Annotated in this window: 59 protein-coding genes, 1 tRNA gene and 1 pseudogene (1 of these 61 running past the window's edge); 31 read left to right on the top strand and 30 right to left on the bottom strand. The window is 60.5% G+C overall.

Annotated features, from left to right (window positions below):
• Together rnr and GGR20_RS00580 are read left to right on the top strand one after the other, a co-directional pair.
• Positions 1-141 carry the final stretch of a ribonuclease R gene (gene rnr / locus GGR20_RS00585; protein WP_183309310.1) on the top strand. It extends 2,139 nt beyond the left edge of the window, so the window shows 141 of its 2,280 coding nt (coding positions 2,140-2,280); its start codon lies beyond the left edge, outside the window; it ends in the stop codon at positions 139-141.
• A 3-nt stretch (positions 142-144) separates the two neighbouring features.
• On the top strand, positions 145-540 hold the full coding sequence (locus tag GGR20_RS00580) for a DUF983 domain-containing protein (protein WP_183309309.1): 396 nt from the start codon (positions 145-147) through the stop codon (positions 538-540).
• On the opposite strand, the gene GGR20_RS00575 is transcribed toward GGR20_RS00580, so the two are convergent.
• Complete coding sequence (locus tag GGR20_RS00575) at positions 537-953, bottom strand: hypothetical protein (RefSeq protein ID WP_183309308.1); 417 nt, start codon at positions 951-953, stop codon at positions 537-539. The two genes, GGR20_RS00580 and GGR20_RS00575, sit on opposite strands and share 4 nt — an antisense overlap.
• A 113-nt stretch (positions 954-1,066) precedes the next feature.
• Between GGR20_RS00575 and rpmG the strand changes: the two genes are divergently transcribed.
• Complete coding sequence (rpmG, locus tag GGR20_RS00570; RefSeq protein WP_183309307.1) at positions 1,067-1,234, top strand: 50S ribosomal protein L33; 168 nt, start codon at positions 1,067-1,069, stop codon at positions 1,232-1,234.
• A gap of 432 nt (positions 1,235-1,666) precedes the next feature.
• Here the strand turns inward: rpmG and GGR20_RS00565 are convergent, their stop codons facing one another.
• The gene (locus GGR20_RS00565) at positions 1,667-3,037 is read right to left on the bottom strand and encodes a PleD family two-component system response regulator (RefSeq protein ID WP_183309306.1); all 1,371 of its coding nucleotides are present in this window, start codon (positions 3,035-3,037) and stop codon (positions 1,667-1,669) included.
• An 86-nt stretch (positions 3,038-3,123) separates the two neighbouring features.
• Positions 3,124-3,495: a response regulator gene (locus tag GGR20_RS00560; protein WP_183309305.1), complete on the bottom strand. Its 372-nt coding sequence runs from the start codon at positions 3,493-3,495 to the stop codon at positions 3,124-3,126.
• Between the two features lie 130 nt (positions 3,496-3,625).
• Between GGR20_RS00560 and GGR20_RS00555 the strand changes: the two genes are divergently transcribed.
• The 7 genes from GGR20_RS00555 (at position 3,626) to GGR20_RS00530 (ending at position 7,992) form a co-directional block, all read left to right on the top strand.
• A complete protein-coding gene (locus tag GGR20_RS00555) occupies positions 3,626-3,904 on the top strand; it encodes a DUF3572 family protein (protein ID WP_183309304.1) in 279 nt (92 codons plus the stop codon).
• Position 3,905: 1 nt separating this feature from the next.
• A complete protein-coding gene (locus GGR20_RS00550; protein ID WP_183309303.1) occupies positions 3,906-5,240 on the top strand; it encodes a DNA polymerase IV in 1,335 nt (444 codons plus the stop codon).
• Entirely contained in the window at positions 5,237-5,695 is a 459-nt protein-coding gene (locus GGR20_RS00545) for a RidA family protein (protein ID WP_157289211.1), read from the top strand. The genes GGR20_RS00550 and GGR20_RS00545 overlap by 4 nt, the downstream gene beginning before the upstream one ends.
• A 74-nt stretch (positions 5,696-5,769) precedes the next feature.
• Positions 5,770-6,945: a GNAT family N-acetyltransferase gene (locus tag GGR20_RS00540; RefSeq protein ID WP_253560057.1), complete on the top strand. Its 1,176-nt coding sequence runs from the start codon at positions 5,770-5,772 to the stop codon at positions 6,943-6,945.
• Positions 6,946-7,018: 73 nt separating this feature from the next.
• Positions 7,019-7,435 (top strand): HIT family protein, encoded by a 417-nt coding sequence (locus GGR20_RS00535; protein WP_183309302.1) that lies wholly within the window; start codon positions 7,019-7,021, stop codon positions 7,433-7,435.
• 7 nt (positions 7,436-7,442) lie between these two features.
• On the top strand, positions 7,443-7,610 hold the full coding sequence (locus tag GGR20_RS19195) for a DUF1275 family protein (RefSeq protein ID WP_420827415.1): 168 nt from the start codon (positions 7,443-7,445) through the stop codon (positions 7,608-7,610).
• A complete protein-coding gene (locus GGR20_RS00530) occupies positions 7,588-7,992 on the top strand; it encodes a DUF1275 family protein (RefSeq protein ID WP_420827414.1) in 405 nt (134 codons plus the stop codon). The genes GGR20_RS19195 and GGR20_RS00530 overlap by 23 nt, the downstream gene beginning before the upstream one ends.
• 51 nt (positions 7,993-8,043) lie before the next feature.
• Here the strand turns inward: GGR20_RS00530 and clpA are convergent, their stop codons facing one another.
• Complete coding sequence (gene clpA, locus GGR20_RS00525; protein WP_183309301.1) at positions 8,044-10,383, bottom strand: ATP-dependent Clp protease ATP-binding subunit ClpA; 2,340 nt, start codon at positions 10,381-10,383, stop codon at positions 8,044-8,046.
• Between the two features lie 9 nt (positions 10,384-10,392).
• Entirely contained in the window at positions 10,393-10,806 is a 414-nt protein-coding gene (clpS, locus tag GGR20_RS00520) for an ATP-dependent Clp protease adapter ClpS (RefSeq protein ID WP_420827420.1), read from the bottom strand.
• Between the two features lie 347 nt (positions 10,807-11,153).
• Between clpS and GGR20_RS00515 the strand changes: the two genes are divergently transcribed.
• Positions 11,154-12,719 carry a serine hydrolase gene (locus GGR20_RS00515; protein WP_183309300.1) on the top strand — a complete coding sequence of 522 codons (1,566 nt, stop codon included), beginning with the start codon at positions 11,154-11,156 and terminating at the stop codon, positions 12,717-12,719.
• A gap of 160 nt (positions 12,720-12,879) precedes the next feature.
• Positions 12,880-13,152 carry a hypothetical protein gene (locus GGR20_RS00510; protein ID WP_183309299.1) on the top strand — a complete coding sequence of 91 codons (273 nt, stop codon included), beginning with the start codon at positions 12,880-12,882 and terminating at the stop codon, positions 13,150-13,152.
• An 18-nt stretch (positions 13,153-13,170) separates the two neighbouring features.
• Here GGR20_RS00510 and GGR20_RS00505 read toward each other — a convergent pair whose 3' ends face one another.
• From GGR20_RS00505 to GGR20_RS00490, 4 genes are all read right to left on the bottom strand, one after another.
• On the bottom strand, positions 13,171-14,532 hold the full coding sequence (locus GGR20_RS00505) for an MATE family efflux transporter (protein WP_183309298.1): 1,362 nt from the start codon (positions 14,530-14,532) through the stop codon (positions 13,171-13,173).
• Positions 14,533-14,753: 221 nt separating this feature from the next.
• Positions 14,754-14,837 (bottom strand) — tRNA-Leu (locus GGR20_RS00500).
• A gap of 82 nt (positions 14,838-14,919) precedes the next feature.
• Positions 14,920-17,403: a PBP1A family penicillin-binding protein gene (locus GGR20_RS00495; protein WP_183309297.1), complete on the bottom strand. Its 2,484-nt coding sequence runs from the start codon at positions 17,401-17,403 to the stop codon at positions 14,920-14,922.
• A 70-nt stretch (positions 17,404-17,473) separates the two neighbouring features.
• Positions 17,474-18,703, bottom strand: a complete 1,230-nt coding sequence (locus tag GGR20_RS00490; RefSeq protein ID WP_183309296.1) for an N-acetylmuramoyl-L-alanine amidase — start codon at positions 18,701-18,703, stop codon at positions 17,474-17,476.
• A 561-nt stretch (positions 18,704-19,264) separates the two neighbouring features.
• On the opposite strand from GGR20_RS00490, the gene GGR20_RS00485 reads away from it, so the two are divergent.
• Complete coding sequence (locus GGR20_RS00485; protein ID WP_183309295.1) at positions 19,265-21,952, top strand: Rne/Rng family ribonuclease; 2,688 nt, start codon at positions 19,265-19,267, stop codon at positions 21,950-21,952.
• 72 nt (positions 21,953-22,024) lie between these two features.
• Here GGR20_RS00485 and GGR20_RS00480 read toward each other — a convergent pair whose 3' ends face one another.
• Entirely contained in the window at positions 22,025-22,528 is a 504-nt protein-coding gene (locus tag GGR20_RS00480) for a GNAT family N-acetyltransferase (protein WP_183309294.1), read from the bottom strand.
• A 2-nt stretch (positions 22,529-22,530) separates the two neighbouring features.
• Positions 22,531-23,682 (bottom strand): pyridoxal phosphate-dependent aminotransferase, encoded by a 1,152-nt coding sequence (locus GGR20_RS00475; RefSeq protein WP_183309293.1) that lies wholly within the window; start codon positions 23,680-23,682, stop codon positions 22,531-22,533.
• Between the two features lie 150 nt (positions 23,683-23,832).
• Between GGR20_RS00475 and GGR20_RS00470 the strand changes: the two genes are divergently transcribed.
• From GGR20_RS00470 to GGR20_RS00445, 6 genes are all read left to right on the top strand, one after another.
• Positions 23,833-24,693 carry a DsbA family protein gene (locus GGR20_RS00470; RefSeq protein ID WP_183309292.1) on the top strand — a complete coding sequence of 287 codons (861 nt, stop codon included), beginning with the start codon at positions 23,833-23,835 and terminating at the stop codon, positions 24,691-24,693.
• A gap of 128 nt (positions 24,694-24,821) precedes the next feature.
• Positions 24,822-25,259 (top strand): type II 3-dehydroquinate dehydratase, encoded by a 438-nt coding sequence (aroQ, locus tag GGR20_RS00465; protein ID WP_183309291.1) that lies wholly within the window; start codon positions 24,822-24,824, stop codon positions 25,257-25,259.
• A 33-nt stretch (positions 25,260-25,292) separates the two neighbouring features.
• Positions 25,293-25,793: an acetyl-CoA carboxylase biotin carboxyl carrier protein gene (accB, locus tag GGR20_RS00460; RefSeq protein WP_183309290.1), complete on the top strand. Its 501-nt coding sequence runs from the start codon at positions 25,293-25,295 to the stop codon at positions 25,791-25,793.
• Positions 25,794-25,803: 10 nt separating this feature from the next.
• Positions 25,804-27,150 carry an acetyl-CoA carboxylase biotin carboxylase subunit gene (gene accC, locus GGR20_RS00455; RefSeq protein WP_183309289.1) on the top strand — a complete coding sequence of 449 codons (1,347 nt, stop codon included), beginning with the start codon at positions 25,804-25,806 and terminating at the stop codon, positions 27,148-27,150.
• 37 nt (positions 27,151-27,187) lie between these two features.
• The gene (gene aat, locus GGR20_RS00450; protein ID WP_183309288.1) at positions 27,188-27,829 is read left to right on the top strand and encodes a leucyl/phenylalanyl-tRNA--protein transferase; all 642 of its coding nucleotides are present in this window, start codon (positions 27,188-27,190) and stop codon (positions 27,827-27,829) included.
• A complete protein-coding gene (locus tag GGR20_RS00445) occupies positions 27,816-28,592 on the top strand; it encodes an APH(3') family aminoglycoside O-phosphotransferase (protein WP_183309287.1) in 777 nt (258 codons plus the stop codon). Before aat ends, GGR20_RS00445 begins: the two co-directional genes overlap by 14 nt.
• Positions 28,593-28,737: 145 nt before the next feature.
• Here GGR20_RS00445 and GGR20_RS00440 read toward each other — a convergent pair whose 3' ends face one another.
• The gene (locus GGR20_RS00440) at positions 28,738-29,142 is read right to left on the bottom strand and encodes a DUF2155 domain-containing protein (RefSeq protein ID WP_183309286.1); all 405 of its coding nucleotides are present in this window, start codon (positions 29,140-29,142) and stop codon (positions 28,738-28,740) included.
• Positions 29,143-29,165: 23 nt separating this feature from the next.
• Positions 29,166-29,552 carry an NADH:ubiquinone oxidoreductase subunit NDUFA12 gene (locus GGR20_RS00435; RefSeq protein WP_183310011.1) on the bottom strand — a complete coding sequence of 129 codons (387 nt, stop codon included), beginning with the start codon at positions 29,550-29,552 and terminating at the stop codon, positions 29,166-29,168.
• Between the two features lie 225 nt (positions 29,553-29,777).
• Between GGR20_RS00435 and GGR20_RS00430 the strand changes: the two genes are divergently transcribed.
• The gene (locus tag GGR20_RS00430) at positions 29,778-30,977 is read left to right on the top strand and encodes an MFS transporter (protein ID WP_183309285.1); all 1,200 of its coding nucleotides are present in this window, start codon (positions 29,778-29,780) and stop codon (positions 30,975-30,977) included.
• A 25-nt stretch (positions 30,978-31,002) separates the two neighbouring features.
• On the opposite strand, the gene GGR20_RS00425 is transcribed toward GGR20_RS00430, so the two are convergent.
• The 3 genes from GGR20_RS00425 to GGR20_RS00415 form a co-directional block, all read right to left on the bottom strand.
• Complete coding sequence (locus tag GGR20_RS00425) at positions 31,003-31,710, bottom strand: DnaJ domain-containing protein (protein WP_183309284.1); 708 nt, start codon at positions 31,708-31,710, stop codon at positions 31,003-31,005.
• Positions 31,707-32,426 (bottom strand): VWA domain-containing protein, encoded by a 720-nt coding sequence (locus GGR20_RS00420; protein WP_183309283.1) that lies wholly within the window; start codon positions 32,424-32,426, stop codon positions 31,707-31,709. Before GGR20_RS00420 ends, GGR20_RS00425 begins: the two co-directional genes overlap by 4 nt.
• Positions 32,427-32,623: 197 nt before the next feature.
• Positions 32,624-34,084 (bottom strand): MFS transporter, encoded by a 1,461-nt coding sequence (locus tag GGR20_RS00415; RefSeq protein WP_246349347.1) that lies wholly within the window; start codon positions 34,082-34,084, stop codon positions 32,624-32,626.
• A gap of 166 nt (positions 34,085-34,250) precedes the next feature.
• On the opposite strand from GGR20_RS00415, the gene GGR20_RS00410 reads away from it, so the two are divergent.
• Together GGR20_RS00410 and GGR20_RS00405 are read left to right on the top strand one after the other, a co-directional pair.
• Positions 34,251-34,430 (top strand): DUF2934 domain-containing protein, encoded by a 180-nt coding sequence (locus tag GGR20_RS00410; RefSeq protein ID WP_183309281.1) that lies wholly within the window; start codon positions 34,251-34,253, stop codon positions 34,428-34,430.
• 125 nt (positions 34,431-34,555) lie between these two features.
• Entirely contained in the window at positions 34,556-35,149 is a 594-nt protein-coding gene (locus GGR20_RS00405) for a 5'-methylthioadenosine/S-adenosylhomocysteine nucleosidase (protein WP_183309280.1), read from the top strand.
• A 2-nt stretch (positions 35,150-35,151) separates the two neighbouring features.
• Here the strand turns inward: GGR20_RS00405 and GGR20_RS00400 are convergent, their stop codons facing one another.
• Positions 35,152-35,475: a hypothetical protein gene (locus GGR20_RS00400; protein WP_183309279.1), complete on the bottom strand. Its 324-nt coding sequence runs from the start codon at positions 35,473-35,475 to the stop codon at positions 35,152-35,154.
• A 104-nt stretch (positions 35,476-35,579) separates the two neighbouring features.
• Here GGR20_RS00400 and GGR20_RS00395 point away from each other — a divergent pair, with 104 nt between their 5' ends.
• Both GGR20_RS00395 and GGR20_RS00390 read left to right on the top strand, forming a co-directional pair.
• Positions 35,580-35,900 carry a hypothetical protein gene (locus GGR20_RS00395; protein WP_183309278.1) on the top strand — a complete coding sequence of 107 codons (321 nt, stop codon included), beginning with the start codon at positions 35,580-35,582 and terminating at the stop codon, positions 35,898-35,900.
• A 114-nt stretch (positions 35,901-36,014) separates the two neighbouring features.
• Positions 36,015-36,455, top strand: a pseudogene (locus GGR20_RS00390) (cell wall hydrolase); the annotation flags it as partial.
• Between the two features lie 15 nt (positions 36,456-36,470).
• Here GGR20_RS00390 and GGR20_RS00385 read toward each other — a convergent pair.
• The 4 genes from GGR20_RS00385 to GGR20_RS00370 form a co-directional block, all read right to left on the bottom strand.
• A complete protein-coding gene (locus GGR20_RS00385) occupies positions 36,471-36,992 on the bottom strand; it encodes a DUF2076 domain-containing protein (RefSeq protein ID WP_246349346.1) in 522 nt (173 codons plus the stop codon).
• A gap of 57 nt (positions 36,993-37,049) precedes the next feature.
• A complete protein-coding gene (locus GGR20_RS00380) occupies positions 37,050-37,322 on the bottom strand; it encodes an EscU/YscU/HrcU family type III secretion system export apparatus switch protein (protein WP_183309277.1) in 273 nt (90 codons plus the stop codon).
• Positions 37,319-39,301, bottom strand: a complete 1,983-nt coding sequence (fliK, locus tag GGR20_RS00375) for a flagellar hook-length control protein FliK (protein ID WP_183309276.1) — start codon at positions 39,299-39,301, stop codon at positions 37,319-37,321. The genes GGR20_RS00380 and fliK overlap by 4 nt, the downstream gene beginning before the upstream one ends.
• 94 nt (positions 39,302-39,395) lie before the next feature.
• Complete coding sequence (locus GGR20_RS00370) at positions 39,396-40,139, bottom strand: glycosyltransferase family 2 protein (protein ID WP_183309275.1); 744 nt, start codon at positions 40,137-40,139, stop codon at positions 39,396-39,398.
• 311 nt (positions 40,140-40,450) lie between these two features.
• Between GGR20_RS00370 and GGR20_RS00365 the strand changes: the two genes are divergently transcribed.
• Entirely contained in the window at positions 40,451-41,101 is a 651-nt protein-coding gene (locus GGR20_RS00365; RefSeq protein WP_210283020.1) for a FecR family protein, read from the top strand.
• Between the two features lie 95 nt (positions 41,102-41,196).
• Positions 41,197-42,009, top strand: a complete 813-nt coding sequence (locus tag GGR20_RS00360; protein ID WP_183309273.1) for an ion channel — start codon at positions 41,197-41,199, stop codon at positions 42,007-42,009.
• A 4-nt stretch (positions 42,010-42,013) separates the two neighbouring features.
• Here the strand turns inward: GGR20_RS00360 and GGR20_RS00355 are convergent, their stop codons facing one another.
• Genes GGR20_RS00355 through GGR20_RS00340 form a run of 4 tightly spaced genes read right to left on the bottom strand, consistent with a single transcriptional unit; the run spans position 42,014 to position 46,997 of the window.
• Positions 42,014-44,713: a sensor histidine kinase gene (locus GGR20_RS00355; RefSeq protein WP_183309272.1), complete on the bottom strand. Its 2,700-nt coding sequence runs from the start codon at positions 44,711-44,713 to the stop codon at positions 42,014-42,016.
• On the bottom strand, positions 44,713-44,946 hold the full coding sequence (locus tag GGR20_RS00350) for a hypothetical protein (protein WP_183309271.1): 234 nt from the start codon (positions 44,944-44,946) through the stop codon (positions 44,713-44,715). The genes GGR20_RS00355 and GGR20_RS00350 overlap by 1 nt, the downstream gene beginning before the upstream one ends.
• Positions 44,930-45,328: a response regulator transcription factor gene (locus GGR20_RS00345; protein ID WP_246349345.1), complete on the bottom strand. Its 399-nt coding sequence runs from the start codon at positions 45,326-45,328 to the stop codon at positions 44,930-44,932. The genes GGR20_RS00350 and GGR20_RS00345 overlap by 17 nt, the downstream gene beginning before the upstream one ends.
• 40 nt (positions 45,329-45,368) lie before the next feature.
• Complete coding sequence (locus GGR20_RS00340; protein WP_183309270.1) at positions 45,369-46,997, bottom strand: helix-turn-helix domain-containing protein; 1,629 nt, start codon at positions 46,995-46,997, stop codon at positions 45,369-45,371.
• A gap of 191 nt (positions 46,998-47,188) precedes the next feature.
• On the opposite strand from GGR20_RS00340, the gene GGR20_RS00335 reads away from it, so the two are divergent.
• The 5 genes from GGR20_RS00335 (at position 47,189) to GGR20_RS00315 (ending at position 52,426) form a co-directional block, all read left to right on the top strand.
• Positions 47,189-48,547 carry a substrate-binding protein gene (locus GGR20_RS00335; protein ID WP_183309269.1) on the top strand — a complete coding sequence of 453 codons (1,359 nt, stop codon included), beginning with the start codon at positions 47,189-47,191 and terminating at the stop codon, positions 48,545-48,547.
• Positions 48,548-48,707: 160 nt separating this feature from the next.
• A complete protein-coding gene (locus tag GGR20_RS00330; protein WP_183309268.1) occupies positions 48,708-49,739 on the top strand; it encodes a branched-chain amino acid ABC transporter permease in 1,032 nt (343 codons plus the stop codon).
• Position 49,740: 1 nt separating this feature from the next.
• Positions 49,741-50,880: a branched-chain amino acid ABC transporter permease gene (locus tag GGR20_RS00325; RefSeq protein WP_183309267.1), complete on the top strand. Its 1,140-nt coding sequence runs from the start codon at positions 49,741-49,743 to the stop codon at positions 50,878-50,880.
• Positions 50,881-50,891: 11 nt separating this feature from the next.
• Positions 50,892-51,656: an ABC transporter ATP-binding protein gene (locus GGR20_RS00320; protein ID WP_183309266.1), complete on the top strand. Its 765-nt coding sequence runs from the start codon at positions 50,892-50,894 to the stop codon at positions 51,654-51,656.
• 14 nt (positions 51,657-51,670) lie between these two features.
• Entirely contained in the window at positions 51,671-52,426 is a 756-nt protein-coding gene (locus GGR20_RS00315) for an ABC transporter ATP-binding protein (protein ID WP_210283048.1), read from the top strand.
• Between the two features lie 190 nt (positions 52,427-52,616).
• On the opposite strand, the gene GGR20_RS00310 is transcribed toward GGR20_RS00315, so the two are convergent.
• The 5 genes from GGR20_RS00310 to GGR20_RS00290 form a co-directional block, all read right to left on the bottom strand.
• Positions 52,617-53,387, bottom strand: a complete 771-nt coding sequence (locus GGR20_RS00310) for a LamB/YcsF family protein (RefSeq protein ID WP_183309264.1) — start codon at positions 53,385-53,387, stop codon at positions 52,617-52,619.
• Positions 53,384-54,295 (bottom strand): 5-oxoprolinase subunit C family protein, encoded by a 912-nt coding sequence (locus GGR20_RS00305; protein WP_183309263.1) that lies wholly within the window; start codon positions 54,293-54,295, stop codon positions 53,384-53,386. Before GGR20_RS00305 ends, GGR20_RS00310 begins: the two co-directional genes overlap by 4 nt.
• Complete coding sequence (locus GGR20_RS00300; RefSeq protein WP_183309262.1) at positions 54,292-54,978, bottom strand: 5-oxoprolinase subunit B family protein; 687 nt, start codon at positions 54,976-54,978, stop codon at positions 54,292-54,294. The genes GGR20_RS00305 and GGR20_RS00300 overlap by 4 nt, the downstream gene beginning before the upstream one ends.
• Positions 54,979-55,092: 114 nt before the next feature.
• Positions 55,093-55,269 (bottom strand): hypothetical protein, encoded by a 177-nt coding sequence (locus GGR20_RS00295; protein ID WP_157289253.1) that lies wholly within the window; start codon positions 55,267-55,269, stop codon positions 55,093-55,095.
• Positions 55,270-55,559: 290 nt separating this feature from the next.
• Positions 55,560-55,796: a hypothetical protein gene (locus GGR20_RS00290; RefSeq protein WP_183309261.1), complete on the bottom strand. Its 237-nt coding sequence runs from the start codon at positions 55,794-55,796 to the stop codon at positions 55,560-55,562.
• Positions 55,797-56,002: the final 206 nt, after the last annotated feature.

Genomic DNA, 56,002 nt, shown 5'->3' with positions numbered 1-56,002 from the left:
CTGCTTGAGGCTGCGCCGGTAGCTGGAGCGCTTCGTTTCGAGCTATTGTCCGAAGGCAAGCGCGGCAATCCGCCATCTGGCAAGCGCATGAGAAAAGGCCCACCAAAGAGCTTCGGCCCCAAAGGTCGGAGAAAGAGGTGACTGATGACTGATCAGACCCGTGTTCTCGACGAGCGCAGCGTGCCTAACGCCATGTGGCGCGGCACCCTGTGCCGCTGCCCCCATTGTGGGCAGGGCAAGATGTTCCGCGCCTATCTCAAGACGGCCGCGCAATGCGATGTTTGCGGCGAGGAGCTCAGCCACCATCGCGCCGACGATTTTCCACCCTACATCGCCATCACCATTGTGGGCCACATCATCATCTTCCTGATGCTGCACCTGGACATGACCTATCATGTCCAGCCCATCACCTATGTGGTGACCATGGTGCCGCTGGCCATTGTCTTGCCGCTGGCCATGCTGCCCTCAATCAAGGGGGCCATTATTGGTCTGCAATGGGCCAATCGCATGTACGGATTCGGCACTGGACAGCGCGACTAAGCGAACTGCGAGCCTGGCTTGGCCTTGACCAGATGCTTGGGCCGGAAACGCAATGCCGACCATTCCGCGTCGATTGCGATCTGTCGAACGGGGCGCCATCCTGCTTCAGCGAGTGGTTCCCAACCGACGTCCCGACTCAAACCCGACGCGCGCCCGGCGGTTCCCTTACGATATGCGACCCACACTAGTCCTGTTTCCGCCATGCCCTCCAGAATTCGGTCGCTCAACACTTTCACTTCCTCCGACGAATCGAAGAATGCCAGAACGCCGTCATGCGGTTCGCCTCCCGAAACGAGTTCCACCTCCGCCCCGGCACTCAGTTCCTCGGCTATGTCGCGTGGAACATTCACCAGCCATAGGCGATAACCCGACTGCACCTGCAATTTGCTCAGCAGCGACCTTGGTTCACTCATTCCTACCTCCGCTCTATCCAATCACTTGACAACGGCTAGCAAATCCGTAGTTTGCGCCCAAATTCCGGCGCTGCCCCGCTGCAGCGCCTTTCGCTTTGTGAAGGACTTCAGAAATGGCCAAGGCCGCCACCATCAAGATCAAGCTCGTCTCGACGGCCGATACCGGCTTTTTCTACGTCACCAAGAAGAACGCGCGTACCCAGACCGAGAAGCTCTCGTTCAAGAAGTACGACCCGGTTGTGCGCAAGCATGTCGAGTTCAAGGAAGCCAAGATCAAGTAATCTTGCTTCCTGTTTGAAATGAACAAACCCCCGCAAGCGATTGCGGGGGTTTTGCTTTGTATGCAGCGTCCGCATCCCCATCCCTCGCACAAGCGCCTTTGGGCCAATGCATAACGAATGGCGCGCCACCGCGTCCACTGATGACTTGCACAATGCGTCTCACTCTGGAGGAAGAGTGGCTGGTCCGGAGCGGCATGTCGAAGAGGCCACTCTGTCCGCGTCCGGACCAACCGCCCTACGGAACTCAGGAGTTGCGGCGGACCTGAGATGGACCGTAGGGAGCGAGCGGCATTGGGATATCTCCCAAGACCGTCTGATGAGAACCTAGTCCCAACCCGATAAAAGGCCAAGCGAATCCCGCACCGGAACTGCATCAACCGGTTGTTAATTATAACAAATAACCCTAATAGCGGGCAGTTTAGCTAACTGCCGTCACGCCGCGTCGAATATGACCCGGTTCCGGCCCTCGCGCTTGGCCCGGTACAGCGCCACATCGGCCCGTTTGACGAGGGTCTCCGGCGTATCAGCCTGGCTTTCCTTGAGAGCCACACCGGCAGAAACTGTAACCGAAAGCGGACGGGCAGGCCCAACATCGAATGGTTTTTCCACCATTGACTGGCGCACCCGTTCAGCAACCGCTTCGGCCTGCCCCGTATCCGTGTCGGGCATCAGAACCACGAACTCTTCGCCACCAAACCGGCAGGCCAGGTCCACACCGCGAATATTGCGCTTGAGACGGGCGGCGAATTCGCGCAGCACCGCATCACCCACATCGTGACCGTGGTTGTCGTTCACTGCCTTGAAGTGGTCGATGTCCAGGATCATCAGGGCGATGTCCCGATCCTGCTCCTGTGCCTTGTGGAGCATCACATTGAGGTGGCGGTCGAAATAGCGTCGATTATAAAGACCGGTCAGTTCATCTGTGACGGCCAGGGCCATGGTGTTGTTGACGCTCTCGCGCAGTTCCATCGCGTAGCGGTGTCGGCGAATTTGGGTCCGCACCCGCGCCTGCAGTTCATTTCGCTCCACAGGACGGCTGATATAGTCATTGACACCCAGGTCGAGCGCCCGAACCACGCGCGGCTTGTCGGCTACGTCGGCCATCAGGATAATCGGCAGATTCCGCGCGTGCTCCACGGTACGAATTTGAGAGCTGACCCGCAGCGGATCGAAGCTATCCAGACTCATGCTGACCAGCGCCAGCTCGTATCCACCCCCGGCCACCTGAAACACCGCGTCTGCCGGTTCGGTCAGAATATCCACCTTGTGATCCGGGGTGAGATAGCCCTGGATGCGTTCAGCGTGCCGCCTGTCGGTATCGATAATCAGGACCGAACCTTCGCTGGCCGAAATGCTGTCCATAGCGCGCAGCGCGTCTTCAATAGCGATTTGCTGCCCGGTCAGCGCGCGCGCGCGCAGTTCATCGGTCAGCGATTTCAGTCGCACCAGACTTTTGACCCGCGCCATGAGCTGGGTGTCGTCCACCGGCTTGGTCAGGAAATCGTCGGCGCCCGCTTCGAGCCCCTGAACTCGGTCCGAGGACTGGTCGAGCGCCGTGATCATCAGGACGGGCAAATGATGTGTCTTGGGATTGGCCTTGAGACGACGGCAGACTTCGAACCCGTCCATTTCCGGCATCATCACGTCCAGCAGGACAATGTCGACATCCTGGCTATCGCAGATATCAAGCGCCTGGGCGCCGGAACTGGCGGTCAAAACCTCATAGTATTCCGCACTCAACCGCGCCTCGAGCAGGCGAACATTGGTTGGAATATCGTCGACGATAAGAACACGCGCGGTCACTGCACTACCCCGGATTTAAACGGCCTGCCAGCAGTCCCGGCTGGCCTCAAGCTCGCCGCGACCGGCCATCCATCCCATGGCGCCGATCAGGCGGGACCAATGTAGTGCGCAATGGTTTCCAGAAAGTGAGACACCGAGATCGGTTTGGAAATGTAACCCTCGCAGCCGCCCTGCAAGATGCGTTCCTCATCGCCCTTCATCGCAAAGGCCGTCACGGCCACCACAGGAATATGGGCGAGCGCGTCGTCATCCTTGAGCCATTTGGTGACCACCAACCCCGAGACTTCCGGCAGTTGGATATCCATCAGGATCAGGTCCGGCATATGCGCCCGGGCAAGATCCAGGGCCTCCATGCCATTGCGCGTCTGGATCACCGCATATCCGCGCGATTCCAGCAGATCGTTGAAGAGCTTCATGTTCAGCTCGTTGTCTTCTACGATCATCACAGTCTTGGGCATTCTACCTCGCTTGGGCACCGCAGGGCGCCCGGGCCGGAAAACTCTGGTCGGCCGTCAGGCAGACCTTCGCAATCACCTGCAAACTGGGCTAGCATTCAAACTCTAACAAAACACCAAGTGAGACCGCCTCGTGCCAGCAACCGACCGCTCCGCGCTCAATATTTCTGCCCTGGCGGACATGTGCCTGGGATACCTTGCGGAAAATCCGGAAGAACTGCTTGGTTTCATGCAGCATGCCGGTCTCACTCCCGACGCCTTGCGCGCCGCCATTGGATCGGATCGGCTGCAACACGGCCTTATTGACTATTTTGCCTCAAATGAACCGATTCTACTCGCCCTATGCGCAAACTCCGGCATCACGCCTGAACAGTTCATGCGCGTCTGGTATCGCCTGAATAGAGTTGAATAACATGGCAACCGATTGGTTTTGCCGCGATTGCCTGCAGGCGGGTTCCTCACCGGCCGTCCCGAGCCGCTGCCCGGCGTGCGGCTCGCCGCGCTTGCGCAACCATGAAGAACTCTTTGACCTCTCGATTGCTCATGTTGACTGCGACGCCTTCTACGCCTCCGTGGAAAAACGCGACGCCCCCTCGCTGCGCGACAAGCCACTGATCATCGGCGGCGGCCAACGTGGCGTCGTCTCCACCTGCTGCTATATCGCCCGCCAATCGGGTGTGCGCTCGGCCATGCCCATGTTCAAGGCGCTCGAGCTTTGTCCCGACGCGGTCGTGGTCAAACCCAATATGGCGAAATATGTCGATGTCAGCCGCCAGATCAGGCGGCACATGGATACGTTGACGCCATTGGTCGAGCCGATATCCATCGACGAAGCGTTTCTTGACTTGACCGGAACCGAGCGCGTGCACAAGGCTCCCCCTGCCCTCAGTCTGGCCCGCTTTGTCCGGACCATCGAGCAGGAAATCGGCGTCACAATCTCAGTGGGCCTCAGCCACAACAAGTTCCTCGCGAAAATCGCCTCCGATCTCGACAAACCCCGAGGCTTTGCCGTCATCGGTGCTGCCGAAACGCTGGAGTTCCTTGCCCCGAAGCCCATCAACCTGATCTTCGGCGTTGGTAAGGTGTTTTACGAGACCCTCAAAAAGGACGGCTACCACACCATAGGCCAGCTTCAGGACGAAGACCCCGTACGCCTCATCCGGCTCTATGGAGAATCTGGCGCCCGGCTGGCGCGGCTGGCGCAGGGTCAGGATGTTCGGCGCGTTTCCACCGAAGGGGACATTAAGACGGTGTCCTCAGAGACTACCTTTTTCCGCGATCTGGCTGGGCTTGAAGAGTTGTCCACCCAATTGCTGCAATGTTCGGAGCGCCTGTCCGAGCGCCTCAAGGCAAAGGGTCTCGTCGGCGACACGGTCACAATCAAGCTCAAGACAGCCGGATTTAAGTTGCGCACACGCGCTCGACACCTGATGATGCCAACACAGCTTGCCAATGTTCTCTACGAGACAGGCACGAGCCTACTGACGCGGGAGGTGGACGGCACGCCGTTTCGCCTCATCGGCATCGGGGTTTCGGGCTTGGCCCCAGCAGACGGATCAGACCCCGGCGACTTGCTGGAACCCCAGGTTGCAAGAAAAGCTGCCGCCGAGCGGGCCATGGATAAGGTTCGCACCAGATTTGGGCGTACCGCCGTTGTTCGCGGCAAGCTATATAGCACTAGGGCCACGACTCCTCTGGGCCCGATATCCGAAGAAGAAGCAGACGACCTCGAAGGCAAGACCAAATGACCGACCCGATCGAAAAGCTCCGCGAATATGGCTATGAGCTGCCCGCACCCAAGGCACCAGTGGCCAGTTATGTGCCCGTCAATCGTAGCGGCAACCTGCTCTATGTTTCCGGCCAGCTCTCCAGCAACGAGAATGGCGTAGTGCAGGGCCTCCTGGGTGACAACATGAACGTCGTTCAGGGTGGCAATGCCGCCGAACTGTGCGCCGTCAACATTCTGGCCCAGATTGAGCACACGGCCGGCGTACCACTGCACGAGATCAAGAAGATCGTGAAGCTGACGGTCCTTGTGGCCTCGACTTCCGACTTTTTCGAACAGCATCTGGTGGCCAATGGCGCCTCCGACCTTCTGGTTAACGTGTTGGGCGACAAGGGCAAGCACGCCCGTGCTGCATTCGGCGTAGCTGCTCTTCCCATGGGCGCAGCCGTCGAGATCGAGGCAGTCGTCGAGGTTTAGCACCATTGCCCCGGTTGCGACCGGGGCACCGTCTCCCCATATCGCTCAGACACGTTCCAAGGCCTGCCAACGAAGTGTCCGAAACCCAATACACTGCCACTATCCATCCCAGCACCGCATCCATTCCAGCTTCGGTGTGGAACGGTATGGCGCCCGCCACCGATGGCGCAGTCGACAATCCGTTTCTTGATCACGCCTTCTTCCTGGCACTTGAGGAGTCCGGCTGCGCCACCGGCCAGACCGGCTGGCAGGCCCAGCACATCCTGCTCACCGACGGAACGAACACACCAGTCGGCCTCCTACCGCTATTCCTGAAATCGCACTCCATGGGCGAATATGTCTTCGACCATGGCTGGGCCAATGCGCTCGAGCGGGCCGGCGGCCATTACTATCCGAAACTGCAGGGCTCGGTGCCATTTACACCGGCGACCGCCCCGAAGCTGCTGGTGCCCTCACATAGTCTGGAAGCACAGGCCGCGCTCCTTTCAACGGCCCAGCAATTGGCCGGACGGCATGACGCATCCTCGGTTCATCTCACCTTCGTGCCAGAACTGGAGGCCGAGCTGGCGGGGTCACTCGATTGGCTGCGCCGCGTTGATACCCAGTTTCATTGGCACAATCGGAACTACGGAAGTTTCGAGGAATTCCTCGAAACCCTTTCGTCCCGCAAGCGCAAGACCATCCGCCGGGAGCGCCGAGATGCGCTGGCCGATGGCCTGGAAGTTCGCTGGCTTTCGGGCAGCGATCTGCAGGAGCATCACTGGGATGCTTTCTATGCCTTCTATGAAGACACCGGCGCCCGCAAATGGGGCCGCCCTTATCTCAATCGCACGTTCTTTTCTCTGCTCGGCCAGTACATGGCCGATCGCGTTGTGCTGATGCTGGCCTACGAAGGCGACACCCCGATTGCCGGTGCCATCAACTTCCGTGGCGAGGACACGCTTTATGGCCGCAACTGGGGCGCCACCCGCGACGTGCCGTTCCTGCATTTCGAAGTCTGCTACTATCAGGCCATCGACTATGCCATTGCCCACAAGCTGGCCGTTGTCGAAGCTGGTGCGCAGGGCGAACACAAGCTGGCGCGCGGCTACGAACCCGTATTGACCCACTCAATTCACTGGATTGCTCATCCGGGTCTCAGGAACGCCGTTGCTCACTATCTCGATGACGAGCGTCCAGCCATTGAACAGCAGCAGGAACTGCTTGAGGGCTTCACGCCGTTCCGTAAGGGCGAGCGCCAGGAGCGATAGTCTTCAGCCATTCTCGGCCTTGACCCGCATGCCAATCCCTTGCCATGCCTACCAGGCAGCAGGAGTACACCGCATGACCTATGACCCCGCAAACATCTTCGCAAAAATCCTCAAGGGCGAGTTGCCCTGCCACAAGGTTCATGAGGACGAAAATGCGCTGGTGATGATGGACATATTTCCCCAATCCAAGGGACATACCCTCCTTATTCCAAAAGCCGCATCGCGCAATCTGCTCGACGCCGATCCGGCCACTTTGTCATCCGTCATGCCGCTGGTTCAGCGCGTTGCCAGAGCCGTCAAGGCTGCCACCAATGCCGATGGGGTGCGTCTCGCCCAGTTCAACGAAGCCCCTGCGGGGCAAACCGTTTTCCACCTGCATTTCCATATCATCCCGGTCTATGACGGCGTGGCGTTGGGCGCCCATGGCGGCGGGAAGGCCGACGACGCAGAACTGGCCACCCTCGCCAAAGACATCGCAGCCCATCTCTGACACGGCCATGACCCCATCCCGTCACCTCGCCCTCGGCATGGTACTGACCGCCACGGCAGGCCTTGTTGACGCGGCAGGATTCATCGAACTGGGCGGCTATTTCACCTCGTTCATGAGTGGCAACACGACCCAGGCCGGCGCCGCGTTGGTTGATGGCTCCTCCGGCAGCGGTTAGCTTCGCTGCCCTGTTTGGTGTCGCCCTGACCCTGGTGCTCGTCCTGATCGGCTTTCCGCCCTGTCGGGCCATGCTTGTTCTCGCTGCGACGGCCGGGGCACAAAACGCTATTCTGCCCATGCGCGGGGTCGTCCGGCTCGGCGCAACCTTCGTCACCGGCACGCTTTACATGGCAGGTCAGGATCTGGCTCTGGCGCTCTGGGGAGCCGCGCCCAAACTGCGCTGGTTGCAGCATTTGGCGATCTGGTTTGACTTGTTGGGCGGCGCAGCATTTGGCGCCCTGCTCTATCGCTTCACCGGCATCCACACACTGTTTGTGCCGGTGGCAATCTATACAGCCTTTGCGATCGCTCATCTTTGGGCCGGCAAATCGGCAACGTGAAAAGGGCCGGAATCGCTTCCGGCCCTTCTAAACTTGATTGCAATACAAGCGTCAGTTCTTGTCCGCAGTCGCCTTCGGCTTCTTGGGTTTCGGCAATGCCTTGGGCTTGGCCGGCCGGGGCGGCACCGCCACCAGCTCTAGCTTGGCTTCGGGGCCTTCACCCACCACCGCCACTGTTACCGAACCACCATTGACCAATTCGCCGAACAGCACCTGATCGGCCAGCGGCTTCTTGACGTGCTCCTGGATCACCCGGCCCAGCGGGCGGGCACCCATGCGCTCGTCATAGCCATGCTCGGCCAGCCAGTCGGCCGCCTCGGGCGTAAGGTTGATGGTCACCCCACGCTCGGCCAACTGACCTTCGAGTTGCAGCACGAACTTCTCCACCACGCGACGCACCACTTCACGCGGCAGCGGCGCGAACGAGATGATCGCATCCAGGCGGTTGCGGAACTCTGGGCTGAAGGTGCGGTTGATCGCCTCTTCGTCGTCGCCCTGTTCGCGCTTACGGCCAAAGCCGATCGGTGCGCGCGCCAGTTCTGCCGCACCGACATTGGACGTCATGATCAGGATGACATTGCGGAAATCCACCGCCTTGCCGTTGTGATCGGTCAGCTTGCCGTGGTCCATCACCTGCAGCAGCACGTTGTAAAGGTCCGGATGGGCCTTCTCGATCTCGTCGAGCAACACCACGCAATGCGGATGCTGGTCAACGCCATCGGTCAGCAGCCCGCCCTGATCGAACCCGACATAGCCCGGAGGCGCCCCGAGCAATCGGCTGATCGTGTGGCGTTCCATATATTCGGACATGTCAAAGCGCAGCAGTTCAACACCGAGCGTGTCGGCCAGTTGCTTGGCAACCTCTGTCTTGCCCACACCAGTGGGACCGGTAAACAGATACGAACCGATCGGCTTCTCCGGTTCCCGCAAGCCGGCACGCGCCAGCTTGATGGCCGATGACAGCGCGGTGATGGCGTCATCCTGCCCGAACACCACGGTCTTGAGGCTCTGTTGCAGTCCCGAAAGCAGCTCGGCATCGGACTTGGACACCGATTTGGGCGGGATGCGCGCAATTGAAGCAATCGTGGTCTCGATATCCTCGACATCGATCGTCTTCTTGCGCTTATCCTCGGGCAGCAGCATCTGGCTTGCCCCGGTCTCGTCGATCACATCGATCGCCTTATCCGGCAATTTGCGGTCCGTGATATAGCGCGCGCTCAGCTCCACCGCGGCCTTGAGAGCATCATCGGTGTATTTGAGCTTGTGGAACTCTTCGAAATACGGCCGCAGGCCTTTGACGATCTCGATAGCATCCGGAACGGTCGGCTCATTCACGTCAATCTTCTGGAAGCGCCGCACAAGAGCGCGATCCTTCTCGAAGAACTGGCGGTATTCCTTGTAGGTGGTCGAGCCGATGCAACGGATCGCCCCGCTTGCCAGGGCAGGTTTGAGCAGGTTCGAGGCATCGAGCGCGCCGCCAGAAGTGGCACCGGCACCGATCATGGTGTGAATTTCGTCGATGAAGAGCACCGCATTGGCCATCTTCTCGAGCTCCTTCATCACCGCCTTGAGCCGCTCCTCAAAGTCGCCGCGATAGCGTGTACCGGCCAAGAGCGCACCCATATCGAGCGCATAGATGACGGCTTCCTTGAGCACTTCGGGCACGTCGCCCTCAATGATCTTGCGCGCCAGGCCTTCGGCAATAGCCGTCTTTCCTACACCAGCATCACCGACATAGAGCGGATTGTTTTTCGAACGACGGCACAACACCTGGATGGTCCGGCGCAACTCGGTGTCGCGGCCGATCAGCGGGTCGATCTTTCCGGCACGGGCCTTCTCATTGAGGTTGACGCAGAAATCGGCCAGCGCCGAACTCTTCTTCGCCTCCGCACCACCTTCTGAGTGTCCATCCCCCTCTTCGGCACCGTGCACCTTGCGCTCTTCGCTCGGTCCGGACTTGGTAATGCCGTGGGAGATGAAGTTGACCGCGTCGAGCCGGCTCATGTCCTGCTGTTCGAGGAAGTAGGCGGCGTGGCTCTCGCGCTCGGCAAAGATGGCAACGAGCACATTTGCACCCGTAACCTCTTCGCGACCCGAGGACTGAACGTGGATCACGGCGCGCTGGATCACGCGCTGGAAAGCAGCGGTCGGCCGGGCATCCTGCCCGTTCTGCACAATCAGGCTGTCCAGTTCTTCATTGATGAAATCTTCGAGGTCGCTCTTGAGCGCGTCGATATCGACGTCGCACCCGGTCAGTACGGCCAGGGTATCGCGATCGTCTGTCAGGGCCAGAAGCAGATGCTCGAGCGTGGCGAACTCATGGTTGCGCTCACGGGCCAGGTTCATCGCCTGGTGCAGGGCCTTTTCGAGTCCGCGCGAAAATGAGGGCATATGATGTTCCTACTGTTTTTCCATCACGCATTGCAGCGGATGCTGGTTCTTGCGTGCCGTATCCATCACGCGGGTCACCTTGGTTTCGGCGACCTCGTATGGATATACGCCGCACTCACCAACCCCCTTCTGGTGGACGTGCAGCATGATGCGCATGGCGTCTTCGCGTGACTTGTTGAAGACGTCCTGCAGCACCAGAACGACGAATTCCATCGGCGTGTAGTCGTCGTTGAGCAGCAGAACCCGATATAGGTTCGGCCTTTTGGTTTTGGGACGCGTCTTGGTCACCGTCCCGGTTTCGAAATCCGCATCGTTCCCACCGGGGCGGCCAGGCTCACCATCCTTGGGTCCGGCGTGAACGCGCGATGGCGACGAAAACCGGCTTGCGGACGGCACATTTTCTTTGAGCAGCATGGGAGTCACAGTCATGGCAGTCGCTCTGTCGCCAGAGGAAACGAAGCAGTTGGTTGGACCCATTATGTAGGCAAAATCGGCCTTATGTTAAGGGCCATCGCTTCCCGAAAATGTGAGCGCCCCTGGCGACTGCCCCCAGCCCGGCAATTCCGTGCTGCCAGACGGTGCTGTGCCACCCTCCCTGTTGCACCAAACAGACGCTCGGCCAAAAAATGATTGCATTTTACGGATTCGTAACGGCACCGCCCTAACCTCTGAAAAGGATGAATTTTACCGGTTTGGGGACACGCGAATTCTTCCTGCGTCAAACGAGTAGCGTACGGGCCAGTTGCCCGATTGAGTAATTGGAGTACCGGGTGATTTTCCTGGCAAAGACCCCCTGGCGCACCGCCTTTTTGCGTGCTGTCGCCACCATTCTTGTGACCTTCGCCCTTGGCCTGTCTGCCGCGGCGCCCACCCATGCCATCGAGAACCTGCGCAAATATGCCGGCGTGGTTGTCGACGCCAAGTCCGGCAAAGTTCTCTACGAACATGAAGCCGACTCGCGGCGCTATCCGGCGTCTGTAGCGAAGGTTATGACGCTGTACGTGCTGTTCCAGGAACTGCAGGCCGGCAACCTGAGCTTGTCGACAAAGATGACCGTGTCTCGCCACGCCGCATCTGCCGTTCCCACAAAGCTGGGCCTCCGGGCCGGCTCGACCATTACGGTCGAGGACGCAATGAAATCGCTGGTAACGCTTTCGGCCAACGACATGGCCCGCGTCATCGCCGAGCATATCTCCGGCACAGAATCCAAGTTCGCAGAACGCATGACCGCCACTGCCCGCGCGATGGGCATGTCGAGCACCACCTATCGCAATGCCTCCGGCCTGCCGGATGGCCGCCAGATCACGACTGTTCGCGACCAGGCCATCCTGGGCATGGCGATCTATCAGCACTACCCTCAATATTACGAGCTCTTCCAGACCACCTCGTTCCGCTATGGCGGCAAGACCTATGGCAACCACAACCGTGTGTTGGGCTATATGGGCGCCGTTGACGGCATCAAGACCGGCTACATCAATGCAGCGGGCTCGAACCTCCTGACCGCGGCCCGCAAGGACAATCGCCACATCATCGTCGTTGCCTTCGGCTTCAACTCAGCAGCTTCACGTGATGAAAAGGTCCGCCAGCTGGTCTCAAGCTATCTCTCCAAGGGCCGCCGTGGCGACTATTTGCAGACCGCCATGGTTCCAGTGCCGGGCCGCCAGGGCAACACCCAGTTCGCCCTCGCCCAGCCGCGCAAGCCGACCTTCGCCATGCCCACGCCAATGCCGGACTTCCGCCTTGCCGCCCTGGTCGCTGCTAATGGTGCACAGCCTCAGCAGGCACCGCAAGTCGCCGCGGCTTCTGCTGCTCCTGTGACGCTACCGACCCCGGTTCCAGCCGACCTGGGGCTTTCTCCTGCGGTTCAGGCCGCCAATGTACTGGCGGCGCCAACTCAGGCGGCGCCCGCTTATCCCAGCCAGGACGTCATCGGTGCATGGCTCAGCGAAACCTATAATCTGGGCGCGCCGCCGGCAGCTCTCGGCCAGACGCCTGCTTCCACGCCCCTGCTGCCGCCCGCCAATGTATCCGGTGGCGCCGGACAGCCGGTTGATCTGATGCATTCGGGTTCTGTTGCCGACGCGGCCCCAATCAGTGGCTGGATTGTGCAGATCGGTGCCGGTCCGTCCGAAGACAGCGCCCGCTCCATGTTGTCCGATGCTGCCGGCAAGGTCGGCTCACTCGGCGACTTCCGTTCCTACGTCGAGCGGTTCGAAAAGAACGGCCAGGTGTTCTACCGCGCCCGTTTCGTGGGCTTCGGTGACAGAGATGCAGCGACCGACATGTGCAATCGCCTCAAGGACCAGGATCTGGCCTGCCTGGCGATGCAGGGCTGACGCAGGCATCGGACCCGAAAGTGCGACGCGACTTTCGGACCGTTCCGATGCGTGACTTAAGACGATCCGGCACGGCGGAACCAACCGCTGGCCGGGCTACCGGATCAGGAACTCCCTGGTCCATGGGGAAGCAATTGGTGCTTGTGTATGGAGTAGCCCAATGAGTGAACGCAGTGCTCTTGTCGAACTGGCCAACTTCATTGGTCGTTCACCTCTCGCCTCACCGGACATGAAAGTGCGCAACAAGGCACTTAGTGGCATGACGGACCGTATGTTGCCGCGCCAGAAACGCTCGGTCGGCGACCTGCTTGGCGTGGTCATGGCCTTGTCCGCACGGACTCGCCGCATGGCCCACAACCCTGCCCGTGTGGAGATCGACGTCTTTTCCCCAGACGGCTTGCGCGCCCTGCGTATGACGCTTGGCGAACACTGAGGATCAAACCGTGGCGCCTCAAACCAGCGCCACGATTTCCTTGCGCTTCCAGACAAACTGGTACCAGAATCCCTGCAGCAACATCATGGTAGTGAAAGAAGCCGCATAGGCCACCCAGATGCCGGTCAGCCCGAGACTGGTCCGGCTCAGCCAGATCGCGCCGGGCAACTCGACCAGCAGAATACACGCCACCGAGAGTATCATGGGCACATAGACCGTGCCGCTGGCTCGCATGATCCCCGAAAAGACCATGCTCCAGCCAAAGCAGACAATGCTCCACAGCACGACGTGCAACAGCGACTCGGTGAGGTCGACGACCGCAGGGTCCATGATGAACAGCGCTACAACGTGCTGGCTGAACAGATAGGCCAGCACGATCAGCCCGCCCGTTACGACGAGGTTGAGAGTCAAGGCGACCCGGGCAATCGCGGCCAATTGGTCGTTCTGCCGCGCGCCGATCGCCTGGGCCGCGAAAATCGAGGCCGCGATGCCGATCGACATGGCCGGGAACTGCACGTAGCTCATGAACTGCCCCAGCGCCCCATAGGCCGCCGTCGCATCTGACCCGAAGCGATTGACCAGCCCAACCACGACGATACCGGCACTGGACGCGATCACCATCTGCAGCCCGGCCGGAATGCCCAGCCGCAGGATCAGCGCCAGCAGCTTGATATCCGGGTGAAGCATGGCCGCCAGCAGGATCTTGTCCGGCGCCAGGGGCATGCTGCGAGCACGCATATAGAAGAACAGGAAAACCAGAACTGAAACGAAGCCCGAGATCATCGCCACGGCGGCCGCATTGACGCCGATCTGCGGCAGGCCGAACCATCCCAGGATCAGCGCGGGCGTGACCACAAGCCCCACCAGCAGCGACATGATCAGCGAAAACAGCGGCGTGATCGTATCGCCCACCCCCCGCAGGACGGACGTTACAACCAGAAAAACGAAGAAGCCGGGCATGCCGATCAGGGCAATGCGTGCATAGCCCACCGAAAGAGACAGGATGTTATCCGGAGCGCCCAACGCGACCAGGATCTGTTCCGCGCAGATCCCACCGCCAATGGCGACCAGCAGCCCCAGGGCGATTGCTGCGGCTAAGGTCGTGCCGGCCACCTGCTTGACCTTGTCGATGTTCTTGGCGCCCCAAGCCTGGCCGATCAGAACCGTCGAGCCAGCCGAGAGCCCGATGATGAAACTCATCAGGAAGAACATCAGCGGAAAGAATGTGGCAATGGCCGCAAGGGCCTCCACGCCGATCAACTGGCCGACATAGATTGAGTTGATGGTGCCTGACAGGGCCTGCAGGATATTCGAGGCCATCAATGGAATCAGGAACAGGCTGAAACGCTGCCAGAGCGGTCCGGCCGACAACGGGTTCATGCAGCGACTCCAGCTTCAATCCGGGCCACGGCCTGGAACCCCGAAGCCGGCTGGACTGAGCGATATTCAGACCGCCGGGGGGACCAATTCACACCGCCTCACGGTGCCGGCTGGACGGGCGCTGGAGACTGGGCAATGGCTGGCGCTTCTGCACGCCGCAGGCCCGGAGGGCGTCAACTGCCGGGCGGGCTCAATCTGATGCGAACAAATGATGCAGAATGTGGTGCCCCCCGCCGGACTCGAACCGGCACGCCTCGCAGCGGAGGATTTTGAGTCCTCTGCGTCTACCATTCCGCCAGAGGGGCACGGGCTGGGTTCCTAGCTCACTAGCAGCGACAGTGCAACAACTCCTCGTCTACCAATTCGCGGTGTGCACAAATACCGCGCTCAGTCCGTCAGGCTCTGAGGGGCACTAAGGCTTGGATCAAGGAATGTGCCGCCGCCACTGGGCTGGGTGGTCCGGAACGAACCACCATATTGTTGCTGCATCATTTGCTCGCGCTGCATGGCGTCAAATGCCTGCACATCCAGACCAATCACCGAAGTCATCAGGTTAGGTCCGGTTCCCGGTTTGAACGCCTCCGCGATTGCGGACTCACCTTCGAACGCCTTTACTCCCGTGCTGGGATTGATCCAGGCCGTGCTCATGCCAGCCGGCACATTGAACGGCGTCGCGGGTTTTCCCTGCAGGGCATTTGCCATGAAGTCTGTAAAGATCGGCACGGCCATGCCACCACCCGTGGAGGAGGACCCCATGGATCGCGGCTGGTCGTAGCCGACATAGACGCCCACCGCCAATTCCGGCGTGAACCCGACGAACCAGGCGTCTTTGTAGTCATTCGTCGTCCCCGTCTTGCCGGCCACCGGCCGGTTAAGTGCGCGGGCCGCCGTGCCGGTGCCGCGCAGGATCACCCCTTCCATCATCGAGGTGATCTGATAGGCCGTCATCGGATCAAGTACCTGTTGCCGGTTATCGAGGATGCGCGGCTCGCCCTGCCCCTGCCAATCTTGCGCTTCGCATCCTTCGCAAAGCCGCTGATCGTGACGGTACACCGTGGCACCATAGCGATCCTGAATGCGATCGATCAGCGTTGGCACAATCTTGCGCCCGCCATTGGCAATAGTCGCATAGGCGGCTGTCATGCGCAGCGCCGTGGTTTCCCCGGCCCCCAGCGCCATCGCCAGCACCGGCTGCATATTGTCATAGATGCCGAAGAGCTGCGCGTAATCGGCAATCAGCGGCATGCCGATATCGCGCGCCAGACGCACCGTCATCACGTTTCGGCTGCGCTCGATGCCACGCCGCAACGTCTGCGGGCCATAGAACTCCTGCGAATAGTTCTCCGGCCGCCATACCGAGCCATCGCCCATGCGCACTTCCACCGGTGCATCCAGCACCACCGAGGCCGGCGTATAGCCGTTGTCGAGCGCCGCCGCATAGACGATCGGCTTGAAGGACGACCCCGGCTGTCTTAGGGCCTGCGTCGCGCGATTGAACTCACTTTCAGCAAAGGAAAAACCGCCGACCATCGCCAGCACTCGGCCGGTCCGCGGGTCCATCGCCACCAGCGCGCCCTCGATCTCAGGCACCTGTTCCAGCGTGTAGATACCGTCCTTGCCCGCCACCTGCGAGACATAGACTACATCACCGACATTGAGGATGTTCTGGACGGCCTGTGACACCCACCGGATTTCCGGCCCGGATAAGACACCCTCGATCCGATCGGCCGCCACCGCGCCATCCACATCGTCATCGGGTCTGAGACCAATTCGCGCTTCGTTGTTACCCACCTCCAGCACGACCGCAAGCTGCCATTCCGGCACATCGCTAAGCGGTTCGATGCCAGCAACGGCCAGTCCCCAGTCCTCGCCGATTTCTACGCTGGCGACGGGTCCGCGAAAGCCACGCCCGTGATCGAATTCGATCAGCCCGTCCATCAGCGCCCGTCGGGCATATTCCTGTAAACGCGGCTCAAGCGTGGTGCGCACGGAAAGACCGCCACCATAAAGCTGATCTTCGCCATAGAGCTTGGCCAGCTCGCGCCTCACTTCCTCGGTAAAATACTCAGCCGAGTAAAGCTGGCTACCCGCAGCGCGCGGAATGACGTTGAGCGGCTCCTGCTTGGCGACAAAGGCCTCTTCATAGGTGACATAGCCATTCTCGACCATGCGATCGATCACCCAGTTGCGTCGCTCGACGGCTGCCTCGGTCCGGCGAAATGGGTGATAGTTGTTCGGTCCCTTGGGCAGGGCAGCGATATAGGCCGCCTCGGGCAGGGTGAGCTGATAGAGCGCCTTGTCAAAATAGTTGAGCGCCGCCGCAGCCACGCCATATGAGTTCAGCCCGAGGAATATCTCATTGAGGTAGAGTTCGAGGATCTTGTCCTTGCCGAAGGTCGACTCGATCCGCAGCGCCAGAATGGCCTCCTGGATCTTGCGGTCCCACGTCTGCTCGGATGTCAGCAGAAAGTTCTTGGCCACCTGCTGGGTAATCGACGAACCGCCACCCTGAATGGAATTATTTCCATCCAGCCGCGCCAGCACATTGTCCCGCACGGCGCGCACCACGCCATCGATCGCAATGCCGTTATGACTGAAAAAGTCCTTGTCCTCCGCCGAGAGAAACGCCTGCACCACGAGCGGCGGAACGGTTTCCACCGGCTGGAACAGGCGCCGTTCACGGGCATACTCGGCCAGCAGCGTGCCATCGGCCGCATGAACGCGTGTCGTGACTGGGGGCTGGTAATCCTGCAGAACAGTATAATCCGGCAATTGCGCACTGACCGCCGCCAGATAGACCGCACCAGCCGCAACCCCGCCAAGGGCGAGGAACATGCCAAATCCAAAAAGCCAGCCAAGCAATCGAAGCATCTAGATCACCTGCCTTGTGCCGGTGGAGTGGTCAGCTTGAAAGCGTAGCAGAGTCGCGACGCGCATCGCATCACAGCTCTTCCTCAAGGCTGTCAAAATAGGTCGAGACACCGCGCGCGATGGCCTCGGCTGTTCGGTCGCGCCAATCCGACTGCATCAGATTGGCAATGTCATTGGCATTGGACAAAAAGCCCAGCTCCAACAACACCGAGGGCACGTCGGGCGCCTGGAGTACAAAGAAATCGGCCCGCCGGACCGGGAACCGTCGAAGCGCAACACTGGGCTCCAACTGATGCACGATGGACTGCGCGGCCATATAGGACTGCACGCGCATCTCTCGTCGCATCAGGTCGAGCAGGATGTCGACGACTTCGGGCGCCATGGTCTGTGGCATGGCAAAGCCGGCGATCACATCGGACGCGTTTTCATTATCTGCCAACACCTTGTCGAGGACGTCCGTAGCGTTCTCGTCCCGTGTGTAGACGCTGGCCCCTCGAATTTCGGGCTGCTGAAAGCTGTCCGCGTGAATCGAAATGAACAGGTCCGCCTTGTTGGCTCGCGCCAGATCTACCCGCTCTTCGAGGCGCAAATAGGAATCATCCTCGCGTGTCAGCGCCACATCAAACCGTCCGGACTCAACCAGAAGTTCCTGCAGACGCAAGGAGAAGGCCAGTACGATGTCCTTTTCCTTGACCCCGTCGGCGGTTTCGGCGCCGCTGTCGATCCCGCCGTGACCTGGATCGATGATCACCAGGGGACGGGTGGCTATGGGCAATTCCGAACCGCCGGCCGGTGTCGATGCGGCAGGCAACGCCGTTTCAGACGCGGCAAGGTCTCGCTCGACGTTGGCTGCAAACTCTTCCTCTGTTGCTGGGATAATATCGACCACCAGCCGGGCCGGCTGGTCCTCGAATGCGTCCAGCACATAGGCCTGCTGCACCTGGGCTGGACCGGCCAGCGTCAGCGTGGTGCGCACTCTGTCGGCCGCCGCCTGTTCGATGGCATAGGCTGAAACCAGGCCGTCTTCGGCGAGGTCTCCCACTGGTTCTGGAACTGAGAACGTCCCTGCCCGGACATCGATGGCCAGGCGGCGCGGTTCATCGAGCGAGACAAAGGAAAACTCGGTCCGGTCTGCCAGATCGACCACCAGCCGTGCGCGCTCAGGCGCGACTGTAACGCGCGCATCGATCACATTGGGCAAGGGCGGCAAAGCCGCAGCGTCCTGCGCAGCAGCGATTGTGGACAGGCCCAGCAGGGCAAACAGGCCAAATGCAAGGCCAATCAGTGATTGTCGGGTCAAGATTGTGGCCGGGCTCCTAGATTCCGAGCATCTCCGTGACGCCAGGATGCGGCGATTCTTCGGCAGACCATGCCTTATGCGATGATTTGCAACTATGGCCAACATTCCAGGCATCAAATCTGGTCATACGGGCCAGATTTGACTTTCTTGTTGCCATTGCGGCGCAACTTTTCTACACGATCAATGTGTAGGTGCGTGTGTTTCGGGGTCGTGTTCAGGGCAGATGGCTGCCCTCTATGACCCGAGACTGAAGTTGCGGTTTCAACGCCCTGCACCAACGAATTTCGGTCCAGACCGGGCCGGACGGCAGCAGGCCACAAGCCTGATGCCCAATAGGAAGAGGTCATATGGCCCGCTGGCGAACTGAGCGCGACGCGATCGACACGAACGATTGCCGCTTTGCTTCGCCCTGTTTGCCGGCCCAGACCGCACAGTCTTCGGCGCTGAACGTGAGAGGTTCGCGCCACTCAATATCAAACCTATTCGCCCCGCAATGCGCCACGAACAGGAAGCCGGCCTCCCGGCGTCCATTTGTCGGCGCGCGGGTGCGCGGAGTTCATTATGGCGACCAAAAGAATGCTGGTGGATGCCATCCACCCGGAAGAAACACGGATTGTCGTTACCACCGGTAACCGGCTCGAGGAGTTCGATTTCGAATCAGCGACCCGCCGACAGTTGCGGGGCAACATCTACCTCGCGAAAGTCACGCGGGTTGAGCCGAGCCTGCAGGCGGCCTTCGTCGAATATGGCGGCAATCGCCATGGCTTCCTTGCCTTCTCCGAAATTCACCCCGACTACTATCAGATTCCTGTTGCCGACCGCGAAGCACTGCTGCGCGACGAAGAGCACGAGGATGATCACGGCGAAGACACCGATGAATCCATCTCGTTGCCCACTGGGGTAACCGAGCCAGACGCAGATGCCGATCCGCAGGAACCCGGCGATGCTGAGCACATCGAACAGGCGCCGGCCGACAGCGAGCCCGTCGAGTCGGTTGGTGGTAGGGATGCCCTTGAAGAGGTGCCGGAGCGCCGTCGCGCGAGCCAGCAGCGCCGTCATCATTACAAGATCCAGGAAGTCATCAAGCGCCGCCAGGTGATGTTGGTGCAGGTGGTCAAGGAAGAGCGCGGCAATAAGGGCGCGGCTCTGACCACCTATCTGTCTCTTGCCGGTCGCTATTCGGTGCTGATGCCCAATACCGCGCGCGGTGGCGGCATCTCGCGCAAAATCACCAATGCTGCCGACCGCAAGCGCCTGAAGGAAATCACGGCCGATTTGGAAGTACCGCAGGGCATGGGCGTGATCCTGCGCACGGCCGGTGCTTCGCGCACCAAGGCCGAAGTCAAGCGCGACTTCGAATATCTGATGCGCCTTTGGGAAAGCGTGCGTACGCTGACGCTGGAAAGCTCGGCGCCGTGCCTGGTCTATGAGGAAGGTTCGCTCATCAAGCGCACCATCCGCGACCTCTACAACAAGGACATCGACGAAGTTCTGGTGGCTGGCGATGAAGCTTATCGCGAGGCCAAGGACTTCATGAAGATGATCATGCCGTCCCACGCCAAGAACGTAAAACCCTACGGCGAAGAGCAGCCGCTGTTCTCCAAGTACAGCGTCGAGGCCCAGCTCGACCAGATGTTCTCGCCGACGGTTACCCTGCCCTCTGGCGGCTACATCGTCATCAACCCGACCGAAGCGCTCGTCTCCATCGACGTGAACTCGGGCCGCTCCACCAAGGAGCACAATATCGAAGACACCGCCCTCCAGACCAATCTGGAAGCAGCTGACGAAGTTGCTCGGCAGTTGCGCTTGCGCGATCTGGCCGGGCTCATCGTCATCGACTTCATCGACATGATGGAAAACCGGTCAAACCGGGCGGTCGAGCGCAAGCTCAAGGACTGCCTGAAGGATGACCGCGCCCGCATCCAGGTGGGCCGCATCTCCCATTTCGGTCTGATGGAAATGAGCCGTCAGCGCATCCGCTTTGGCGTCGTGGAAAGCTCGACCCACAAGTGCCCGATCTGCGACGGCACCGGCCTCGTGCGTTCCACTGAAAGCCTGGCGCTGATGATCATGCGCCACATTGAGGATCACGTGCTGCGCAAGCAGGGCCAGTCGATCAATGTCCGCGTTCCGGTCGAGGTTGCGCTCTATATCCTCAACTTCAAGCGCGATACCCTTTCGCAGCTCGAAGCCCGCAACAAGCTCTCGATCACAATCACTGCAGACAGCAAGATGACGGGCCACCAGTTCGCCATCGAAAAGGGTGAAACGCGCATTTCGGCCTATGCTGACCAGCGCGCTGCCGCCCATGTGCGGGTGGATAGCGCCGTCATCGAGGATACAGAGGAAGACGACGACGTCGCTGAAGTCGAAGTCGAAGCCGAAGAGGCCGAGACGCGACCCGCCGATTCCAGCGAAGGCGAGGGATCCGGACGCCGTCGGCGCCGTCGGCGCCGTCGCGGTGGTCGCAATGGTGACCAGCAGACTCAGCAGTCCTCTGAGGGCAACTCCGATCAGGATAGTGTCGCTGATAGCGCCGCCGAGGATGACGAGACCGGCGGTGAGGATGCAGCAGCCCGCCAGGCCATTGAAGGCGACAGCGATGGCGAAACACGCCGCCGACGCCGCCGTGGCCGTCGGGGTGGTCGACGCAATCGCCGTGATCAGAACGGTGAGGCCGAAACCGAAACTGCAGAGGCCGCCGTTTCAGCCCCTGAAGATGCGGTTGTCGACCACGTCGAGGTAAATGCCGAATCGACCACCGAGGAAGCACCTGTTGCCGAAGAAAAACCAGTAGCGAAGCCCAAGCGGACCCGTCGCAAGAAGGTTACCGAAACCGAGGAATCGGCCCCCGCCGAAACCACTCCGGTTGCGGCCAGTTCCGATGAGGCATCAGCTGAACCGGTGACCGAAGAAAAGCCGGCAGAAAAGCCAAAGCGTAAGCCTCGCACACGCAAGCCCAAGGCAGAAGCAACTGAAGCAGCGCCAGAACCGGCGGTTGCCGAAGCTGCCACTGCCGACACTCCCACGGCCGACGACAATGCCGCAGAGGAGAAAAAGCCCGCGCGCACTCGTCGCGTGAAAAAGGAACTGCCGCCCGAGGGCGTCGTCGTCACCTCGAGCGCCGCGCCGGCCGAGGAGGCTACCGCGCCTGCTGAGAGCGTAGGTGAAGGTGAAGGTGAAGGTGAATCTGAGCCTGCCAAGAAAAAGAAGGTTGGTTGGTGGCAGCGCCGCCTCGGCCTCGGTTAAGCATAAATAGGGGCGGCCTCCGGGCCGCCCTTCTTTCTTGGCCTCTTGATCGTGGCCAAAGATCTCCCCTCACTATTCGGAAAAATACCGGTACACGACGTCACCCTCATCCTGCGGTACAGCATTGTCATCCCGCACGCCGCCGAGGCGCGCGGAAACCGCCATCGATTTGTAGTTCTCCGGATCGAAATAGCTCACCAGCGTGCTGAGGTTGAGCGTTTCAAGCGCCCAGTCCTTCAAGGCACCACCGGCCTCGGTTGCAAAGCCCTGGCCCTCGGAACCCGCGTAGAGCATCCAGCCCAGTTCCTTTTCCGGGAACATTGGACCGTGATTGATCCCCACCTGACCAACGCAATCGCCGTTCGCCCTGCTCTCGATCATCAATGCGCCGTGGCCATAGAGTTCCCACATGGCGACGTCGCTGGTGAACATGCCCCACGCCGCCCAACGGACATGTGGCCCGCCCATCAGACGTGACCGGTCCGATGCCATGAACGCAGCATAGGCGGGATAATCCGCCATCACCGGTGGCCGAAGCACCAACCGTTCAGTGTGCAAGGTCGGAATTGCGCCCATCCTTAGCCGCCTGCCCGCAGAAATTCCCGCATGCGTTCCAGAGCTTTTTCTACAGTCTCAGATGTGCCTGCATAGCTGAAGCGAACAAAACCATTGCCATCGGTCCGGTCAAAATCAATGCCCGGTGTTGCCGCAACCCCGGCCCGGTCCAGCATGGTCAGGCAAAAGTCCATGGCGTCATTGGAAAACTGACCGATCCCGGCATAGCCGTAAAACGCGCCATCGCCATCCGCCGGCAAGTCAAAGCCAAGCTCACGCAAACCCTGCCCCAGAACCTGTCGGTTCCGGGCATAGCGCGCCTTCTGCCCTTCCGCATAGTCACGCTCCCCCAAGGCCACACTGGCCGCGATCTGACTTAGCGTCGGCGCTGAGATAAACAGGTTCTGCTGCAAGATCTCTGCCCGTCGGATCAACGCTTCCGGCAACACCATCCAGCCAATGCGCCATCCGGTCATGCAGTAATATTTCGAGAAGCTGTTGATGATGATGGCATTTCGGGTCAGCTCCAGAGCACTGACGGACGGCCTCGAATAATCGAGGCCATGATAGATTTCGTCGGAGATGAGCGTGACACCCAACCGCGCGCAGGTGGCAACAATGTCGGCAAGCTGCTCGCGGCTCACCGACGCCCCAGTCGGATTGGCCGGGCTGGCAAAAAGCAGTCCATCGAATGGCTGGCGCGCATGCTCCGCTGCGATTTGCGCGCCAGTCAACCGCCATCCACTGTCCGCCGAAACGGGAATTTCGACGACACCGAAGCCAAGCCCGAGCAAAGTGTTCACATAGGCAGGATAGCCCGGACGGGTGATGGCGATGCGGGCACCCGGCTGGAACGCTGTATGGAAGGCGAGAATGAACCCCGCCGACGACCCCATCGTCGCCACGATCAGCTCCGCATCGACATCCACGCCATGCTGCTGTTCATAATACCCCCCCAGGCCCTCGCGCAGCCCGTTAAGGCCCTTTGCATTGGTGTACCCCTGCGGCTCCGGCAAAGCCCGCGCAACCGCCTCAAGCACCCGCGGTGCCGGCGGCGCACCCGGTTCACCGACCTCAAGATGGCACACAGTGCTCCCCTGCGCTTCCAACTGCTTGGCGCGTTTGAGAATATCCATGGCGAAGAACGGCTTGAGGCCGTCGGGGGGATTGGTCATGCGAGCTCCGATTCTGACTCGGGCCTAGCGCGAAGTGCCCGGTTTCTCAACAACAATTGATGGTCTTGCAAGTCGGCGAGCCACTGTCCCGTGCCACTACAGACAAAGGTCTGCTAAACAAGACCGGACTGACTCGCCTGGAGCCCAATAATGAACCGCCTGACTATCCTTCTCGCTGCCGTCGCCGGAATTCTCGCCGGTGCTCTGGGCTATGGCTATTTCAATCAGCCCACCCAGCAAATGGATGAAGTCGCGGTTCGCGCCATCGTCGAGCAAATGCTGGAGGATCAGGCAGCTCAGGTTGAAGCCGAGCCGATTGAACCTGAGGTCGCCAGCATTGATCCTGCTGTGCTCAATCCCATGATCGAGCAGTTCCTGCTTGATGACCCCAAGGTATTGCAGCGCGCCTCCACCGCTCTTGAGCAGACCCTGCGCGCCGAAGAGGCGGCGCGATCCGAAACCGCCTTGGCCGAGTTCCGGGACCAGATTTTCAACGCGCCCGACCAGATCGTTCTGGGCAATCCCGATGGCGATGTCACCCTGGTCGAATTCTTCGACTATAATTGCGGCTATTGTCGCGCTGCCTTGCCCGATATGGCCACCTTGCTTGCTGAGGATCCCAATCTCAGGATCATCCTCAAGGAATTCCCTATCCTCTCCAATGAATCCATCGATGCCGCGCGAATCGGTGTGCTGGTCGGCGAGAGCGACGCGAACTACTGGGATTTCCACTCCGCCTTGTTCACCAGCCGCGGCAAGATCGACAAATCCGTGGCCCTCGCCGCCGCTCAGGACCTCGGCCTGTCGCCTGTTGAACTCGAACTGCAAATGGGCGATCCCCGCGTCGCCCAAACCATCCAGTCTTCCTATGAAATCGCCCAGGCCTTGGGGATCACCGGCACCCCAACCTACATCATCGGCAACGAGATCATTCCAGGCGCCATTGGGGCCGATGAATTGCGGGCGCGCATCGCCGACATGCGAGAATGTGGGAAGACCCAGTGTAGCTGACCCCGCCCCGGACGTCCAAACCTCGTAGTCCCGATCGTGGCGAAGCTTTGGTAGCTCTGGTCTTTTCGGTGCATTTCGTGTAACCGCCCTTGCGCTGGCCGGAAGGGCCGGTGCACAAGGCATGGATCATGACAAAACGCGTTCTCGTCCTCAATGGCCCGAACCTCAACCTGCTCGGCACGCGCGAGCCGGAAACCTATGGGGCCGAAACGCTCAAGGACGTCGAAGCCCTCTGTCACGCAGCAGCGGCAGAACTGGGGCTGAGCCTCGATTTCCGGCAATCCAATCATGAGGGTGAGCTGGTCACCTGGATCCAGGATGCCCGAACCACGGCCGACGGCCTTCTCATAAATCCTGCCGCATATTCGCACACTTCTGTTGCCATACAGGACGCTCTGAGGGCCGTGAGCTTGCCGGTGGCTGAAGTGCATTTGACCAATATCCATCAGCGCGAGGCCTTCAGGCACCATTCCTATGTGTCGTCGGTGGCCTTCGGCGTCATTTGCGGCTTTGGCACGCTTGGATATAGACTGGCCCTCATGGCCTTGGCCGATAAACTCAAATAACGCTTCAAGACGAGAAGCCGGGAGACCGACAGAATGACCAAGTCATCGGTGGATCAGGATCTGATCCGCGCCATCGCCGAACTACTCAACAAGGAAGACCTTGCCGAGATCGAAATCGAGCAGGAAGATCTGAGGGTTCGCGTCACCCGCTCCTACCCCAACGACACGCCGACTTATGCGCAAGCGCCCATGCAGTACATGGCGCCACCGGCACCTGCTGCCGCACCAACCGCTCCCAGCGCGCCCTCCGGCTCGGTTCCGTCCGCTGCCCCTGCCGCTGCCGAGGACTTGGCGTCCAACCCGGGTACTCTGACCTCTCCCATGGTCGGCACAGCCTACCGCTCTCCCGAGCCAGGCAAGCCAACATTCGTTGAGGTCGGCACCAAGGTGTCCGAGGGTCAGACCATCCTGATCATCGAGGCGATGAAAACCATGAACCAGATTCCGGCGCACCGTTCGGGTACAATTACCCGCATTCTCGTGGAAGACGCCCAGCCGGTAGAATATGGCGAACCGCTCGTCGTCATCGAGTAAGGGGACGACCATGTTCCATAAGGTTCTGATCGCCAATCGCGGCGAAATCGCCCTGCGCATCCTGCGCGCCTGCAAGGAAATGGGTATCCAGACCGTTGCGGTACACTCGACCGCTGACGCCAATGCAATGCATGTGCGCCTGGCGGATGAAAGCGTCTGCATCGGCCCCAATGCGGCCAAGGACAGCTACCTCAATATTCCGTCCATCATGGCGGCCTGCGAGATCACCGGCGCAGATGCGGTGCACCCCGGCTATGGTTTCCTGTCCGAAAACGCCCGTTTCGCCAAGATCCTGACAGAGCACAACGTGACCTTTATTGGTCCTTCGGCTCACCATATCGAGATCATGGGCGACAAGATCACGGCCAAAAAGACGGCGGTGGAATTGGGCATTCCCGTGGTCCCTGGCTCTGCCGGCGCCGTCGAAACCGACGCCGACGCCAAGAAGACTGCCAAGGAAATCGGCTATCCCGTGCTGATCAAGGCGACCGCAGGTGGTGGTGGCCGCGGCATGAAGGTGGCCAAGTCCGAAAAGGATCTGCTCGAAGCTTGGTCTACAGCCCGTACTGAGGCCAAGGCCGCTTTTGGCAATGACTCGGTCTATATGGAAAAATACCTCGGCAAGCCGCGCCACATCGAGGTGCAGGTGCTGGGCGACGGTCAGGGCAACGCCGTCCATTTGGGCGTGCGAGACTGTTCTCTGCAGCGGCGTCACCAGAAGGTCTGGGAAGAGGCCGGCGGGCCCACTATCTCTCCCCAGGAACGCGACGAGATCGGCGAGATTTGCGCTGCCGCCATGCGCAAGCTGAAATATTCTGGCGCCGGCACCGTCGAGTTCCTCTACGAGAACGGCGAGTTCTATTTCATCGAAATGAACACGCGCCTGCAGGTGGAGCATCCGGTTACAGAACGCATCACCGGCATCGACATCGTCTATGAGCAGATCAAGGTTGCCTCAGGCGAAAAGCTCTCGATGACGCAGGATCAGGTGCAGTTCTATGGCCATGCCATTGAAGTCCGCATCAATGCCGAGGACCCGCAGACTTTCGCGCCGTCGCCGGGCACCATCACTTTCTACCACCCCGCCGGTGGCGTCGGCGTACGCGTCGATTCGGCGGTCTATCAGGGCTATAAGATCCCGCCTTACTACGACTCGCTGATCGGCAAACTGATTGTCTATGGCCGCACGCGCGAAGAATGCCTCAAGCGACTTAGCCGCGCGGTGGACGAATTTGTGGTGGATGGCGTCAAGACCACCCTGCCCCTGTTCCAGCGCCTGATTAAGGAACCCGACATTATCACGGGCAATTACGACATCCATTGGCTGGAAAAATTCCTGGCCGCAAACAAGGCATGAGCTTGAGGGGCGCGTAGGCGCCCCTTATCTTTAGAACATGGCCCGCCAGACAGATCCTTTCACCGTCGACATTACGCCAGAACTGATCGTTCGCGCCTATAAGGCGGGGATCTTTCCGATGGCGGAGGATGCGACCGACACAGATCTCTTCTGGGTGAGCCCTGATCTGCGCGGCATCATGCCACTCGATGGTTTTCATGCCAGCAAGAGCCTGCGAAAGGCCATGCGCAATTCCGGCTGGGCCATCCGAGTCGATACCGATTGGGACGGCATTGTCGAGGGCTGTGCCACCGTTGGCGATGACCGCCAGACCACTTGGATCAATAGTACAATCCGCTCTGTCTATGGCGAACTATTCAGGCGCGGCATTGCCCATACGGTGGAAGTCTGGGACGGCGATGACCTGGTGGGTGGTCTCTATGGCCTGGCGATCGGCGCGGCATTTTTCGGCGAGTCCATGTTCCACCGCCGCACCAATGCTTCCAAAATGGCCATGGCGCACCTGGTCGACCGTCTGAAGGCCGGTGGCTATGAACTGCTCGACACGCAGTTCCTCACAGATCACCTCGAATCGCTCGGCGGTATCGAAATCCCCCGAACCGAATATGAAGATCGCCTCAGCCTCGCTCTGCAGCGCGAAGGCGATTGGAGCGCTTGGGACAGCAATGACCAAACCTGACGACCTGCCCGAAAGCCTGAGCCCACTAAGCGATCTGACCTGGACCAAAGTTACCATTGGCAGATCAACCTGCGACGTCTGGCGCATCGTCCTTGGCGACGGCAACTCGGTCTTCCTCAAGGCCGAAACCGGTCACCCGCTTGGGGAACTACCGGGGGAGATCGAGCGCCTCAACTGGCTGACTCGCATGGGCTTCAAGGCTCCACGCGTGGTAGACGCCGAACAGGGCAATGATCGCCTTTGGCTCCTGATGAGCGCCGTTCCCGGCGACGACCTTACGCACTACGCCAATCAACCGGAGGTCGTCGTCCGAGCCTACGCCCAGGCTTTGAAACGTCTGCATGCGCTGGATCCGACCACTTGTCCATTTGACCACTGCATTGAAACACGGTTGGCCCTTGCCGAACAGCGCCTCGAAGCCGGTCTCGTCGACGAGACAGATTTCGACGCCGAGCGCCTGGGGTGGACCGGCGAACAGGTGCTTGAATGGCTCCATGCTAACCGCCCCGAGACAGGCGACGCCATCCTCACCCATGGCGACGCATGCACGCCCAATATCCTCGCCGTCGATGGTCGCTTTTCCGGCATGGTCGATTGCGGACGCCTCGGGATCGCAGATGTCTGGCAGGATTTGGCCATCGCTTGTCGCAGCATCAGGGATAATATCGGCCCGGAGCACATCGCGCCCTTTCTCGCCGCCTATGGCGCAACATGGGACGAAACCAAGTTTCGCTTCTATTGCACCCTGGACGAAATGTTCTAGTGCCCCGGATTAAGCGCCAACATCGTCATGCGATCACCGGTATCCGGCGACTCCGCCGGAGGTCCTGTTAGAGCAATCTCCAAGAGCTACTGTGTGTTGCGGCATTGGGAGAACGCGTCCAAAATGAACACGCGGTCGGCGCAAATCAGCGCGCGTCGGGCGGAGGCACGTTGGTCGACGTCTTGCACTCGATGAGCCACACATCATAGACCGCGTGGTCCACCGCGTTGAGCGCCGGACTATCGGCAAACATCCAGCCCGTGAATATCCGCTCCCCGGTGCCGTCCAGGCTCATCTGATTGACCTCAAGAAAAGCAGATGTGCGCTGCAGCGTGTCGCTCTTGGGGCGATCGTAGCAGGCGCGCGGCGTGAGCTCGAGCGCGCCAAACAGAACTGTTTCATCGACATAGACATCGAAGCGCGTAATTCGACCGGTAATCTTGTCGAGGCCGGCAAAGGTCGCAATCGGATTGGCTACCGGCTGCGCCTGCACCGTAGGTACAAAGGGCAAAACGGCCGCTATCAGGAGCGGCCGAAGCAGAATTTTCATGGACTGCCGCAAACCGCGACCCCTTATTCGGGCGACCAGGCCTGGTAATCGCCGGTCACCCGCGGACGCTCGCCCTTGTTGAGCAGGCTGCCATCGGGACGATAGGCGGCGGCCGTCCCGGTCAGGTTGGGCTGATGCGCCTTCTCCCAGGGATGCGGCTCATATTTTGCATTGGCAGGTGCCACATCGGACCGATGATGCATCCAGCCGTGCCAGCCGGGCGGAATGGCCGATGCGTCAGCAAAACCGCCAGCATAGGTTACATAGCGTCGATTGGCCTTGCGGTCCTGATAATAGCGATTGCCAAATTCATCGGACCCGACATAGTCGCCGAAACGGCGGATCCAGAGGCGCGTGCCCCAGGTGTTACCACCCCACCACGAGAAGATTTCGGTCAGGAACTGCTTGATACCGGTCTGGGCCAATTTTCGATTCCGCATATATGGCGTCGATTTGCGGACGGTTTAGCATGGCTCACCGAGCGAGCCTAGACCGAAGACGCCAAATTGCAGTCACGCCTGCTCATCGCGCATCAGACTCATAATCGCAGCAATAATCTGATCCATCTGGCTATCGCTGGTGCCCACCAGTGTCTGGATATGCAATCCTTGGACGAGCGAAACAGGATCGCCACGATGTCCAGCTCGTCCTCAGACCTCCGTCGCTTCCTCGGGCTCTACTACGCCTATGCTTTCCTGTTTGACTTCATCCTCGCCTATGCCTTCTACACGGCGCTGTTTCAGCTTGAGGGCCTGTCGCTAACCGAAATCGGACTGTTACTGGCCTTCTGGTCCGCCACCGCGATCGTGCTGGAGATGCCCTCAAGCGCACTCTCGGACCACTTTGACCGGCGATGGCTCCTGGTCTCTGCGCCACTGTTCAAGGCGCTGACCTTCCTGCTCTGGATCGCCGCTGCGGGCAACTTTTGGCTCTATGCGCTCGGCTTTCTGTTTTGGAGCCTCGCCCAGGCCCTGCAATCGGGCTCTCGAGAGGCGCTGCTGTACGAACGAATGGAACACGAAGGCCGCGTAGTAGACTTCGACAAGGTGCTGGGCCGCGACAATGCCGCTGAGGAGCTCGGCATCGGCTCTGGCGCGTTGCTGGGTGGAATTGTCGCCTATTACAGCTTCGACTGGGGCCTGTGGCTTTCCCTACCGCCACTATTGCTCGCGTCCTTCCTCGCCTTCTGGTTGCGCGACACGCGTCGCGGTGCCGCCGCCCCCGAACCGGTCGAAACCCCGGCCACTTATTTATCGCACTTTGCCGAAGCCGCGATGGAGTTTCGCCGACACGCCGATTTGCGCTTCGTCACCACCTATATCGCGGTCGGTCTCGTGATCTTCGAGCTCATCGAAGAGTTCGACCAGATCTACTATCTTGCGGTCGATCTTCCGGTCTGGGCCTGGGGTATTGCCGGCGCGGCGGTGGAATTTTTCTATGCTGCGGCGAGCATCTATGCCCACCGTCTGGCTGGACGGCCCTGGTTGGCGTGGTTGCTTCCGCTCCTCGGCGGCGGACTGCTGCTCCTGTCTTCAATCGGCACCTCCCCGTGGTTCGTGCTGCTGCTGTGCCTGGCCTATGTGCTCATGGCGCCGCTTAGCGTTCTGGCCGAGGCCCGCTTTCATCGCGTCATGGAAGGCAAAAGCCGCGCCACCACGACTTCCGCCCTGGTCATGGCGGAAAATATCTCGGGCATTCTGGGCACACTGGCCTTCGGTTTTCTGGCAGAGGGCGTCGGCATACTGCCGGCCTATGGTTGGGCCGGGCTGGCAATGGTGCCTTTGGCAACCTGGGTTGCGCATGGTCAGCGCCATGGGCTCAGGGCAACCGACTGAAACGACAGCATTCATGTCGCTGGGGTCATCGTCCGAGCAGGAAGTCTCGCGCCTCATTGATCTTGGCGGCCAGAAATTCTGAGCCGCCTCTGTCGGGATGCACGCCCTTCATCAATTCACGATGCGCCGCCTTGATCTCCTCGTCGGAGGCGCCGGGTTCCAACCCCAAAACAGCATAGGCCTCGGCCACCGGGTCACCGGCAGCACCGTTTGATCGTCCATTATCGGCTCTCGAGGCGCCGTTTTCGGCAAAATATTCTCGCCACCCGGCACGATTGGTGTCGAGCCAGCTCTCAAGCAGATTGACGCTCTCTGAATCGCGCCCGATCTCCTCGATCAGGGCGCGCGTCTCCGCTTCGTCCAAATCCATCAGGTCCCAGCCGGCAAATTGCCCATCCAGCACCCTGCCCGTCAGCTCACCCGTGTCATGGTCCAGTTCCATGGCCAGATACCGGCTGCGGACCTTGGACACATTCGAAGGCCCCGAACCGACGCTGTCGAATGAGAATTGCCCCAGCCGGCCGTGCAGCAGCACCGATGCAGCGACCGCGCCCAGGATCATGGCGATATCGATACGCCGGAAGAGAAGCGCAGCTGCCGCAATGAGCCCGGCGCCACCGCCGACGATCCAGCGCAGCCCGCGCATTACTAGGCGCCGATCCATATTGCGCAGTGCATAGACCAGCCACGCGATGCCGATCAGGATCAGGACGCCGAGAAATACCCAGCTCATTGTTTCTCGATCTGGCTTAGCAGGGCCCGCGCCGCACCGCTCGATTGCAGCTTGAGTTGCGCCCGTCCGCCACTGGCATAGGCCGCCACGGCCTTGAGCAAATCGGCGAGCTGCTGCGGCGCCGAGCTGTCAAACCGCGCATAGGCTCCCTTGGAGAGCCGTGCAAACTCCCGAAAGGCCGCCTCCACCCGGCTGTCATGCCCCTCCTGGAACACAAACAGCGGCAGCCCCATCACACCGAGCTCCCCCGCCTTGGCGCAAAGCGCATCCACATTCTCTTCAATTGCGTCACCGACATAGACCACTGCACTGATGCGCCGCCTCTTGTGCTCATCCCGGGCGTGCGAGAACACCCGCCCAATCTGCGTATTGCCACCCTGGCAGGAAATCGTACTCATCAGGCGGGCCAGAGCGTTGGCATCGAGAACCCATTTCGAGGCTCGGCATTCGCCCAACCCCCGAAAGTAAATCAATTGCACCTGCAGATGCGCGTCCTTGGGGATGGCCTCGAACATGCCTGCCTGCAGGGAAACTGCCATGTCCCAGGTGGGCTGCCTGCTCATGGTCGCATCCATGCCGAACAAAAGCCGCCCATCCTCCGCTGCATTGGGGCGGGCCATAAGCCCCACCTTCTGCACAAAGGCAGACACCTCGTCCCGAACATTGGTTTTTGGCGTCACCGCATCGGCGCGGCGAGCCGGATTTTTTTCACTCATGACATGAATATGTGGCCCCGCGGACGCCCGGGCAAGGCAGGCAGCAATACGGCGGATAAATTTCGCTTGTTCACGTGGAAATGCGCGCGCTCTGTCCGTCATCGGTCTGGCTGCAGCCATGTGGCTATGGCTTTTCCGCTGACACGGCGGATAGGGCATCAAACGAAGTAGCCCCTGCGGAACCCGCACGTTCCCGATCAGGCGGGGTTGGCCACAGCCGCCCCGCCACCTTCGCCGTCGTCGTCCATGCCCCGGGCATAAGCCGCGGAAAGGTCTCGATAATGGCGCGAATTGAACGCAAAAATGGTGACCAGCAGGCCAACCAGGCCGGCAATGGTGAATACGAGCGCTATGCCGCGTTCCGGCCCAGTTCCGAACCAGCCCCCAATCGCGTCTGCCCCCGCACCATCCGTCATGAACGGAATGACCATGAACTGCGTCAACGGACCAATGAGGAATGCCGTAAGGGGCGACGCGGATTGTTCGACCGATTGGGCAAAGCCAAACACCCGGCCCTGCCGCTCCAATGGCACCACTTTTTGCAGAGTTGTGTGCTCAGCAGCCTCGGCATAAGGCGCCAGGAACATCCATAAGAAGCAGCCAGCCGCCAACAGCCAAAACGAGGACTGGATGGTGAATACGCTGCACCCAACCCACATGATGGCGTTGACCATCAATAGGGTACGCAATGGATTCGTGCCCAATCCTGTTCTGGAAATGATGATCCCGCTCAGGATGAAGGCAATCGAAAGCACGCCAAAAGTCAGCCCCCACACCTCCACCGGCACGAGCGACAGGCCATAGGCGTCAAGCAGGGCCATGAAGACGCCGCCGAGAAAATTGTTGAAGCAAGCAAAAAAGATCAGGGCGAACAGTCCCGGCACTGCAGCCACGACCCTTATGGTCCCGGCAATATCCACTCGCTTGGGCTCGGGCGGCACGTCAGGATTGGGCGACGCTCTGCCCTCGTCAATCTGCACCAGGCTCAAATGCAGAAAAACCAGCCCCGTCGAGCCAAGGGCGAGCACCATCACCCCAAACATGCCGGCATAGGCAACCAGAAAGCCTGATATCACCGAGGTGGTGAGAAATCCGATGCCTGTCACCATGCCGACCAGCCCATTTGCTTTGTCTCGGTCGTTCTCGGCGATCAGGATGGTGACCAGCGTGGGCAAGGCAATTGAGCGGATATTGCCCGCGATAACCCCCAGCATCACCAGAAGAACAAAACCCCATAGATACCAGCCATAGGGATCTCGGAACGCCCCCTCGGGCTCAGCCAGCAACATGCCCAACGCCAACAGGTAGAACAGCGCCGACGTTACGCTGGAGGCGAGCATGGCGTGTTTCTTGGCGTTATGATCGACAATAGAGCCGAACCAGAAACCGAACCCGGCCGTGAAGACCAGATAGAAACCGGCGATCATGCCGGTTGCGAACACCGATTTGGTTTCCAAAAATACCCAGAAGGTTATGGCAAACCACACCGTGAAATTGGTGACGTTGGCGACGAGATTGTTGGCGAGAACTTGATGAAATGGCTTCATTATCGACCCATCCCTGCTGGTAGCCAGCCCGAGATGGGGGCGGCCTTCCGTGCCTGATTTGATGCCTGGCAACGCCTGCTGACGAATATCGGCAGCAGCAAAGTGCAGCATCGCATCATCACTGACGATCCATCGTGGATGTCTTCGACACCACAGCGACAAACTCTATCACGCGCTGCCGACCTAGACGCAATGCGTCCGCATCAGGTGATAATTTACCATTCATAAACCAAGCGCGCGCACGCTCTGCTCGCCCAATCCATCAAGGAGTGCTGAAATGCACGAACAAGTCCAACGCCGCGCCTATGCGATGTGGGAGGCTGATGGCCGTCCCGAAGGTCAGGACCAGGCCTATTGGTTCAAGGCCGTTTCAGAAATCGCTTCCGAGGCCGCCAAGTCAATCAAGCCGCCGCGCAAACGTGCGGCACGAAACAAGAAAGTCAGCAAGGCCGCATGATTGCCCCAAACGGCTGGCCGCGGGTCTACATCTCTTGCGGCCAATCACCTTCTTTTTGCTGACCGCGCGCCAACCATTGGAACAACAGGCTTGGCGCCCCCGACGACCGTGTTAGAAGTTGCGCCATGCCGATCCTTTACCTCATGGCAGCGGAGCCGGAATACGGCCCCCATCTACGCGCGCGCATCACGCCACACATGGTAGGCGTGGGTCCGGTAGAGGCTGCCGTAAACGCCACACGCATCATTGCGTGCATGGCCGCCAACCCGCCGGAACTTGTGGTTTCGCTTGGTTCGGCGGGATCTCGCAGCCTTGAGCAATGCGCCGTTTATCAGGCCATTTCGGTGTCCTACCGCGATATGGACGCCTCGGCTCTCGGCTTCTCCAAGGGCGTAACACCATTCCTAGATCTTCCGGCAACCCTGCCGCTCGAACCACTCGTGCCCGGCCTGGTGCCCGCGACGCTGTCCACCGGTGCCAATGTCGTCTCCGGCGCGGCCTATGATTCGGTGTCGGAAAATATGGTGGACATGGAAACCTTCGCCATACTACGGGCCTGCCAGGCGTTCGACATCCCTCTCCTGGCCCTGCGCGGAATTTCCGACGGCAAGGCCGAGGTCGCAGGCATGGCCGACTGGACGCAATATCTTCACATTGTCGATGAGCGGCTCGCCGCAGCCGTGGACCTCATTGAAGACCACTACGGCCTCGGGGCCTGACGCTATTTCCCGTTGCGCTTCTTGTCGCGTCGCCCCCGCTGCCAATTGGTCCACCATCGGCTCCCACGCAACACAGCCGTATTCACCGGCCCTTGCAGGAAAATCAGATCGACCGCCAACAGCAACAGGCCGAGTGGCAGCATCCAGATGCCCAGAACTGGCAAGAAGCTGAAGATGCCGCCCAGCACCAGGACAACGCCGAGTGGAATGCGAATCCAACGCGCGCCCGGGCGTCGCAAGCGTGCCAGCCAGCCAGCGGCCAGACCGGGAATGCGCCTTTCCAGACGATCAAACAGCCGGTTCAGGCGATCTGTGCTCTTGCTCATGCGGTTCCTTTCCGTCTCAACAAGATGGCGCTGAGTTTCGGCAGTTCAAGGGCGTGGAACCGCCCTAATAGCCCAACCGTTGATCGGCAAATACGGAGCACACCATGTCCCTCAATACTTTGCTGACGCAACTTGGCCTCCAGCGGCACGATCCGCATAGCCTGGAAGCCCAATTGCACGCTATGCGACGCGACGTCCATGGTATCAGACAATCGCTGTCACGGCAGACCGGACAGGCTGCGAACCATTGGGGCAACCAGTTGCACGATATTGGCTCGGCTGTCGCCACCCAAACCAGTGAGCTTGCTCAACTGGCCGGCCAGGAGGCGCGGAAGGGTGCCGGTATGATTCGTCGCGATCCGGTACCGGCCATTGCTCTGGCGGGGACGGCCTTGCTGCTCATGCGATTGCTCAACCGACGCTAAGCGCTGGTTAACTGTCCCGCTCAGTACTTCTTTAAGCCTGCGCACGCACTCTCGGGTCACATGCCACTTTCGCCACGATCCCGGAGCGCCCCAATGCGCCAGTTCAATAATGCTATGCTGCGCGCGATCGTGGCCGCTGTGGCCCTTGCTAGCCTCGCGGGCTGTGGTATTGCCGGGATGAACTTGGGCATGGGGCGACTGAGCGAAAAGGAATGCATGATGCGCGCCATGTATTTCGAATCCAACCGATCCAGCGCCGAAGGCATGCTGGCCGTGGGCACAGTGGTGATGAATCGCCTGAATGATCCTCGCTATCCCAAATCGGTCTGCGGCGTAGTGGGCCAGAAGAACCAGTTCGCCCAAGGAGTTCTCACCAGGCCGATGACCGACAGCGGTGCAGTGCTTGCGTCCCGGGTCGCCGATCAAGTGCTGTCCGGCGCCCGACATCCGGGCGTTCAGGCCGCGCAGCATTTCCACACCGCAGGCCTGCGCTTCCCATACAACAATATGTTCTATGTCCTCGAAGCTGGCGGCAATGAGTTCTATGAAAAGCGCCGCGTGCGCTAGCGCCTAGAAATCGCCGCCAATATCGAACCCGCCCCAATCATCCCCACCCTCAAATCCCTCATCGGCCGGGGGCTCTTCAGGGGCCGCTGCCTGAGCTGGATCGCTGAACATGCCGGCTATCGCCGAGCCCAGCAGCATGCCACCGGTCACGCCCAGCGCGGTCTGCGCGGCGCCAGCCAGAAACCCGCCTGAGGCAGGCCGGTCCCATGGCCCGCCTTGCCGCTGGCCCGTCGCTGGCGGAGACCTTCGCTCTTCAGGATCATCACCGAAAATACTGTCCAGGAATCCTGATGGACGGCGTTTGGCATCCGCTTCAAGGGCTTCGATCCTGGTCTGCTGGTCCCGCAAGGCCGCTTCCTGCACGATTATCGTCTGTGCCATGTAATAGGCCGCCGCCGGATGCTCGGACATTCGCTGCGAGATCAGGGCTTCGGCATCCCGATCGCGCGGACCGCTATTGCGCTCCACTCTGCGCAGGCGCTCAAACAAATCCTCAATGGCGTGTTGGTCTTCGTCTCGCAGCATAGCGTTCTCCCATCATCTCGGTCTCAGACATGGGAACCCCGCCTTGCTCCCGCAAGGTCACCGCCGGGTCTGGCGAAGCACATAGCCGATCACCACGGCCATTGCGTCATAGAGTTCGATCGGAATGCTTTCGTCCAGCTCCACCCCGCTCAGCGCCTCGGCAAGAACCGGATTGGCCTCAATCACCACCCCGTTCTCCCCGGCCAATGCAACGATCTTTTCGGCCACCAGCCCGCGCCCCTTGGCAACGACGCGCGGCGCCTCCTGTGAACCTTCCTCATAATGCAGCGCTACGGCAAGCGCTCGATTTAGGGGTTCGTCAGCGCTCATCGTGTGGCATCCAGATGCTGCCCGGACGCAGACGGCGCGGGCCGGGCGGGGGTTGCTGGCGCACCGGTCCGTATCACCACCGCACCCGGTCTCAGTCCGATCGCGGCAAGATCTTCCTTGAGGGCTTCGACATCCGCCGACAGTGCAGCACTCGTTTCAGGCCGCTCCGCCCAAAGCAGCACCCCCGCACTTCCGCCTCGAAGCGAAATCTGCGCGCCGATTTCACCATCGTCGGACAGGTTGATGGCGAACCGGATCTGCCAGCCGCGATCCTCGGCCCGCTCATCGGCGCCTTCGGGATCCTTGTGTATCTGCATCTGCAGCAAATGCTGCTGGCCCGCCACCACCACCGGAAGGTCCAGGCTCCATTGGGTGTCCTGGCGCGCCGCGTTCTGGTCGGGCAGTGAGGCGTTCTGGTGCAGCCGCACCCGCGATAGAGCCGCTTCGGTCCGCTCCAGCAGCATCCTGCCTGCTTCCAGCACGTCATCAGGCAAGTTCGGCGTTCCGACGTCACCTGCTCTTGCGCGCGGCGGCAGTCCACGCAGTGGCGGCGCCACACCCGCAACCTGCGCTACTGGCGCCTGCTGCCCCAACCAGGCGCCCAAGCTCTGCCGCAAGCCCAGCAGAGCCGATTTGGCATCGCCCGCTGCCTGGGTGCCTTGTCCCGCCGCCAGCAAGGCCTCTTGAAATACCCCCGACTTCAGCACAGCAGCTTTGAGCACGGCACCGCTGGCTTGCCCGCCATCCAGCGAAACTCGCGCTGCCAACACTTGCTGGGCGGCCTTGGCAACTGGCTCAGGCAGCGCAAACTTGCCTTGGGCAGCTGTCAGGGCCGTTGTCAGCCCAACCACGCTATCCTGTCGCGGCAGAGCCTGCTGCACCATCTGCGCCAGCGCAGCCTGCGCACTCGTCGGTACCGGGGATTGTGGCTGCAACGGAACTGGACGCGCCTGGTTCGCCTGAGCGGCAGGCACACCGGCCGTATTGGGCGGCGGCGCATGCTGCCCCACAATGCTCGATGAAACCGCCTGCCCCACCGGCGGCAAGCCAGTGCTCGCGGATCCCACCACACCCACCACTGGCCGCCCCGATGCGCTTACCGGCGCCGCCACTGCGTAGGGAATCTCAGTACGCGGCACTGGCCCCGCCCCAGACGCTGCTGGGGCCGTTGTAGAGGGTGGAAAAGCACCCGGAACGCTCGATGTGGACAATGGCGTAGCGGCAGGCTGCACAGACGCACGAAGACCCGCTGCTGCCGCCTCTAGCCCAATATTACCCGTCAGCAGAGACGTTGGATTGGTACGTGCCATCTGCGTTGGCGGTCCATTTGCGGCATCAACCGGCCCGGAGCTTGATGCTGCGGTCACCGCCTGCGGCGTTGCGGTTGCGCCCGGCGGCGGCGCAGCGGTTGGGGCCGGAGCAGATGCCTCACTAATGACCACTGACGTCACGGGCGCAGTGCTGGCGGGACTGGCTTGCGGAACTGCACCTGTCCCATATGGCGCCAGCGGCGCCATGGCAGGCGCAGGAACCTGTGAAGATAGCGGCGCAGCAGGCGTGCCCCCATTGCTCGCTGCAGCAGGCACCGCCCCCGGCCGGGAAGGCCTCGTCGCGGGATTCAATTCGATCTGCCCCTCAGACCGTGCACTTGCAGAGAGTTGGACCTGTGTTGCCGGTGCATTCTGCCCCGCACCGGATATCGGCGCCGTGCCGCCAGCCGGTAGGCGCACGCCTTCGAGCGTTAGTTGCAAATGGCCGTCAGTCTGCTGCACCGCAAGTGTCAGCGTTGCCCCGACCGGATGACTTTGCGGCAGGTTGAGGCTCAAGACCTGCCGCCCGATCTGCACCTGGGTCGCACCTTTGCCGGTCTGAGACAGCACGCGAACTTCCACGGTCTGCCCGGCGGCCTGAGCCAGGGCGCGCAGACTGGCACCGGCCATGGCCAGCGGGATGGGCGGAAGCTGGGACGATATACTCATCGGCCGGGCGACTCCGGCCACGTCATGTGGCTGTTCGGAGTTTAACGCATTGCGCGTTCAGCGCCAGCCATCGACACTTGGCGTGGTGTTCAACCTATTGCGGCCGAATATCCGTATAGTCCTTGGTCATTGGCTTCCCCTTGAAGGTCACCCAGAAAAAGTTCAGCGTATAGGTGCCCGCTGTACGGAACACGCCTTCCTTCTCCAGCCGCCTGCCGGAAGTCTTCATTTTAAGCGCGTAGGTCCATTTGACCCCGCCAACCTTGGAAAGGCGCACTGCAACATCGGTATCCTCGCCGAAGAAATCGATGCTGCGATCGTAGCCGCCAACGGCCTCCCAGGCCGCGCGCTTGAACACGAAATTGCCGCCCTGCACCACCGATCCGACCCGCAGGATGAAGCGGTTGAGAATGTAGATCAGGTAAGTCAGACCATAGAACATGCTGATCAGGAAACGATTGTGCATGGCCATGTCATAATAGACATAGGGGCCGGAAAGGCAGACCAGCCCGCGATCCTTGGCGAACTCGCGCAGCACCACATCGAGCCACCCCTCGGGCACAATGGTGTCGCTATCGATATTGGCGACCAGCTCATAGCCTTCGCTCGCCGCAAAGCCGGCGTCACGCGCATTCACCAACCCTTTTTTGGGCTCGTCGACGACCCGCACGCCTGTAAAGCTGCGCGCGATTTCGCCAGTCCTGTCGGTCGAAGCATTGTTGACGACGATCACGTCGGCATTGGCGCCGGAGCGCTTTATTTCCGCCAGCACCGATTCAAGACATTTGCCGATCAGCGCCTCTTCATTATAGGCGGGAATGACGAAGGCAAGCTTCATGGGGATCCCTTTTGCCCGGCCTGGTGCCGGTCCTTGTTTGTTCTGCACATAGCGCGCTGCGCTGCCTGCGGCAACCAATCGCGCAAATCCTGCGTGAATCAGCCGGCGTTGATCCTGCCCGTTCCGCCATTTCCTCCCGTCTGCTAAGATGTTCCTGAGGTCTGGACGGTTCATGTCCCGTTCAGCGGCAAAGTTGAATGGATACGACCATGAACAGACTTGCTGCATATATTGCAATTTCTTCGCTCTGCCTGACCGGGACGGCACTTGCTGCCGCCGAGGGCACCGCCGTTGGCGTAAAGCCCGACGCCTTGGCGCGCGCCGCTTCGAACGAGCGCGTTCTCGTCATCGGCGCCGATGTAACAGTGGGCGAGACCATCGTCACCGGTCCCCGAGGCAATGTCCAATTGTTATTCGATGACCAGACCCGGCTGGTGGTCGGGCCCGGCAGCACCCTTGAAATCGAAACCTATCTGCTGGCCGGATCGGGCGCCGACAAATTCGCAGTCAACGCCCTGGCCGGCACATTCCGCTTCATTTCCGGCAATAGCCCAAAGGCGGCCTATTCCATCGACACACCCACAGCCTCCATCGCTGTCCGGGGCACCGAGTTCGATTTGACGGTAGGAGGCGGCCAAAGCTTTATTCTGCTCTATGAGGGCGCTCTGACCGTTTGCCGTGGTTCTGATTGTGTCAACCTCGCCAATCGCTGCGACATAGGCGCCGTGGCTGGTGGCAACGCCAGTCTCCTCACCTGGCGAGATGACGAGCGTGATCGCGTGGTGCCAAATTTCCCGCTGTCCAATATCCAATCGATCTTTTTGCCTCCCTTCCGGGTTTCCGGTGGCCAGGCATGCCTGGCGCCACCACCGCAATCCGCGTCTGACTCGCTGGTGGACGGAGCAAATGGTCACAGGGCCCCGGTCCAAAATCAGCCATGCATTGATCCGAAAAATTGTTGACGCGCAACCTGCACCGGGCAAACGCCAGCCACTTGAACTGTAGGGCAAAACATCCTTTGGTGTCCGCCCGACCGGCCGACAAGAAGTGAGCCAGAGTGGCCTCCTCAGAACGATCCCCCGCAGAAGATGCCAACCAATCAGGGTTTGAAAGGCTCCGCTCCAGATTGCGGCTGCTTTACCACGGGCAGTCGGCAAAGGCCTTGCGATTCCAGACCGTTATCCTCTTGGTCGATCTGGCAATCATTGCCTTTTTCATCGCCACGCCATTGCTTCGCGAAACCGAAACCTTCCTCTGGATCGACTATTCGATAGCCGCGATCCTCGCCATCGACCTGATCGCGCGCGGCCTGGCCGCCACCCATCCCCTACGCTGGGTGCGGCAATTGCCGGTGATCATCGATATCTTCATCCTGATCACGCTTCTCGCACCCACCTGGCTGTTCAATCTGGGCTTCCTGCGCATCCTGCGGCTCTGGACCTTGTCGCGCTCCAGAATGGTCTGGCGGCCGCTCGAAAAACGGGGTTTGGGCGAATATCGCGACACCATGCAGGCGGTGATCAACCTGCTGGTCTTCATCTTCGTCGTCACCGGCTTCGTCTATACCGCCTTTGCCCGGCGCGATTCCGGCATTGCCGGCTATGTCGACGCGCTCTATTTCACGGTCGCCACCATGACCACCACCGGCTTTGGCGACATCGTCCTGCCCGGCACTTTCGGCAAGCTCGTCTCGGTGGTGGTGATGATCGTCGGTATTTCGCTGTTCGTCCGGCTCGCCCAGCTCATTTTTCGCCCCGCCAAGGTGAGTTTCCCTTGTCCCCAATGCGGCTTGCATCGCCATGAGCCCGATGCTGTTCACTGCAAGGCATGCGGTCACTTGCTCAACATCCCGGACGAAGGAATGGGCTGAACCCCTATTTGATCACCGGCAACCGCACTCGGAAACACGCCCCTGGCAAGGGCCCGGGCACCAGTTCCAGCGTGCCATTCATCCTGGCTACGATCTGCCTGCTGATCGCCAGGCCGAGGCCCGCACCGCCCTGATCCCCGCCGCCTTCAACGCCGCGCCAGAATTTCTCGAAGATGAGCTTTCGATCGGTCTTGGAGATTCCCGGACCGTTATCTGCCACATCAACCACGAACTGCCCCGCACGCACAGTTGAACTCACGCGAACCATGGGATGGTCGGCATCATTGTATTTAACTGCATTGGAAATCAGGTTGATGAACACCTGACAGAGACGGTCGCTGTCCCCGTCGACCATGGTGGTATGCGCCCGCTCGCCAAACTCCACGCGCATGCCCTTCTGCCGCAGCAACGCGTCGCAGACCGCGACGGCACGATCCAGAGCCTCTTCCGCATTTACCGGCGCATTCTGCCAGCTTCGTTCTCCCCGTTCGAGCGCGCTAAGGTCCAGAATTTCATCGAGTAGCCTGGTCAGGCGCAGGCTCTCATTGTGGATCGTGGAGATGAAGCGCTGTCGCTGTCCGTCATTGAGTTCCCCGGGCTCCATCAGGATTTCGGAGAACGAACGGATCGAGGTCATCGGCGTCCGCACCTCGTGGCTCACCTGGCTAAGAAACTCGTCCTTCTGGCTGTCCAGCTCGCGGAGTTGCGCATTGGCATCTTCCAGCTTGCGAGCTGTGACCCGCAACTCCGCCGAAGTTCTTTCCAGTTCCTGAGAGTACTCGATGACCTGCTGGGTTTCATCGGCCATCTGCATCATCTCTTCGAGCGACACGTCGCCGCCGGCCACCACTTTTGCCAGCATCACATGCGCCGAGGCCGAGCCGATGGATCCAGCCAGTTCGCGCTCCAATTTGGAAATAAACTCCGGCGTCGGCTCCAGCATCGCCGGTTCGACACCACGCTCCTGCGCCGCAGTCTCGAACAGTGTCGCCGCCCGTTTTTCGCCCAGCACCCGCTCGGCAACAAAATATAGATCATTCGCTGTCGCAGACCCGGGCATGAAACCGCGATGGGCGAAAGGACGGCGGCGGAACACATCCACAAAGGCTGCAGCCTGGATACGCTCGAGCGCCGATTGGCTGGACACTAGCGATCCCAGCACCAGAAAAACGCTGTTGAGCAGCAGGCTCCAGAACACCGAGTGCACCAGCGGATCGAGTCCATCCAGACCGAACAGATTCTCCGGTCGCAGGAACCCAATGCTCCAGGGTCCGCTTTCCATGACATCGGACACCCATGGCAGCACCGTTTCGAAACTGGGCAGGAACATGGTCCAGGCCCACACGACAAACCCGATCAGAATGCCGCTCGCCGCCCCGCGCTGCGCCGCTTCGCGCCAGTAGAGGCCCGCCAGGATGGCCGGCAGAAACTGCGCGACACCGGCAAACGAAATGAGCCCGATCGGCGCCAAAGCATCGTCGCCGGTCAGCGAAAAGTAGAGAAACCCCAAGGTCAGGATCACTCCGATCGACACCCGTCGGCTCAATAGCAGCAAGCGCCGAACACCCTGCCCGTCGCCCTGCCCGACATTGGACGAGCGTAGGATGATCGGCATGATGATGTGGTTCGACACCATGATCGACAAGGCAATCGAGGCCACGATAATCATTGATGTAGCGGATGAAAAACCACCGATAAAGGCAAGCAACGCAATGCCAGATTGCCCTTCGGACAGCGGCAGCGTCAGCACAAACATGTCCGGATTGGCACCTTCCGGCATCACCGTCATGCCGTAAAGCGCAATGGGCAACGTGAAGACGCTCATCAGCAGCAAATAGGCGGGGAAGGCCCAGCCTGCGACGCGCAGATGATCCTCGTTGGCGTTTTCGACCACGGTGATCTGGAACTGGCGCGGCAGGCAGATGATCGCAGCGGCCGACAGCACCGTCATCGCCACCCAGCGTGGGCCGAAGGGGTCGTCTTCATAGATCGCAATGCCTGCCGCCTCCGCGCCGCGATAGATCGATTCGAAGCCCCCACCCAAACCGAAGGTGACGAACACACCGACCGCCAGTAGCGCCGCAAGCTTGACCACCGCCTCGAACGCAATGGCAGCAACCACTCCATGGTGCTGCTCCTTGGCGTCGACATTGCGCGTGCCGAACAGAATAGTGAACAGCGCCATGCCCGCAGCAATACCGAACGCCAGGGCACCGTCATCAACGCCGACAAGACTGCCCCGCGCGCCCTCAGCCGATTCCGCAACCACCTGGATGGAGGCGGTAATCGCCTTGAGCTGCAAGGCGATGTAGGGGGTGATGCCAATAACGGCGATCAGTGTCACCAGCACGGCCAGCCGGCTCGACTTGCCATAGCGCGAAGACAATAAATCCGCGATCGACGTAATAGCCTGCATCCGGCCAATCCGGACCAGCTTGCGCAATATGAACCACCAGCCGACAAAAACGATGGTGGGCCCCAGATAGATGGTCAGGAACTCGAGCCCCCCGCGCGCGGCATTGCCGACGGCGCCATAGAAGGTCCAACTCGTGCAATAGACCGAGATCGAGAGCGTATAGACAGCAGGCGAGCGCAGGAATGACGACTTGTTGGCGCGCGTGTGCCGGTCCCCGAAATAGGCCAGGACGAACAGCAGCCCCACATAGACGATTGCGGTGATTATGACGAAGTCGGCCGAAAGCATCACTCGTCCCCTTCGTGGCCATCCTCATCCGAGGCGTGGGGCAGATAATGCGTCAGGACGCCGGCTCCGATAACCATCAGCGCCCAGACCCCGAACAGATAGACGACGATCTGTGGGATCCCGAAAAACAGGATCGGATGATTGAAGATATAGACCAGGGGCGGAAGAATCAGCAGCGCACCGAACATCGCAAAGACGAAAACCCCGCTCTCCAGCTTACGCCGCGCGGTCATCATCACCCAGCAATTGGCGTACTGCTCCAACCACTTCCGCGTTGGAATAGGGCTTGGTCACGAAACCATCGGCGCCCAATTCCTCGGCAATGCGCCTGTCTTGCTGTTGTCCCTTGGCGGTCAGGATCAAGACCGGCAGGATCTTGGTCGGCTCTTCGGAACGCAATTGCTTGAGGACGTCGAAGCCACTGCGCTTGGGCAGCATGATATCGAGCACCAGGATGCGCGGCAGCTCGCGGCGCACGCGCTCAAGCACGGCTTCGCCATCGGTGACCGATTCCACACTCCATCCTGCTCGGCGCAAAATGAAGTCGAGCGATTCCAGAATGCTAGGCTCATCTTCGGCAATCAAAATGTCGATAGCCAATACTCCCCCCATCATTCGCGGTCTCCCCTCCGCGAATGGCGCTACTAAATCGCAATCACCCGCCCTCGCCAAGGGCAAAACCATTTGGGACCAAGGCCGTACGCAGATTTTCGCGCCCCGGGCCCGGTGCCAGAGGCTCTTCCTGCCTGCTGGCGCAATTCGAACGCGTACAGAGCCGGCAGGTGGGGCCGACCTCGACATCAGCGCCGGTGTCACCCAGGTCCAGGCCTTGCGCGTATACCGTTCTATCCGCGTGCAGCACGTTGCAGGCCAACATGACCGAGGCCATCACAGGTGGCTCGTGAAATGCCGCCGCCCGGCGCTGTACCGTGCGTGCAACAAAAAGATAGCGCGAGCCATCCGAGAACCGCACCACCTGGCGCACCGGCATGTCAGGCGTTCGAAACGCGCCATAGATTGCCCAGAGCGGGCAGGCATGGCCCGAATAGGGCAGCAACAATCCCGGAAGCGGAAAGTGTTTGGTGAGCCGGCCGGCCGGGTCCGAGCGCAGAAAACCGAACGGCACGCCCTCTTCACCGGGGCGGCGAAGCGAGACCAGCCGATGAGCCACCTGCTCATAGCTGGCATAGTAAGTCTGGCGAAGCTGATCGATGTCATATCCCGTCGCCTCCGCCTGCCCCAAAAAACCGGAATACGGGAACACCATAGCGCCGGCCAGATAAGATCCAAGCGCCCGCCGCGCCAGTCGCAGGGCCGCGGGAGACGCCAGGGCAGCCTCACCCAGTTCCGTCTCGATCACCGATCCGGCGGCCAGCTCTCCATAAAGCCGGGCGAGCTGAAACTGCCGCGTGGCCAGTGTCGTGGCGCCCTGCAACCACATGGTCGCGATCTCGGGAAAATAGCGATACTGTCCCGGAAAGTCCGCTGGCCCAGATGGCGGCGCCCCTCCAATGGTGATACGCACGCCAAACTGTCTCTCAAGCGCCGTTACGAGGCCTTCCAGCCCGAACAGCCCGTGTCGCTCCACGTCCGCCCTCAGCCCCTCTGCTGCGACTTCCAGCGCCGGGAAATAATTGGTTCGTTCGATGAGCAAGTCATCGATTTCCCGCACCGCTGAGACGTTGCGCCGGCTGGCGCTGGCATTCTCGAAGTGGCCGATCAGATTGCGTGCCACCGCACCAAGATTGCGGGTTTCGCGTCCGATAGAGGCGAGGAATCGTTCGCGCTCGCCCTCGTCGAGGTCCGTAACCTCTTCTAGAATTTCAGCGCTCGAGCGCACTGCGGTAACCCCGGACAGAATCTGGTGCAGCAATTGGCTCAGCAAAGGATCCGAGCGCAACCGGTCGGCAAAGGCATCAGCACTGGCCACCGCCTCGGTATAGGCGCGGTGCAATCGTGTCATGGCCTGTGCGCTGGCGGGATACTGCGCCACCATCTGCCGCCGCTCGTCAGGCTGAAACGGCAGCGACTCAACCATCGGTTCGGCATAGGCCTCTTCCAGGTCCTGCAGCAGCTTCTGTTCGGCCTGCCCGGTCAGATCGTCGATGTCGATGTTCAGATGCAGCGCCACGCGCTGCAGCAGTGCACCGCCCACGTCGCGTTTGTTGTTCTCGATCAGATTGAGATAGCTCGGCGATATGCCCACCAGACGCGCCAGTGCGGCTTGCGAAATCTTGAGCGATTTCCGCCTGTTGCTGATCCTGAACCCAATTGGCGCACGCATGGCCTTCCCTCCCCAGAACAGCCCTTCTGTCAATGAATTGACAGATGCATGATATTGTCAGGACAATAATTTACAAATTTTCCTTGGAATTACAATAGCCTATTGCTGTCATTTTCAAATGTGTCGAATACTGGGCAGGCGGTGAGTGACTGGCAATGTATCGGTCGCCCCGCGCCATAAGGAGGAGATCGATGACAATATTGAAGAGCGGGATGTCCCGCCGCAGGCTGCTGCAGACTGGTATGGCCGGCATTATCGGTACGGGCGTCGCCCCGATGATGTTCACCAAAGGGGCCTGGGCGCAGGAGTTCTGCAACAATCCCACTGGCGACACGGTCACCCTTGGCCTCAACCTGCCTTTGACCGGTGCCTACGCGGAAGAAGGTGCCGATGAGCAGAAGGCCTATGAACTGGCCATCGCCCACCTCAATGGGGAAGGTGACGGCGGCCTGATTAATGTGCTGACCCCCTCGGCGCTCAAGGGCAATGGCATCCTGGGCAAGAAGGTTGGCTATGTCACCTCTGACAGTCAGACCAAGTCCGACGTCGCTCGTGCCGGTGCCACCCGCATGATCGAGCGCGATGGCGCCATCATGATCACCGGCGGTTCGTCCTCGGGCGAGGCCATTGCCGTGCAGGGTCTCTGCCAGGAAATGGGCGTCATTTTCATGGCGGGCCTTACGCACTCCAACGACACGACCGGCAAGGATAAGCGGCGCTACGGCTTCCGCCACTTCTTCAACGCCTACCAGTCCGGCACGGCACTAGGTCCCGTGCTGAGCGAAGCCTACGGCAATGATCGCCGCGCCTACCACCTGACCGCTGACTACACCTGGGGCTGGACCCAGGAAGAGTCGATCAAGAACACCACTGAAGGCCTCGGTTGGGAAACAGTAGAGGCGGTGCGCACTCCGCTTGGTGCCGGTGACTTCTCGCAGTTCCTCACCCCGGTTCTCAACTCCGGTGCCGACGTTCTGATCCTCAACCACTACGGCAACGACATGGTGAACTCGCTGACTCAGGCGGTCCAGTTCGGCATGCGTGACCGCCAGGCGAACGGCAAGGACTTCCAGATCGTGGTTCCGCTGTTCTCCGAACTGATGGCCAAGGGCGCCGGTGAGAACATCAAGGGCATCTACGGCACCTCGAACTGGCACTGGAACCTGCAGGATCCTGGCTCCGTCGCCTTCACCAAATCGTTTGGCGCTGCTTACGGCTCGCCGCCGTCCCAGGCCGCACATACCTGCTACGTGCAGACCCTGCTTTATGCAGATGCGGTGGAACGCGCTGGCACTTTCTATCCGCCCGAAGTCATCAAGGCGCTGGAAGGCCACGAGTTCGACGGCATGGGCAATGGCCGCACGCTCTATCGTGCCGAAGACCACCAGTGCATGAAGTCTGTGCTCGTTGTGCAGGGCAATGATGCCCCTACCAGCGAATACGATGTTCTCAACGTGGTCCAGGAAGTCCAACGCGATACGGTCGACTACGACGCTTCGATCTTTGGCGGTGAACTTGGTCCGGCAGAGCCGGCACCCGTCTGCGCCTAAACCAATAGAGGGGCAAGGAGCGATCCTTGCCCCTTCAGGTCCGCCAGCGCCCGGTCCGCCGGGTGCTCCCGCCTGCACATCTGCAGACCGGGGTCTTCGGAACATCCGATGACGGCATTGCGCGGGGATCGAGAGAGCCTCGTCACTAGCGGAGCATCAAATGTTCGAAGTCATCTTTCTGCAATTTCTCAACGGGCTCGACAAAGGCGCTGCTTACGCGCTGATCGCCCTTGGCCTTACCCTGGTGTTCGGCACACTCGGGGTCGTGAATTTTGCCCATGGCGCCCTGTTCATGCTTGGTGCCTTCTGTGCCGTCATGTTCCGCCAGTTCCTGACCCTTGAAACTGTTACCATCGACCCAACCCAGACATCGCCCTGGGGCGCGCCGCTGGAAATCCGCACCCCCCTGGTGCAGGCTTGGTTTGGGGATTTCGGGGCGGTTCTGGTCAATTACTCCGTACCCTTCTCGATCCTCATCACCATCCCGATCATGCTGCTAGTCGGCATTGCGCTGGAACGCGGCATCATCAAGCATTTCTACAAGCGCCCCCATGCCGAGCAGATCCTGGTGACCTTCGGTCTGGCCATCGTGGCGCAGGAAGTGATCAAATCTGTCTTCGGGCCAAACCCCATTCCCCAGCCCATGCCGACCGATCTGCGCGGTGCCGCTGACATCGGCTCCTGGATTGGCTTCCAGGCCAACGTCATAACCTATCCGCTCTGGCGCCTGATCTACTTCCTGTTCTCCGCAATCATCATCGGCGGCGTGTTCGCATTCCTCCAGTTCACCACCTTCGGCATGGTCGTACGTGCCGGCATGGCGGATCGCGAGACAGTTGGGCTGTTGGGCATCAATATCGATCGGCGCTTCACGATCATGTTTGGCCTGGCCGCCGTTGTCGCAGGCATGGCAGGCGTCATGTACACGCCCCTGCTCCCGCCCAATTACCATCTCGGCATGGACTTCCTGGTCCTCTCCTTTGTCGTGGTGGTTGTAGGAGGCATGGGCTCTTTGCCCGGCGCCGTCGCCGCCGGCTTCCTCCTGGGTATTTTGCAGTCGTTTGCGTCCATGACCCAGATCAAGGCCATCGTTCCCGGCATCGACCAGATCATCATCTATCTCGTTGCCGTTGTTATTCTACTGGTTCGCCCGCGTGGTCTGATGGGCCGCCGCGGTGTGATGGAGAGCTGACATGACCAATTTCATGTCCCGCAACGATCTGTTGCTGCTACTGGGCTTCACCGCGGTGGTGCTGACCATGCCGATCTGGCTCACGCCCTTTGGCGCCGGCTATCCGGATCTGCTGCAGCGCTTCATGATCTATGGCATCTTTGCCGTCGGATTTAACATCCTGTTCGGCCTCACGGGTTATCTCAGCTTCGGCCACGCCGCTTTCTTCGGTGTCGGCTCCTACGCTGCGGTCTGGTCGTTCAAACTGCTGACGCTCGACGCCATCCCTGCCATGATCTTTGCCGTTCTGATCTCGGGCCTGTTTGCCCTGGTAATCGGCTTCCTCTCGCTACGGCGCTCGGGCATTTATTTCTCGATCCTGACCTTGGCCTTCGCCCAGATGAGCTACAACCTCGCCTATTCGGTGCTTACACCGATCACCAATGGCGAAACCGGCCTGCAGCTCACTTTGAGCGACCCCCGTGTCCTCGACGCGGCAATCGGCCAGACCTATGTCGGCCAGCCCGTCCCGACCCTACTGGGCCAGCAATTGGGCGGCTATGCCGGTTTCTACTTCTGTGCCGGGTTCCTGATCCTCTCGTTCTTCTTTGCCCAGCGCGTTGCAGGGTCGCCATTCGGCATGATGCTCAAATCCATCAAGTCTAACCAGACGCGCATGCAGTTCACCGGCTTCAACACCCGGCCCTATGCCCTGTCTGCCTTTGTGATCTCGGGCATGTACGCGGGTCTGGCTGGCGCTCTGCTCGCTGTCACTGACCCGCTGGCCGGTGCTGAACGCATGCAATGGACCGCCTCGGGCGAAGTCGTCCTGATGACCATTCTGGGTGGCGTCGGAACGCTGGTCGGCCCGGTGATCGGTGCCTGGATCATCAAATATTTCGAGAATATTCTCTCGGCACTCAACGACAACATTCTGACCCAGTTCTGGGGCTTCCTTCCTGAAGGGCTTGCCGATGTCGTGGTCAAGGTGACCAGCAAGTTTGTGGGTGATGGTTGGCACCTCACCCTTGGCCTGGTCTTCGTGGTCATCGTGATCTTCCTGCCCGGCGGGATCATGGAAGGCGTGCGCCGCATCGCGGCGGCGGCCCGCCGCTCCGGCCCTCCCGGCGCCAAATCACGCCAGCAACAGCCCGCAGAATAAGGACAATCGATATGGCAAATTCCAATGTTGTCCTGCACGTTGCGGACGTTCACAAGCGGTTCGGAGGCCTGCATGCCCTCGCCGATATCGATCTGCAGGTCGAGGAGGGCAAAACCCACGCCATCATCGGTCCTAACGGGGCAGGCAAGTCGACCCTGCTCAATGTCATCATCGGCAAGCTGGCGCCGTCCAGCGGCCAGGTGGTGTTCGACGGCGCTATCCTGACCGGCCGCAAACCCTATCAGATCAACCAGCTAGGCATCGCCCGCGTCTTCCAGACGCCGGAAATCTTCTCCGACCTGTCGGTCATGCACAATGTCATGATCCCCGCCTTTGCCAAACGCGATGGCACCTTCACGCTCAACATGCTGCGCGCCCTGGACGGTGAAACGACCATTCGCGAGGAGGCCGAGCACATGCTCGAGGATGTGGGCATGCTCAACCGCCGGGACATGCAGGCAGGCAGCCTCAGCCGCGGCGACAAGCGCCGCATGGAACTGGCCATGTGCCTGATCCAGCACCCGCGCCTGCTACTGCTCGATGAACCGACCGCGGGAATGAGCCGTCACGACACCAACACCACCATTGAGCTTCTCAAGAAGATCAAGAGTCGCGGCATGACCAAGGTCATCATCGAACACGATATGCATGTGGTGTTCTCGCTTGCCGACAAAATTTCCGTGCTCGCCCAGGGCCGGATCATTGCTGATGGTACCCCTGACGAAGTACGCGGCAATCCCAAGGTTCAGGAAGCCTATCTCGGAGGAGCTCACTGATGAGTTCAGTCGCCATGCAAACTGAAACGGCCATCGGCAATAACGCCGCCGAACTGGAAACCTCCCGCCCCTTCTTCTCCGTGCGCGACATGCACGCCTATTACGGTGAAAGCTACATCGTGCAGGGTGTGTCCCTTGATGTCCGAAAAGGCGAGATCCTTGCCCTGCTCGGCCGAAACGGCGCCGGCAAGACGTCGACCTTGAGAACCATCGCCCGCACCGACAATCCTCAGATGCGGCAGGGCGAGATATGGCTCGATGGCATGCCCATCCATGAAATGAGCAGCTTCCAGGCCGCCCGAGCCGGCATCCAGTTGGTGCCCGAAGACCGCCGCATTATTCAGGGCCTCACCGTCGAAGAGAACATAACCCTCGCCAAGGTCGCGCCCGGCAATGGCTGGAACCTTGAACAGATCTATGAGAGCTTCCCGCGCCTCGCCGAACGCCGCACTCAGGAAGGTGTGACTCTATCCGGCGGCGAACAGCAGATGCTGGCCATTGCCCGCGCCCTCGCCCGCGACCTCAAGCTCTTGCTGCTCGACGAGCCCTATGAAGGGCTGGCGCCGGTGATCGTTCAGGAAATCGAGCGCATTCTGCATTCGATCAAGCCCATGGGCATCACGACGGTGATCGTCGAGCAGAACGCGGTGGCAGCGCTCAAGCTGGCCGATCGCGCCGTCATTCTCGATACAGGTGAAGTCGCCTTCGCCGGTTCAGCCAAGGAAGTCCTCGACAACGCCGAGCTCCGCCACGAATACCTGGCAATCTGAACCGGCGCACCAGCTACCCTGGGTCCTGTGAGAACCAAGGCATGATGCCGATCTCACCCTCTCCCCCTCACGGGGCCCAGGGTACTTCAAGCCGGCGACACAGCCGCAACATCACTCCAGCGGAGCGATTTTAGAGCCCATAAGGGCTACTCTTGAGTGGCAGGAGTGCCGCGCACCAATCGCCCCGCCCTCAAATCCGCACCGAGACATCCGTCTCCGGCACGGTTGGCGCAATTTCTATACCCGCATCCTCCAGCGCCAAACGCACGCTGCGCGCCAGCTCAACCGCCCCGGGCGTATCGCCATGCAGGCAGATGGACCGCGCCGAGGATTTCAGCACGGTGCCGTCAATAGCGACGATTTCACCTGCCTCAGCCAGTCGCAGGCACCGCGCAATAACCGCCGCAGCATCGTGCATCACTGCGCCCTCTTCCTTGCGGGAAACCAATAGTCCGTCGGCCGTATAGGCACGGTCGGCATAGGCCTCACGTATCAATGGCAAGCCAACTGCCTTGGCGGCGCGCACCTGCTGGCTGTTGTCCAACGCCATTACCGCCATATCTGCATCCATGGCCTGAATGCTGGCAAAAATCCCCACGGCAAAGGCCAATTCTTCCGCTGTTTGGTTTGCAAGCGCCCCATGCAGTTTGACGTAGGAAAGAGCCACACCGACATCGTCACCGATGTGCCGCGCCAACAGAAGCTGCTCTCTGATCTGGCCAAGCAATTGCTCGAGCGGCATCACGATACGAAACCGCCCAAAGCGCTTGGGGTCGACATAGCCAGGATGCGCGCCCGCGCGTACGCCACTGGCTTTGCAGATCTCGAGAATTCTCCGAATGGAGGCCGCATCCCCAGCATGTCCACCACACGCGATCGAGGCACTCGAGACGATCTGCAACAGTGCATCATCAGTGCCCATGCCTTCGCCCAGATCGGCGTTGAGATCGATAGAAGTCATGGCTTGGCGCTCCGCATCAGTCGGTGCGCATGGTCCACGCTGACTGGCACAAACACAACTTCCTCACCGGGCCGCATCTGCGCAAATCGATCCAGATCCGCACTGATGATCGTGCCGATCCGCGGATAGCCACCGGTCGGCTGATGATCGCGCATCAGAACGATGGGAGTGCCATCTCCCAGGATCTGAACATCGCCCGGCAGGATCGGGTCGGAAATCAGCGACAATATGCTGGAGCCGGCGAAAACACCTTTTTCGTCGGCCAGCCGCACCCCCATCCGGTCCATCGCATTGGTTACGCGAAACGGTGTCCCGACAAAATTACGACGAGTTTCTGCTGCGAACCGATCAGCATGAATCCCCCAGGTGATGCGGATAGCCCCGGCGCAATCGGCCGCCTGATTGGGCGGAACGACCGATTGTACGTGTCCGCCTTCTCCCGCAAATCTCAGAACATCGCCGGCACGCAGGGCGCGTCCCTCCAGGCCTCCCAACCGCGCCCGGGTGCTGGTCGCCCTGCTCCCAAGCACCATGGGGAGGTCCAACACCTTGTTAAAGCGCAGATAGCCGTAATTGCCCGCGGCGCCGGGCATTATGTTCAGCCTGTCGCCCGCCGCAAGCCTGCCGACACCGGGCCAGGGCCGATGCTCCCCGTTCACTCGCACCTCGAACGCTCCGCCCGCCCAGCCCGCGAACAGTCCCCCGGACTCTACCTGCAAATCGAGCCCCGCCCTGGTGAATTCGATCCCGGTTTCATCGCACGCACCCGCCAACGTGCCGGCCAGCCGGTGCGCACCAATGTCCATTGGTCCGGAGGCGCTGATCCCATGGGCGAGAAGATTTGGTCGCCCACCATCCTGCACGGTGCACAGCGGCCCCGCCCGATCCACTTTCAAACTACAGCTCAAGGGGCCACCTCAAAGACGACCCGGTCCCCGGCGCGCAATTGCGTCGGCAGACTGGCCATCGGATCGAAGTTACGAAATTCGGTATGCCCGATAACGTGCCAGCCGGTCGGAATGTCTGTCGCCGCAATGGCCGTCTGCCCGGCCGCAAACAACACGCTCCCGGCCGCCACCTCGGGCCGCACCAGTGTGCGCCGGGGCACGGTCAGCGCCGTCTCGTGAAACCCACAATAGACGAAGCCGGGCGCGAATCCCGTCGTAAGAACACGCAACCCGCCTCGATTATGTAGTTCGACGAAGGCGTCAATCGACAGGCCGAGCAGGTCTGCCACCTCACCGAGATCCGGACCATCAAAGCGTACCGCGATCCGATGCGTTCGGTTCTCGCCGGGCGCATCACTCCCACCCAGGCGCAACGCCAGTTCCCCGGAAAGCCGCGCCAACCCCACAAGTGCCGGGTCATAGCGCACCAATACCGACACAAGGCTCGGCGCGATCTCGACCACCCCGGCAATGCCATCAGCTTCCAGCCGCGCAGCAAAGGCCAGCACAGCCCGGTTGGCGGAATCATCGAGACTCTGGCCAAACCGCACCAGCAAGGCGAAATCGCCCAACGGTACGATTTGGGGCAAGGTCGGCCCGTGGCGCTTACCGCTGGGCAGGGGCTGGTTTGAAGGCTGTTCCATGGGCAGTGCAGTCGTTCAGATTGAACCGCATGCCGTCAAGGGGCCAATCACCAGCAACCCTGCGCCAGCAGAATGCCAAAGCTCCGCGATACGAGGTCGGGGTGGTCCAATCGGTCAGTTTGGGTCGCGCCCCTCCTGCTCGATCACTGCCTCGAACAGGGTGCGGGCCTGCCCTGCCCCGATGGCTTCGATGGCCACGGCGGCAATGGCTGCAAACAGCTCCGCGATTTCCTGGGGATCGGTGATTTCGGCGTCGTCTTCGTCGGCGTCGGCGTTGATCAGGGTAAACATGAGGAACGCGCCTCCACACTGGAGCGGGATGCGGAAGTAGGAATACGGTTTCCGCAGAAGCCCGCGACCACAATAGTCTGGAACCAGACTGGCTCCAGACGAGCCTACAACTATGAGTGTGCGTCGATTCCGTTACCGCTTAAATAACGGAAACCACCCTGATGGGACAGAACCTGTCTTGCCGGCAAGGTCAGCCTCGCTTACGCTTCGCCCGCTTTCACAATTCTGTCGCATGATCGGGAAAGACCATTTTCCGCAATACCTTGGAGCCTGATACGGGCTACGGGGCGCTAGGACGATTCGTCATCCCGCCCCTCAAGCCAGGACTCGATATCGTCCAGTGTCGCCGAAAAGGGCTTGGGCTCGTCCCCAAAAACGATCTTGAAGCTGTCATCGTCCCGCACGGCATGACCGCCCGGCTGTCCGAGCACTTTGGTCTTCTCCGAGGTCAGAATCGTCAACCCGCGGCGTGCCGCTGCCCGCTTCATGCGCCGCATGCGTGAATTATCCAATTCCTTGCGGCTCATCTTTGTGGTCCCGGTCTAATGGCGGGCGGGAAGGGACAAGGATGACATCCCGCCAGCCCAAGAAATGTGGCAGCTCCGCCAACGCGTGATACACAGTCTGGCGACAGAACGGTCATAGCGTGCCCCCCGAAGCTAGCGCAAGCAGGGTGTGGAATTGCCGGCGCGCATACCCGGTCCCATCCGGGCGTTAAGCACGTCGTCAGGTG

This window comes from Devosia subaequoris, assembly GCF_014197055.1.
Lineage (GTDB): Bacteria > Pseudomonadota > Alphaproteobacteria > Rhizobiales > Devosiaceae > Devosia > Devosia subaequoris.
The sequence above is the reverse complement of the archived record's forward strand: the minus strand, read 5'-3'. Positions and strand labels throughout refer to the sequence as shown.

Coding starts and splice junctions, on each gene's coding strand:
- GGR20_RS00580 (WP_183309309.1), top strand. CDS start 145: ATGACTGATCAGACCCGTGTTCTCGACGAGCGCAGCGTGCCTAACGCC.
- GGR20_RS00575 (WP_183309308.1), bottom strand. CDS start 953: ATGAGTGAACCAAGGTCGCTGCTGAGCAAATTGCAGGTGCAGTCGGGT.
- rpmG (WP_183309307.1), top strand. CDS start 1,067: ATGGCCAAGGCCGCCACCATCAAGATCAAGCTCGTCTCGACGGCCGAT.
- GGR20_RS00560 (WP_183309305.1), bottom strand. CDS start 3,495: ATGCCCAAGACTGTGATGATCGTAGAAGACAACGAGCTGAACATGAAG.
- GGR20_RS00550 (WP_183309303.1), top strand. CDS start 3,906: ATGGCAACCGATTGGTTTTGCCGCGATTGCCTGCAGGCGGGTTCCTCA.
- GGR20_RS00545 (WP_157289211.1), top strand. CDS start 5,237: ATGACCGACCCGATCGAAAAGCTCCGCGAATATGGCTATGAGCTGCCC.
- GGR20_RS00535 (WP_183309302.1), top strand. CDS start 7,019: ATGACCTATGACCCCGCAAACATCTTCGCAAAAATCCTCAAGGGCGAG.
- GGR20_RS19195 (WP_420827415.1), top strand. CDS start 7,443: ATGACCCCATCCCGTCACCTCGCCCTCGGCATGGTACTGACCGCCACG.
- GGR20_RS00530 (WP_420827414.1), top strand. CDS start 7,588: ATGGCTCCTCCGGCAGCGGTTAGCTTCGCTGCCCTGTTTGGTGTCGCC.
- clpA (WP_183309301.1), bottom strand. CDS start 10,383: ATGCCCTCATTTTCGCGCGGACTCGAAAAGGCCCTGCACCAGGCGATG.
- GGR20_RS00510 (WP_183309299.1), top strand. CDS start 12,880: ATGAGTGAACGCAGTGCTCTTGTCGAACTGGCCAACTTCATTGGTCGT.
- GGR20_RS00505 (WP_183309298.1), bottom strand. CDS start 14,532: ATGAACCCGTTGTCGGCCGGACCGCTCTGGCAGCGTTTCAGCCTGTTC.
- GGR20_RS00495 (WP_183309297.1), bottom strand. CDS start 17,403: ATGCTTCGATTGCTTGGCTGGCTTTTTGGATTTGGCATGTTCCTCGCC.
- GGR20_RS00485 (WP_183309295.1), top strand. CDS start 19,265: ATGGCGACCAAAAGAATGCTGGTGGATGCCATCCACCCGGAAGAAACA.
- GGR20_RS00480 (WP_183309294.1), bottom strand. CDS start 22,528: ATGGGCGCAATTCCGACCTTGCACACTGAACGGTTGGTGCTTCGGCCA.
- GGR20_RS00475 (WP_183309293.1), bottom strand. CDS start 23,682: ATGACCAATCCCCCCGACGGCCTCAAGCCGTTCTTCGCCATGGATATT.
- GGR20_RS00470 (WP_183309292.1), top strand. CDS start 23,833: ATGAACCGCCTGACTATCCTTCTCGCTGCCGTCGCCGGAATTCTCGCC.
- aroQ (WP_183309291.1), top strand. CDS start 24,822: ATGACAAAACGCGTTCTCGTCCTCAATGGCCCGAACCTCAACCTGCTC.
- accB (WP_183309290.1), top strand. CDS start 25,293: ATGACCAAGTCATCGGTGGATCAGGATCTGATCCGCGCCATCGCCGAA.
- accC (WP_183309289.1), top strand. CDS start 25,804: ATGTTCCATAAGGTTCTGATCGCCAATCGCGGCGAAATCGCCCTGCGC.
- aat (WP_183309288.1), top strand. CDS start 27,188: ATGGCCCGCCAGACAGATCCTTTCACCGTCGACATTACGCCAGAACTG.
- GGR20_RS00445 (WP_183309287.1), top strand. CDS start 27,816: ATGACCAAACCTGACGACCTGCCCGAAAGCCTGAGCCCACTAAGCGAT.
- GGR20_RS00440 (WP_183309286.1), bottom strand. CDS start 29,142: ATGAAAATTCTGCTTCGGCCGCTCCTGATAGCGGCCGTTTTGCCCTTT.
- GGR20_RS00430 (WP_183309285.1), top strand. CDS start 29,778: ATGTCCAGCTCGTCCTCAGACCTCCGTCGCTTCCTCGGGCTCTACTAC.
- GGR20_RS00425 (WP_183309284.1), bottom strand. CDS start 31,710: ATGAGCTGGGTATTTCTCGGCGTCCTGATCCTGATCGGCATCGCGTGG.
- GGR20_RS00420 (WP_183309283.1), bottom strand. CDS start 32,426: ATGAGTGAAAAAAATCCGGCTCGCCGCGCCGATGCGGTGACGCCAAAA.
- GGR20_RS00415 (WP_246349347.1), bottom strand. CDS start 34,084: ATGCTGCACTTTGCTGCTGCCGATATTCGTCAGCAGGCGTTGCCAGGC.
- GGR20_RS00410 (WP_183309281.1), top strand. CDS start 34,251: ATGCACGAACAAGTCCAACGCCGCGCCTATGCGATGTGGGAGGCTGAT.
- GGR20_RS00405 (WP_183309280.1), top strand. CDS start 34,556: ATGCCGATCCTTTACCTCATGGCAGCGGAGCCGGAATACGGCCCCCAT.
- GGR20_RS00400 (WP_183309279.1), bottom strand. CDS start 35,475: ATGAGCAAGAGCACAGATCGCCTGAACCGGCTGTTTGATCGTCTGGAA.
- GGR20_RS00395 (WP_183309278.1), top strand. CDS start 35,580: ATGTCCCTCAATACTTTGCTGACGCAACTTGGCCTCCAGCGGCACGAT.
- GGR20_RS00385 (WP_246349346.1), bottom strand. CDS start 36,992: ATGCTGCGAGACGAAGACCAACACGCCATTGAGGATTTGTTTGAGCGC.
- GGR20_RS00380 (WP_183309277.1), bottom strand. CDS start 37,322: ATGAGCGCTGACGAACCCCTAAATCGAGCGCTTGCCGTAGCGCTGCAT.
- fliK (WP_183309276.1), bottom strand. CDS start 39,301: ATGAGTATATCGTCCCAGCTTCCGCCCATCCCGCTGGCCATGGCCGGT.
- GGR20_RS00370 (WP_183309275.1), bottom strand. CDS start 40,139: ATGAAGCTTGCCTTCGTCATTCCCGCCTATAATGAAGAGGCGCTGATC.
- GGR20_RS00355 (WP_183309272.1), bottom strand. CDS start 44,713: ATGCTTTCGGCCGACTTCGTCATAATCACCGCAATCGTCTATGTGGGG.
- GGR20_RS00350 (WP_183309271.1), bottom strand. CDS start 44,946: ATGACCGCGCGGCGTAAGCTGGAGAGCGGGGTTTTCGTCTTTGCGATG.
- GGR20_RS00345 (WP_246349345.1), bottom strand. CDS start 45,328: ATGATGGGGGGAGTATTGGCTATCGACATTTTGATTGCCGAAGATGAG.
- GGR20_RS00340 (WP_183309270.1), bottom strand. CDS start 46,997: ATGCGTGCGCCAATTGGGTTCAGGATCAGCAACAGGCGGAAATCGCTC.
- GGR20_RS00335 (WP_183309269.1), top strand. CDS start 47,189: ATGACAATATTGAAGAGCGGGATGTCCCGCCGCAGGCTGCTGCAGACT.
- GGR20_RS00330 (WP_183309268.1), top strand. CDS start 48,708: ATGTTCGAAGTCATCTTTCTGCAATTTCTCAACGGGCTCGACAAAGGC.
- GGR20_RS00325 (WP_183309267.1), top strand. CDS start 49,741: ATGACCAATTTCATGTCCCGCAACGATCTGTTGCTGCTACTGGGCTTC.
- GGR20_RS00320 (WP_183309266.1), top strand. CDS start 50,892: ATGGCAAATTCCAATGTTGTCCTGCACGTTGCGGACGTTCACAAGCGG.
- GGR20_RS00315 (WP_210283048.1), top strand. CDS start 51,671: ATGCAAACTGAAACGGCCATCGGCAATAACGCCGCCGAACTGGAAACC.
- GGR20_RS00310 (WP_183309264.1), bottom strand. CDS start 53,387: ATGACTTCTATCGATCTCAACGCCGATCTGGGCGAAGGCATGGGCACT.
- GGR20_RS00300 (WP_183309262.1), bottom strand. CDS start 54,978: ATGGAACAGCCTTCAAACCAGCCCCTGCCCAGCGGTAAGCGCCACGGG.
- GGR20_RS00295 (WP_157289253.1), bottom strand. CDS start 55,269: ATGTTTACCCTGATCAACGCCGACGCCGACGAAGACGACGCCGAAATC.
- GGR20_RS00290 (WP_183309261.1), bottom strand. CDS start 55,796: ATGAGCCGCAAGGAATTGGATAATTCACGCATGCGGCGCATGAAGCGG.